This is a genomic window from Nonomuraea sp. WAC 01424 (assembly GCF_003947315.1).
Lineage (GTDB): Bacteria > Actinomycetota > Actinomycetes > Streptosporangiales > Streptosporangiaceae > Nonomuraea > Nonomuraea spiralis.
Window position 1 is genome coordinate 1 of the sequence record NZ_QHHZ01000006.1, and the last position, 57,671, is coordinate 57,671.

The following is a 57,671-nucleotide window of genomic DNA, read 5'->3' on the forward strand; positions in this document are numbered from 1 at the left end:
CAACCCTTCGCGGAAAGCTCGCCGCTCGGCGGTCAGCCCGCCACCCTGCGCGTATCGCATGACGATGGCGTACCTCGGCGATCATCACCCGTCAGCTATCTGCGACACCACACTTTTAAGGTCAGTATGAGGATGATGAGCGTGACGACAAAGGTGAGGGCGATCTGCTGAGCGCTGCTGAACCGATGCCACCATGACGGCGGAGGGTCGTGTGGGGGGTTCATGGCGATCCTTCTTGCTGCCATCTTGAGAGTATTTGCTGAGGTCTGGCTATCGGAGGCTCACAGTGGCTCCCCCGGATAGGAAGGAGTCATGCAGCTCGATCCTGTCGAGCTTGACGCCCTTCGGCACGTCGTAGAGAAGGATGCCCCGGACCTTGTTACCAGGGTTGATCTTCTCCAAAAACGAGTTGGAGTCCTTCAAAGCCAGGGCAGAGGTACTGCCGTCCGTGTCGAATTCCCGCCCCTTGGTGTCGTAGAGCTTTTGCGAGGAGCTGGAGAAGGTCTCACCCTCATTCCCGACGTTCTCCACGGTGACGTAGATCAGGACGTACTCGCCTTGCGCTGTCTTCGCAAACATGCCATTACCCACCGAGGAGCGCCGCTCGACATTCGTAACCATGAACTGGAGTTCGTCGTCCCGGACCTTGTCCCCAATGCCCGGCGCCTTGAGCTTCTTCGGGGCCTCGGCGGGGGCCTCCGTAGTGGCGTGCGCGTCAGGCTCAGGAGAGTCAGCCAGTTTGTCTTCCTCGGTGTCGTGGGAGGAGTAGGTGGACGAGCTGCCGATAGCCTCGCGCTCGCGTCCTCCGCTGGAGGCGATGCCGATGATGACCGCAAGGGTGAAGAACGCGGCCATCACACCTGACGTGATGAGAAAGGCCAGCAGGCAACCGTTCATCTTCGGCTTCGGCGGCGGGGGCTGGAAGTGCGGGGGGTACTGGTTGTGCTGGTACATATATTCGTTGCTTTCTGGTAAGCGGAAGACGGTTGTGGCCTGAGAGTACAACCGTCCAAACCCGACTTCTTTCTACGTTCTCAATCCGCTAGGTCGTTGTCCCGGCAGATCTCGAACACCAGCTCGGCCCACTTGATCCCTGTGCCGCTCGAATATTAAGTTTCGTGGTTTGAGCTGCGGCTACGCGGCGTGGTGGTATTCGTTGATCGTGCCTATGACGACGGGTTTTCGGCGGACGGATTGTAGGTCGGTCAGGTCGCGGGCGGGCTGCATTGAGATGTCCGGGGGGCGTTGATACCGGGACTGGTGCGGCCGGTGCCCGTTGTAGTGGATCAGATGCTCCTAGAGCACGAGAGTCAGATGGCGTTCGTTGAGGATCAGGATGCGGTCCAGGAGTTCGCGGCGCAGGGTGCCGATGACGCGCTCGCAGATGGCGTTCATCCTCGGCGTCTGCGGCAGCGTGGTGATGATTCGCAGCCCTTCACCCTTGAAGACCTCTTGGAAGGCGGAGGTGAAGAGCGGGTCCCGATCGTGGATCGCGAATTTCAGCCCGGCAATGCGGTCACCCAAGTCCATGACCAGGTTGCGAGCCTGCTGCACCGTCCATGCTCCGGTTGGGTGCGCGGTCACTCCGGCCAGGTGCAGCCGCCGGGTACCGTGCTCGATGAAGATCAGCACGTACAGCCGTTTGAGTAGCAGCGTCTCGACTACCAGGAAGTCGCACGCGATGATTGCGTGGGCTTGGGCGGTCAGGAACTGCCGCCAGGTCGGCCCGGCCTGGAAGGGCGCCGGATCGATACCGGCGGCGTGGAAGATCTCCCACACCGTGGAGGCCGCGATTGGGTAACCCAAGCGCGCCAACTCACCCTGTATTCTTCTATGCCCCCATGTCGGGTTCTCCCGCGCCATCCGCACGATCAGCGCCTTGACCGGCCGGCGGGTACAGGGTCGCCCCGGGCGCCGCCTGTCGGTGAAGGTCCACTTGCGCGCGACCAGGTTGCGGTGCCAGCGCAAGATCGTCGCTGGGGTGAGCGGGAAAACTTCCGCCAATCGGCGGCGGGGGACCAATCGTGACAACGCCGCGAGCCAGAGCCGGTCGGTGTGATCCCATCGCGGCCGACTACCGAGTTGACGGCGGAGTACCTGGTTCTCGTGACGGAGCACCAGCAGCTCAGCGTCCTTGGACAGGTCAGAGCGGACCAGCACTGCCAGCAGGCCGAACAGGCACCCTACCAACCGGTAGACAAGCGTTAACAACACCTTGCGATGGTTGCAGCCACGACCCTGGTCGCGAAGCAAAACCCCAGCTCACGCCACGAAACCGTGTTTTCGAGCGGCACAGGCTCCTGCTGCAGGCGCGGCTACCGTCAGGCGCGTGGATACCTCCAAGCCCTCCGCTGGGGCTGACGAGCCCCAAGGCGACCGTGCCGTCGGCGACATGCTCTACCAGTTCGCTTTGCAGGTCATTGGCAGGCTCGACTCTGAGCAGACCACGGCAGCCGACCTGGCTGCGCAGACACGATCTGAGCGGGTTGCCGACGCGCAACTGTTGGTGCTGCAGGCGATCTACCGCGAGCTTCGCCATGGTCACGACCTCGCGGCAGCGCAGACGTCAGCCCTGGCCAAGCACACCGAAGCGCTGACCGACCACGCCGACACCATGGACAGGATGTCCTCGGCGATGTTGGGCCATGCCGACTCGCTCGACCGTCACCGCATGTAGCCCGGGAGGCCGGCCTCGTACATCGCAGATGCATAGGTACATCGCCGCCACGAGCGGGCGCCGGTCTCAGGCGGCGCCGTCGGCCTGTCCCTCCTCCTGATCCTCGTTCTTGTCGGCTCGTGACTGCGCCTCACGGTCCAGGCCGTCACGGGCGCTGGGGCTGTCAGGGTTCTTGGCGGCCACGGACTGCACGCGGGCGGCCGCTACTCCTGGATGTGCACGTTGTCAAAGGTGCCGCCCTTGCAGAAGGGCACCCCCTCGGGGCCAATCGCCACCCACCCGCCACCCTCCAGGCACTGCTGCTCGCTGACCGACTCCGGGCCGACGAGGGCGAGGGCTGGGGCTGCGGTTACCACAGATAGTGCGAAAGCGGTCAGGGCTACGCTGAGAAGACGACGTACCATCTTTCACCTCACGCTGCGTGACGATCTGAACACTTCGAGTTTATCTTCAAGATTACTTAATGGGAATCGAGACCCTCTCTGAGGGACAAGTTCGTCAGGTGTCCTGAGGGCGGAACCCATCGACGTGATAAACCGCGTTCGCCCTGGTCAACGCTGACCGACCCGGCCCGCGAGTGCCTGACCGCCGCGATCGGCAACGTCGACATCCTGCTCGACATGCTCAGCGGCCTGACGTCCCTGCTCGGCGACGACTGGCCTGCCACGGGACCACAGGCGCCCCGTGGTCCCGTGTCGTGGGCGATCCGCCCCGGCGGGCCCGCTTCTCGCGTGCCCGCGCGTAGGGGTGTCGCAAAAGTCACGAAAGTCGGCGACGTCGGCCGGGTGGCCGTCGACCGGCTCAGCGCAGCGCCCTGGAGGGATCGGCCCGCGATCAGGGGCCCCTGATCGCCTATCTTGCTCAGTCGTTGCAGGTCGGCCGCACACAGACCCACGCGAGCAGATGTGTCATGACCAACCTCGCAACCACAAAGAGTAGCGATAGTTACACATCGTTACTTTGCCCCTGGTGACGGCGACCCGGGCGCCGGGCCTCCTTAACGTGACTGGCCGCTTGGTTGCTGCTCAAGCCCCGGTACCCAGTCACATCGTGGGATCCCCGTCCCCGGGCCGGCACATCGGGCACCCGGGCCGCCCCGCGCAGGGGTTCGGGTCGGCGGCGAGGCGAGTGCTCGCCCAGGCGGACATGGCAGCCGGGGTGCATGTGGACGGGTTGCGGAACGCGAGGCTGGGCGGGCCCGTCTTCATGCCTGCGCGCGCCAGGCTCGCATCCTTTGGCAGGGCGCGAGCCTGGCCTTGCTCAAGGCATGGGCCGGGAATCCGGCACGGATCTCAGCCGCCGGCTTGGGGCCAGTAGTCGTTGCCCATGGGGGCGATCCCACCGGTGCTGGGCCAGTAGTCATTGCCCATCGGGGCGATCCCGCCGCTGCTGGGCCAGGGTTCCTCCTTGGCGGCTGCCGGGCCGGCGGCCAGGGCGAGTCCGGCCGCGGTCAGCAGCCCGATCGCGGCCAGTTTGAGCGTCGTCTTGCTCATGCCTTCACCTCTCGTCACTTTGATGGGTGATCTTCGCCCGTGCCCGGGGCGGGCACGGGATTCAGTGCACAACGCTGGGCCGCCACCTGTCCCGCTGTTCCAGCCTGAGCAGGAACAAGCGGCTCACGGTTCTGTACCTGTCGGTGGCCGCCGCTCACCGCGATCTCGCCGGCAGGCCCCCGAAGTCCCAAGGCCCACCGCCTTGTCTGGTGGCCCCTTTTCGATCGGTGGCGCGTCTGTCGGCCCCGCCGCCATCACCCCCGCTGCCCCGCAGGACGACCACAGCCGACGACCTGGCCCAGATGGACGCGGGCCCCCGGCAGTCCGGTTTGGCGGCCCCCGCGGCATCGCCCCGGGCAGTTCAGCCGGATTACCGCCGGATGCGGACTACCCGTCGCACGTGGAGGCGGGGACCCAGTCGATCTTGAGGACCGTTGCGGCCACGCCGCTGTCGGTCAACTCATGTCCAATTGCGAGATTGTTGTCCTCGGCGTAGTGAACGCACATCTTATGGGGCGCGGAGTCCGGCGAGTAGGCGTACGTGACCACGACGTGGTCCTCGCCTCCTTCTCCGGGCTTGCCGTTGTTGAAGAAGGAGTACACGCCCTTGTAGGGGCTCTTGCCCCAGCTGGACAACTTCCCATCCCCCCAGTCTTCGCCCCGTCCGATGCCGACCTTCGTCTCTGTGGAGATGACGTATGTCGAATACACGCAGAAGTCTCCGCTCGCGCAGCCGTAATGACTGGACCAGCCAAGGGTTGCCGCGCTCGCAGGCGACGTGAACGCCAGCCCTGCCAGAGAGATGGCAGCGACGGCGGCCGGGATGAACCTTCTCAGCATGAGATCTCCTCGTTACTTGCCTGGACAAGCCCAGGTTGTGGAAGGCCGGCCCGCCGAGCAGGGAACGGCAGGCAGGGGCCAGTCTTGGCTGCTGGGCGATTGTCTGGAACCCCGATTCGCCCCCTGGACAAAACTTGATCATCTCCACATCGCTGGGTACGTTGTGCTGGTTTGCCCGTATTCGGGGATATGGGGGATCGTGTGGGGCGTCGTGAACGACCGGTCGATCCGGCGGACGGCCCGGTAGCCGCCTTCGCCGTGGAGCTGCGCAAGTTGCGGCAGGAAGCGGGTAGCCCGTCCTACCGGGCGATGGCCGCGCGGGTGCCGTGCTCGGCCGCCACGCTGGCGAAGGCCGCCGCGGGAGACCTGCTGCCGACCCTGCCGGTCACTCTGGCCTACGTGCAGGCGTGCGGCGGGGACATCGAGCATTGGCGGACCCGGTGGGAGGACGCTCTCGCCGCCGTCCGTGAGGCCACCGCCGTGGGCGGGGAGGTGGCTCGGGCGCCGTATCGGGGGCTGGCCAGGTTCGAGACCGCCGATCAGGCGTACTTCTTCGGCAGGACCGCGCTGGTCGAGCGAGTGGCCGAACTGGTGGACGCCCATCGCCTGGTCATCGTGGTGGGCCCGTCGGGCTGCGGCAAGTCCTCGCTGCTGCGTGCGGGGCTGGTGCCGAGGCTGCGGCCGCGCGAGGTGCGGGTGGTGACGCCGGGCGCCCACCCGCGGTCGGAGCTGCCGGAGGCTGCCGCGGGTGAGGTGGTCGTGGTCGACCAGTTCGAGGAGACGTTCACGCTGTGCCAGGACCCGGACGAGCGGCAGGCGTTCATCGGCGCCCTGGTCGACAGGAGCCAGGATGATCAGGGCGGCCGGGTGGTCCTGGCCGTGCGCGCGGACTTCTTCGACCACTGCGCGCGCCACCCCGTCCTGATGGAGGCCGTCCGGGACTCCACGGTCCCGGTCGGCCCGATGAGCCGGCCGGAGCTGCGTGAGGCGATCACCAGACCGGCGGCGGCCGCCGGTCTGATCGTCCAGCGCGAGCTGACCGCCACCGTCATCGAACAGGTGGCGGGCGAGCCCGGCGGGCTGCCGCTGATGTCGCACGCCCTGCTGGAGACCTGGCGCCGCCACCACGGCAAGGCACTCACGCTGGCCGACTACGAGGCCACCGGCGGCATCCACGGCGCCGTCGCCCACACCGCCGAGAACCTCTACGCCGATCTCACCGCTGTCGAGCGGTCGCGGTTACGCGAGCTGCTGCTGCGCCTGGTCACGCGGGCCGAGGCCGGCGCGCAGGACACCCGCCGCCCGGTGCGACGCGCCGAACTGCTCACCGGCGACCCGCACGACCCGGGCCCGGTCCTGCTGGAACGACTGGCCGCCGCCCGTCTGATCACCCTGGACGACGTCACCGCCGACCTGGCCCACGAAGCACTGCTGACCGCCTGGCCCCGCCTGCGGGACTGGGTGGAAGAAGACCGGGAACGATTGCGCGTCCACCGCCGCCTGACCGAAGCGGCCACAGCATGGAACGACCACGCCCGCGACCCCGGCACCCTCTACCGCGGGCTTCAGCTGGCCACCGCCCGTGAACACCTCACCCGGCACCTGGACACGCTCACCCCCGAGGAACGGGCCTTCCTGCAGGCCAGCACGGCCGCCCACCACGGCGCACGCCGTCGCAGCCGGCTGCGTACCTTGCTCCTGTCGGTCGTGGCAACGCTCGCGCTGGTGGCGGCGTCCCTGGCCTGGCAGCAGAACAACGTCAGCAGCAGGCGGCAGCGGGAGGCGTACGCCCGCCAGATGATCGGCACCGCTGAGAGCCTGCGCCAGTCCGACCCGCGCCTGGCGATGCAACTCAGCCTGGCCGCCTGGCGCCTGGCCGACCTCCCGGAGACCCGTGCCGCCCTGCTGGCCGCGAGCCGGCAGGCCCAGCAGGACACCTTCACCGACCCCGACCAGGCGGAGGCGACCAGGCGCTGGCTCAGTGCCGATGGCCGCACGCTGATCAGCGTTGGCGCCTCCCAGATCACTCGCTGGGATCTGGACAGCAACCGGACGATCTCCACGGCTCCCGGCCTGGCTGAACGGTTGCCCGACGCTGTCGTGGTCATGGGCGATGCCCGCTGGTTGCCTTTCCTGGAGCCCCGTGCCACAAACTCGAAGGTAACGCTGTGGGACATGACCACCGGCCGCTACGACCCAGCGCCGTTGGACACCACCAACCTGGGCGTCGAGGTCAGCCGCAGCGGAGAGCACCTCATCGTCTACCAGGCGGACGGCTCCCGCTACCGCATCCGTGTGTGGGACCTCGCCACCCGGCAGAAGATCCTGCAGGTGAGCACCTCTCGAAAGAAGTCCGGGGCGAACCATGGGGGAGAAGTCCGCATGCTGGGCAAGGCACGTATCAGAGGGGGGACCGTCGAAGCCGGCGTTCCTGACGCCACCATCAGCGCGAACGGCAAAGTCATGGCGCTATGTGTGCCCGGCGCGCCGATCCAGCTGTGGAATCTGGACGACGGTCACAGAATCACGGCATCCTGGGCGCCGACGCGGTCTGCGCGTCAGTGCCGGGAAGAACGCCTGTTCCTGGCCCCGGATGGACGACGACTGCTGCTGGTCGAAGACGAGCGGGTCCGGCAGTGGCACCTGCCTGGCGGTAAGGAGGCCGCCGCACTCTTGGCGCCGGGCGTAAATGAGGTCGGATTCAGCCAAGATGGCTCCTTCCTTGCCACGGCCAGCACGGATGAGCTCCTGGTGTGGCGGTTGAGTAAGACCAGCGAGCCGCTATTTCGGCACCCGCTCGGTGGCGAGGGTGCATCAGGCCTCACGATCGACCCAGCTGCCGACCGAATCCGCTACTTTGCCTGGACACTTAGCGGTACGGACTTCTCGACGGTCGCCACCGTCCGGACGCTTCAACTTAACTCCAGCCTCGACAGCCACGGGGGAGACGAAGTCGCCAGCTCCGCGACTTTCAGCCCCGACGGCCGCCGCCTTGCCATCATCTACGACAACCGAGTCGAGGTACGCGATGGCACCAGCGGGCAGCGCCTGCCCAGCCCGCCGCCACTGCGCTGTCCTGCGGTCAACTCAGGAACGGTCGGCTGTCATGCGATTGCCGCCTTTCGGCGCGATGGCCGGGTGCTGGCCTACAGTGACATGCTTCAGACTCCGTTGCGCAGGGCATGGATATGGGATCTTGACGGCCAACGCGTTAGCGTGACCTCGCCTCCCCTGAAGTGGGGAGGAAACAGCCTCGCCTTCGCGGGCAACAGTCTGCTCGTCACCGGAACAACCTTCGGCGACGATGACTCCCGCATCAGGACGATCACCGTCTGGGATACGACCAAGGGCCGCATCTCCGCGACCGTGCCGAACATCAGCGGCCACCTCGCCGTCGACCCTACTGGGCGACTACTGGTCACTTCCCAGGGGCACATCGCCGATCTCACCCCGACGGGAGTGCCGATCCGCCGCGCGGGCGGAATCGGCACGGCCAGCACGTTGGCCTTCAGCCGCGACGGACGCTTCCTTGCCGTCGGCAAGGGGAGCGGGCAGACCGCACTGTGGGACGGTAACGTGCGGCGCTACCTCGGCCCCCTGACGTCCACGACCTCGGTCACGGCCATCAGCGCCCTCGCCTTCTCCCCAGACGCGCGACTGCTCGCCGTCGGAATGACCGACGGCGCGATTCAGCTGTGGGACACCGACACCCGACAGCCCATAGGAGCACCCATCGCCACGACCGGCGGCATGGTCTTGGCCATGACCCTGCGCGACAACGTCCTGTATGTCGCGGCCAGGCAGATCCCCTTCCAGCGATTCGACCTCACTCCAGCGGCTGCGGCCGCCACCATCTGCCACAGGGCAGGCCAAGGCCTCACGCCGGAGAACTGGGCCACCTATTTCCCGGGCTACCCCTTCCAGCCCACCTGCGGCCGTGACGCCCAATGAGGCTTGGCTTCGCATCGATCACGCCCGCATTTCCGCCGTCGTCCAGGACCTTGCGCGTCACTTGGGCGCGTTCAGGGCCGCCGGGTGCCGGCGCGTCTTCGCCGATAAGATGTCCGAGGGCGCGGCGATCACACGGGGCAGTGTCCAAATCACGAGCCCCTCACAGCAGGGTGCTCCAGTAGGACCAGAACCGCGCGCCGATCGCGGTGGTGACGGTCAGGAACCACAGAGTGAGCGGCACCGTGTGGTAGCTGACGACAGCCCGGACGGCGCACCCGGCACGGGCGTCGGGCAGGTGGCGTTGTTGAAGGTTGTGCAGGGTGACGTGCCAGAAGATCGGAATCGTGACCGCCCAAACCACCATGCAGTACGGGCACAGCGCGCCGATGACGTACAGGCTCTGGTAGATCAGCCAATGTACGAACAGCACGCCGAAGGTGACCCCGGTCTGCAGGCCCAGCCAGAACCATCGGGGCAGGGCGGCGCCCGTCAACAGCACGACGCCGATCGCGGTGACGACGGCGAAGCCGGCCACGCCGAGCAGGGGGTTGGGGAAGCCGAACGCCTCGGCCTGCGGCGTGTTCATCACCGACCCGCACGACAGGACGGGGTTGAGGCTACAACTCGGCACGTAGGCAGGGTTCTTCAGCAGGGCGATCTTCTCCACCGAAAGGGTGAACGCGGCCGCGAACCCGGCCAGCCCGCCGAGCATCAGCAGCCAGGGCAGCAGCCGCGGGAACGGCGCCGTCTCCTGCTCGGGCGCGTCGCTCACCGGCGGCGCGGCGACGGGCTCAGCTTGCGAGCGCTGCATCGATGGCCGCCTTGAAGTCGGCTTCGGACTCGGGCTGGAGTCGCCGGCCGTTGAGGAAGAACGTCGGCGTCCCGGTCACACCCAGTGCCTTGCCATCGGCGACGTCCTTGTTGATGCGCTCCAGCGTCTCCGGAGCGTTGTAGGCCTTCTCCCAGGCGGTCATGTCCAGGCCGAGGCTCCTGGGCGAGGCCGCGGAAGGCGTCGTCGGCAGGCACCTGCTTCTCGCCCCACTGGGTCTGGGTTTCGTACATGCGCTGGTACATCGCCTCGAACTTGCCCTGCCGGGCGGAGGCCTCGACGGCGCGGGCGGCGTGCTCGGCGTTGAAGTGGCCGGGTAGCGGGAAGTAGCGTGCGACGAAGGTGATCTTGCCCGCGTACTGCTTGCGCAGGTCCTCCACCGATGGGAAGGCCTTGTACCGCTTCAAAATCATCGCATTGGGCTTGAGGTGGGGGTTCTCCGAGGCGGCTACGCGGCTCGGCTGTACTCGTTGATCAGCCCGCTGAGCACCTTCCGGCGTTCGGTCCGGCCTTCCAGCGGCATCACGGTCCGCTCGTCGTGATCAGGTGGCCGCTGCCGACGGGACTGGTGCGGTCGATGGCCGTTGTAGTGATCGGTGTACTCGGTGAGGACCGACCGCAGGTGCCGTTTGTTGTAGATCAGCATGCGGTCGGTGCACTCGGCCCGTACGGTACGGACCCATCGCTTGGCGTAGCAGTTGGCCCGCGGCGTGCGCGGCGGAATCTTCACCACCGTCACGCCCGTGCCGGCGAAGACCGCGTCGAAGACACCGGTGAACTTGGTATCTCGGTCGCGGATGAGAAAGCGAAACGAGGCGATCCGTGTCCCGAGGTCCATCAACAGGTTGCGGGCCTGCTGGGCCGTCCAGGCGCCGGTCGGGTTGGCGGTCACGCCGAGGATGTGCACACGCCGGGTGGTGACTTCTATGACAAACAGCACGTACAGGCGCTTCAAGGAAATCGTGTCGATATGGAAGAAGTCGACGGCCAGCAGGCCTTGCGCCTGGGCGCGTAGGAAGGTCGTCCACGAGGTGTCGGTGCTTCGTGGAGCCGGGCCGACCCTCCGGCTTCGCAGGATCGGGCGTACGGTCGCCTCACTGACCTGGTAGCCGAGTAGGACCAGTTCACCGTGCACCCGGCGGTATCCCCGGGACGGGTTCTCCTGCGCCAGGCGCACCACCAGCTCCTGGATCTCCTTGCTCATCCGGGGGCGGCCGGACCGGTGCGGATACGTCCATCGGCGCTGGGCCAGGCGACGGTGCCAGGCCAGCAGGGTGCCCGGTGTCACCAGCCGGTGAGCCCGCACTCCAGGTGGTAGGAGCCGGGACAGCGCGGCCAGGATCGCTCGATCGGCCCGGTCCGGCTTCGGCCGCGTGACTTGCCTTCGCAGTACCGCCACCTCATGCCGAAGCGCCATGATCTCGACGTCCTCTACCGCCTCACCTCGGCCCAGCAGCACCAGCCAGCCGAACAACCGAATCATGATCAGATACAGGAGACGGAAAGACACAAGGACCGATCTTGCCCGTATCGGCGTATCAGGCCGACCTGGAGGTCAAGCCCCCTGCGATAACTTTTGAAGCGGTACAGCCTCAACCGGAAGCAGGCGTCGGCGAGCCGGGCCTTCTTCAGGCCGGCCAGCTGCTCACGGAGCTCGGCCGGGGCAGTGACGAGCAGCGCATGCAGTTCGTTGAGGCAGGCGGTGCGAGCCTTCACCGCGCCGGCGCGGACCAGATGCAGCACACGGGTCGACTCGGCCACCCCGTTTCCGCTCTTCGGGACGGCCCGAGCCCTATCGGCCAGGACAGCCTCGGCCGCCGAGTAGGAATCCAGTGGATCAGACTTGCCCTTGGCCCGGCGCTGCTGCCGATCAGGGCGATTGACCTCGACCACCTTGACCTTCGCGCTGCTCAGGTGACGAGCCAGGGCGGCACCATAGGAGCCGGTACCCTCTACCCCCACCGCATGCAGCCGGCCGAAGGAACGCATCCACTCCAGCAGGTCCGCGTATCCCACTCGGGTCGCCGGGAACTCGCGATCGGCGATCCGGCGCCCGTTCATTAACACCACCGCGGCGTGGTGAGTGTCGGCATGGGTGTCGACTCCGCCCACGATCCGTCGCGCCTTGGGCTTTTTGAACTCCGTCATGTGCACCCTCACCGGCTCGGGGGATATCCGAAGGCGGTGCGTGACGGCCGGTCAAGCAGGCAGACCAGTGACGGGACGGGCTATCTCGCCGAGGCTTCTATCAAGCCACACATGGCCAGCCGACACGCACCTTCGGGAGCGCTCCCCAGAAGAGGCGACAGATCGTGCCGATGGCACCAGAAGACCCGGGCCAGATAGAACAAGGGTCAACCTCGTGGGGCAACACTTCCTGCTCCTGCAACCTCAACCGCAGTAGCAGTCGTTCCCGATGGCACCAGTCTCACTGATAGAACAGCATCCAGGGCTCCTGGTGGTGACGGTGATGGTTGTGGTGATCAACCCGTCTACCAGGAGCTCTTCTACGTCATGAGCCGAACACCGGACTTGCGATCATGCTGTGACCAGCAGTCCGCCGTCAGAGGATGAAATAGATTCACTGATCATGGATGTTGCTGGGTATCTCCGAATACTGTCAACAGCCTCGTCGAACCCATTCGGTGACTCGAGAGATCGTTGTCACTTCAAGGGGACCCTGGCGCCAGGACACTCGTCTATCTCAACATGACACAGGTATTGCGCTGGCTCCGGCATGCATGGGATTTTGCCGGGCCGGTCGGACGCCGTGCCCTTCTTTTGTCCTGGCTTGCTTGGATCACCATGATGGCACTCGGAATCTGGGGTGACGTCGAACGTTTTTGGGATGGACGCTCATTTCTCACAAATGTCTACAGCTCAATCACCACTGCTACCTTCGGCGTCCCTGTCGCGCTTCTGATTTTGAACCGGATAATTCGATCAGTCGAGGAGCAACAAGAGGCAGCCAGACCCGTATATACCATTCTTGACAAGATTGATGATGTCATTGACCGCATCGAAGCGGAGGCAAATGTCAGAGAAGCCCTCCTTGCTAATTCGCAAGGCGACCCACTATTCAGTGAAAACATACATCGCTACCTCGTACAGACTCTCCCTCTCTTTGACTTACTTTGCAAGGAAGCCGATGCTCTCGATCATATTCGAGATAAACTCGGCCATCGTATCCGAGCGATCGCGAGCGTTAATGGCTCGCTTCCACTCCCTGAAAATCTGCGGCGCGATATCGCAATACTCCGCGAAGAAGCCCGCCGCATCCGTCGTTCACTTGGCCAACCACCCGAACAAAGATCGGCCCGCCTTTAATACCGAAGGACACCCTGCACTGCCCGTATACCGTCGTCCCACCCACGGGGGTAGCGGGCCAGCCGCGGGGCTGCCCAGCCGCGCGCCTGGTGTCAGGGCCGTTATGGAGCGGAGGCGGCCCCGCGACTGGTCTGCTAGGGATTGCTCTGAGACGGCGGCAGGCGGGCAGGCTTCCACGGCAACCCTGCGCCTGCCGATAATTCCATCCGTGCTGGTCAAGCGGCATGTGAGTACTCGTGGAGGACGAGCCGGTCTCGTCGGCGTATGTTCAGATTGATGATTCGTCCGGGGTCGGTGATCGGGTCCGAGGCGGGACGCAGTGGAGCCGCTTGGTTCAGGGCTTGATGCGATCGGTGCTGGTTGTAGAAGTGTTCGTACTCGCGCAGGGCGTGCCGCAGGTGGCGTTCGTTCCAGATGAGGCAGCGGTCGAGAAGCTCGTGGCGGCAGGACTGCACCCACCGTTCCATGATGGAGTTCATCCGCGGCATCCGGATGCCGGTGAGCACGGTCTTGATGCCGGCCTCGGCGAGTACCTCGTCCATGATGGCCGGGAACTTCCCATCCCGGTCTCGAAGCAGAAAGCGCGCCCGGCAGCCTGCATCATCCAGGTCCATCACCAAATTTTGATCGCCTGGGTGACCCAGTTTGTGCTCGGGTGAGCGGTGGCGCCGAGCACGCGGACGCGTCTGGTGGCGTGCTCGATGGCCGCCAGGACGTACTGGCGTTGTCCGCTGAGAGTGATGGTCTCGATGAAGTCGCAGGTCAGTAGGGCGTCGGCTTGCGAGCGCAGGAAGTCGGCCCACGTGGTGGTTGCCCGTTCGGGTGCCGGGTCGAGGCCTGCCTGTTTGAGGATCTCCCAGACGGTGGACGGCGCGACCTTGATGCCGAGTGTGGTGAGTTCTCCGTGGATCCGCCGATGGCCCTGCTCGGGTTCTCCCGGACCAGGCGCAGAATGAGGGCGCGGATGGAGCGGACCGTGGGTGGGCGCCCGGGGCGCTTGGGCCGGCAGATACGGCCGTGACGACGTCTCATCAGGTCGCGGTGCCAGCGCAGGACGGTGTCCGGCCGGACGAGAAGCCGCAGGCGGTGCAGAACCTCACGCGGCAGTGAGGTCAGGAGAGCGGCGAGAAGGGCCCGGTCCTCGGGTGCGAATCGCACTCTCGTGTCAGCGCCGAGTTGGCGTTCAAGGACGGCGATCTGGTGACGCAGAACGAGAATTTCCATGTCCTTGTCCCGATCACTCATGGGTAGCAGTCGCAGCGCGGCGAAGGCGTTCGTGACGGTCAGGTAGGCCAGGCGAAGCAGCACAGCGGATCATCCTGCCGTACGCGCTTCCATCTTTTGGATGACTGGAGCTCGCGTACGTTGAAGCGAAAGCCCTCGCAGAGCCATGGCCTGGGCGGATGTAGTTATCGGCAGGCGCAAGCTTGATGGCCAGGCACTCGCCGGTGTTGTCGCACCAGGCGGTCAGTGGGAACAACCCGAAACTGCCCTTGAACGTGCCCGCGGCGGCCTCCTTGTCGCTGTGACAGAGCTGGATCGTGGCATCCAGCCGGATCACGATCCATTCACCGAGGTCGCCGTAGCAGGTCCGGGAGGTCGGCACGCCCCCGTGTCGTGCGGCGACCAACGTCCACACCCGCCGTCGCGCCCGCGCCCGCGCAGCGGCGATCTTATCCCGCTGCCGGGCCGTCACCTCCTCCAGCGCTCGCCACGCCGTCGATGCCGAGGCCACCGAACCGAATAACTCGCCCTGGTCCCGCAGGGTGCGGATGTGCCGGGTCGCGGTCCCGCCATCAGCGATCATCACACCGAGGTCGGATAACACCTGGCCCCGATCGTGCCTCACCTGCCGGCCCCGCACCCGCAACGCGGCTGTCAGTTCAATGGTCTGGCCGGACTTGAACGCCAGCATCCGCAGCCCTGCCGTACCGACGTGAGAGACCACGCCGTGACCGCCGACCGTGACCGCCAGCCCTTGCATCCACTTCGGGATAGTCTGCACGCGAAGAGTGCTCCTCGCTCTGGAAGGTTGTTGATCTCGACAATCCGTAATCTTCCAGATCAGGGGCACTCTTGCTGTCTAACCGATCATCCAGCCCGGACTCTCATCAGCCGCCGCGAAACGGCGAGGCTAGAGGCGTTCCGCGACCGCACCGGCTTCAGCGTTCTGTGCAACACCTCGCTGAACAACAACGGACGCGGCTTCATCAACCGCACCAGCGATCTCATCGCGTACGGCGAGAAACACGGTCTCGACGGCCACGTCATCAACGACAGCTTCGTCACTCCCCGCCGGCTCGGGCCGGGAACCTGCCGATGAGAGCCGGGTTCACTGCGCGGGGGTGCCCAGGTAGCCGGGGAATCGCCCCTCCGGATCGCGGACGGCCCTGATGCGCTGCAGCCTGGACCAGGCCGCATCGGACAGGATCCTGTCCGAGCGGACGGTGAAGTCGCTGTCACCGAGGTAGCAGCCGTCAGAGTACGGCGACAACCTGTTCATGGCCGAGAGCAACCAGGAACGGCACTTCTCGTCGTCGGCCGGGCCGCGGCCGGCGACGTACGCGGCGAAATACAGGTCGGGGCGAAGCGAGACAGCCATGTCCGGCAACACGCGTGACAGCTGCGGGCTGAAGTCACTGAGAATCACCGACGATTGGGGCGTGGGCAGGTCGGTGAAGGCCGCCACCAATGCCGGCACCAGGTCCGATGTCTGCCCGGCGAGGTACGCGTTGTCGACGAAGTAACGAAGGCCCGCGGGGCTTCCGGCTGACTGCTCGGCGAACAACGCGCTCAAGGTCGTCGGCTGAGCAGCGGCGGACTTCACCGCTCTGCCGGCCACGGGGCACGTCTCCAGCGGGGCCAACGCGGACGGGCCGCCGTCGAAGGACACCCCATCGATGATCACCACAGGAGAGCCGGAACCGGGCGGAGCGGCTCCGACGGCGAGGAGGCCCACCGACGGGTCCACGTCGCGCCGTACGGAGTGGAACCAGGTCAGCACCTCGGTCGCCACCTCAGCCGGGTAGACGTAAGTGGATCGGATCAGGCTCCGGTGGCGGGGACGGGTGCGCAGCCGGAATTCGGTGACCACACCGAAGAATCCGGGACCCGACCCGCGGGCCGCCCAGAACAGATCCGCGTTCTCCGTCTCGGAGCAGCGGACCAGTTCCCCGGATGCGGTGACCACGTCCATGGATTCGACCGACTCCACGGCCCAGCCCACGCCGCGGCAGCTCAAGCCCATCCCGCCCTGCAGGAGAAAACCGCCCATGCTCACGGTGGGATGGTGTCCGACGGAGAAGAACCGGCCGTGCGCGGCGAGGAACGGGTCCAGGTCCAGTCCGCTGCGTGCCGCCGGGCCGACCGCGGCGATTCCGGTGCCCGCGTCGTAGTGCATCCCGTTGAGCGAGACCAGGTCGATGAGGAGCGCGTCCTCGCGCAGCGACCAGGCGGCCCAGCTGTGCCCGCCTGAGCGGACCGAGACCTTCCACCCCTCCGCGGCCGCCAGTTTCACCCCGGCCGCCACGTCGACGGCATCAGCGGCACGCAGCACCGCTGCCGGGCGTCGCGCGGGCCTGCGACCGTTGAAGATGGTCGCGAGCGCGGCGTCGGAGAATCCGGCGTCGCCGCTGCGCCAGAAGGCGCCGGTGAAGCTCATCAGCGGCCGTCCGAGACCGCGAATCGCGCCGCCACGTCCACGACGGCCTCGACTGCCTCCGTGGTGATCAGGCTTTCGTCGTAGTGAACGACCACGCGCGGGACCGCCTCGTCCAGCCACCACGCGAAGATGAGGGGGTCGACCAGGCCATGACCACCCGGTGCGGGCACCTGGACCGGCTCCGCCCGCGTACCCGCCAGGGGCGAGCCCCGGAAACCTTCTCCTGATTGATCGAGGGTCACGTGCGCCCCGTTTCCACCGATCGAGGAGGTCAGGTCCAGGCCCCAGGACCGTTCGACGATGTCGAGCGGGAGCGCGTAGTCGAAGACGTCGAGGCTCTGCCCGAAGACGTCGCGGACCGTCTCCAGCGGCCCGCCCGGTTCGCCGTCGAGATGCAGGGGGACACGCTGGACGAACTGTCCGAGCGTCTTGGCCGTGTACGGCAGAGCACGCCCGTGGTGAGCGACACTGACCCCCACGCTCGAAGCGCCGGTCGCCTCCTTCATGCCCGCCAGAATGGCGGCGGTCACCACCACGAACGGCGTCGCCCTGGCCTGTCTCGCCAGCTGCCGCACCCTCGAGTGCGCGTCCGCCGGCAGCGCACGACGCACGATCTTCACCGCGGGCTCGCCCTTCGCCGCACCGGCGCTCGGCAAGGGGGGAGACGAGGATCCGAACCTTTCGGTGTACGCACGCCAGAACGCTCTGCGCTCCTCCCCCCATCGGCCGGCGAACTCCTGCCGGAGCAGCGCGGCGAACTCTTGGTAGGAGGCGGCGCCCTCGGTTTCGCAGCCGATCCGTTCACCGGCGGCCGCACGCTCGTAGAGCTCGCCCAGTTCCGCCACGAGAAGGTTCCACGAGGTGAGGTCGGTGATGAGGTGGTCCAGCGCTATCCCGAACAGATGCCGCCGGTCGTCGCGTCGCACGACGACGATGCGCGACAGACCTATGGCGTCGAGGCTGAAAGGAGCCCCGACGAGGGTCCGGCGCATCGTCTCGAGCGCTTCATCGTCCGTATCGGCCGAGTGGAACTCCACCTCGGTCAGCACGTCCTCGTACGTGCACGCCTCGTCCGGTGAGACGTACGCCCTGCGCATGACGTCATGGCGCAGGCACAGGACGCGCCACGCCTCGCGCAGAGCCGCGTGATCCAGCCGTCCGGTCAGCCACGCCGTGGAGTAGACCAGGTTGTGCCAGTGCGTGTAGTTTCCGGCCAGCCGAGCCATCTCGACGAACGATGTCGGACCTGACGTGGCCTTACCCCAGCTCACCGGCATTCCTCTTCCTCCTCAGATCAGGCATGACGTTCGGGCCCGGTGGCGACTTCAGCCGAGCGTGGCGATGGCCCTGCTGAGCTTGTCGACGAGTTCGATCGACTCGTCGGTGGTGATCGTCAAGGGAGGCGCGATGCGCACCACGCCGCGCTCGGCGCGTACGAGAAGGCCGTTGTCCATCGCCCCCGTCGCGATGGCCTCCGCCGACTCCGGCGAGTCGGCCTCAATGGCGATGACGAGGCCCAGCCCGCGGATGTCAGTGATCTTCGGGTGTGCTCGGAAGGCATCGAGGCCTGACCGGATGCCGGCGCCCTGGGCCGCCGCGTTCTCCACGAGCTTCTCTTCGTCCATGACGTCGAGCACGGCCTTCGCGACTGCGGCGGCGACCGCGTGCCCGCCCGTCGTGTGCCCGTAGCGCAGCCCCTGGACGACCGGGGCGTTCCTGAACGTCTCCTTGATCGCCGTCGTGGCCGTCACCGCGGCGAGCGGGACCAGCCCGCTGCTGATCCCCTTGCTCGTGACGACGATGTCGGGAGTGATCCCGTCATGGTCGAAGCCGAACATCCGGCCGGTACGGCCGAAGCCGGTGAAGATCTCGTCCAGGATGAGCAGCGTCCCGTACTCGTCGCACAGCCGCCGGAGCCCGGCGAGGAACCCCTCGGGGAACACCGTGCAGCCGCCCAGCCCCAGCAGCGGCTCGACGATGACCGCCGCGGCCGGCGTCCCGCTCTTGAGCGCCTGGGAGAAGAGGCCGAGCAGTGCTTCGGCGCCTTCCGCCGTGCGTAGCGCACGAGGCTCCATGGGCAGGGCCACGTGGTCCACGGGAAACCGGTTCGGCCAGTCGTTCAGGGTGAACGGCAGCCTCGACAGCTCCTGGCCGAGGGCGGTGGTGCCGTGGTATCCGGCTTCGAGGGAGATGATGCGCTCGCGATTCTCGCCGAGGTGGCGCCAGTACTGCCAGCAGATCTTGAGCGCCGCCTCGATCCCCTCGGAACCGCTGTTGATCAGGAGACTCTCATTGAGATCGCCCGGCATGATCTCGGCGATCCGCCGTGCCAGAGTCTCGGCGGGCTGGTGGGAGGCGGCCATCGGATCGTAATGGACGAGCCGCTGCATCTGGTCGACCGCGGCCTCGATCAGTCGAGGATGCCCGTGGCCGCACGACACGTTCAGCACACCTGAGATGCCGTCCAGGTACCAGGTGCCGTCCGCGCCGCGTACTCGGCATCCGCGCGCCTCGGTGATCTGCAGGTCGGCCTGCTGGGTGACCGGCGTCCAAGGCCGCCAGAGGGAACTCGAAGAAGTCGATCGGCTCATGGCGTTGCCCTCCGTGAGTCTGGTCATCGGGAATTGCTGTGTGAGATGGATTGCGGATGTCGATCCGGTGCTGTGTCGACGTGTGGAGCCCGGTCCGGATCTCCTCAGCAGGGACGCTCGGTGACCACCATGCGCAGTTCCGAGGTGTAGCGTTCGCCGTCTCCATCCGAGAGCCAGCACTCCTGCGGCGCCGGCAACATCTCGGTGAAGGTGATGTCGCCGTCCGAGCCGTCCTTGGCCATCCGCCGGATCGTGCTGGCCAGGCTGTTGACCAGCGGCAGGCTCGTGAAGTCGACGTACGCCGGCTTGGTCTCGATGGCAACGGAGTAGAACGCTCGCCGAGGCAGGTTGTTGCGGGCCACCCACTCCCGCATCTGGAGATAGCGGAGTTGTTCGTTCAGTTCGCCGCGGACCGCCGCATAAGCCCACCCGCACTCGCTCGGCGAATGGCGCCAGGACTCTCGGGCGACGACGAGCCGCCCGATGGACACCCGCGGGCGGTGCGGCCGTTTCGGCAACATCCGGAACGCGTTCACCGAGACCATGGACAGGTAGTCGCCGAGAACCTCGGACAGCGGACAGCGCCGGTCATCGACCTCGCTGCGAACCATGAGCGTTTCGTCGGCCCGTGCCACGGTGAGGGCGCCCAAAGGAATCACGTCGCCTGGCACGTGGGACACATCGTCGGCGCCGCGGCTCCAGTACCGGTAGCGCGGCGACATCAGTGACGCGGGCATGATGGTCCGGGTGAGATCGTCCCAAGCGCGTGGAACGATCAGCGCCATCCGCTCGTCGCCGACAGCGGCATGAGTCATCGCCAGCAGGCGATCGGGGTCGGGATGCTGGTCCGCGAACGTCTGGATCTCGACCGTGTTGTGCGTCATGTGGAGCTCTCCCAACACGAACTGGTACTCACCACGGCCGACCGCGTCGAGGGATTCCGCCCCGAGCAGGACGTCAGGGGAATGCTGCTGCCCGCGCGCCCACGGTGGCGTCGATGCGGCGAACTCGGCCCTGACCCGGTCGGCGATCTCCGCGGGCTCGACCCTGTACCGCCGCACCCCGTCGGGGATCGCCAGGACGTCCGCCCAGCGCCGCTGCAGGTCCTCGATCGCGTTCTGAACGAGGGGCGGAAGGTCTCGATCGAAGTAGAACTCGCGGGTCGCCAACGCCAGCAGCCGCGCCAGCGGAACATCGGCGGTGCCGAGCAGGAGGCAGGCTCGGTCGTACAAGGCGTCGAGCCGGCTGAGGTAGTTGCTCGCGATACGGGCGGCGAGCCAGCGCACGCTGTCCAGGACGAGGGAGAGCGGCTCGCCCAGTTCATCGAGCATGTCCCCGCTCAGCGTGACAGTGACATCGCGGACGGTGTCCTCGTACACCGTTGTCCGCGCACCGTACGTCTTCCCGTGCGCACGGACGGCGCTGTTGCCGGTGAGCTGCTGGAACTCGACGTTCAGCTTTTCCAGCGCACCTCTGAGCCGGGCCGGATCGCCGGCGGAGGCGGCGACGTCGTTCTTCGCCCGGATGAGCCGATCGAGATCGTCAAGAGCCCGCTGTCTGGCCTCCGGCTCCGGCACCCGGGCCAGCCGGGCCCGCAGGCGCTGCTCTGCTCGCGCTTCGACAGGCCCCTCGAAGTCAAGCCGTAACAGGTCCCGGTCGCACAGTTCGTCGAGAAGAACCAGCAGTTCCTCCTCGTCGGCCGCCAGGTCCTCGGCGATCTCCCGCACCGTGCGCACTCCGTCGCATCGCTGCACCACGGCGGCGGCATCCGCGGACAGCGGCACCCGCTCGCCGCTCGCCAGGACGACGTGGTCGTCGTGAAAGCGGTGGGCGGGCACCCGGCGCGGGGGAACACCGTGCCGCAGCTCGGGCCGCTTGGCCAGGGTCGCGCCCACCGCGTCGATGGCCCATACCTCGAAGGAGACGCTGCGCCGGCTCAGCAGGGGCTGCCCCGCGAGCAGCGACGGCCGGCGAGCTGCGGCATCCCACTCGGCCCAGCCCACCGGACCGAAGAACCCTATCGAGTCGTTCTTCGTGGTGTACCGCTGCAGGTAGTTGGCGATCGCCATCTCCCGCCGGCGTACGGGGCTGCCGCGCCGACCAGGCTTGCCTCCCGCCCTGTCCAGGCAGGTGTCGAGGAAGTGAGGGTTCTGCCAGGTGACGGCTTCACGCAGGCGCGGATCGGCGGCGACGGATTCGATGGCGTCAGTGACTCGGGCCAGCGCTGCGGCGAACTCGGCTTCGTATTCGGCCGCATCATCACCGTGGGCCTGGTCGGCCTTCGCCTTGATGCACTGATCTGCGGCCAAGGCGAGTTGCAGATCGCTGATCGTCTCGACTTGGCGGACCGGGAACCCCGCACCTCTGAGGACCATGCCACGCCAAATAGACCATCGTCCGCCCGGCAGGCGGAGAAATTCAGAGGCAGTCACCGGGGCCCCTCCCTCAAGAATACGCCGAAAAGCGTCAAAGAAAACTTCCTTCGCGGGAAAGGTGATTGAAGATCACCTGGTCGACGCCCGATATGCGATCCGGCGCTCGACGAAGAGCACCCGGCCTTTCCACAATGACGGCTGGTGCGAGTATGCAAGCTTGTCGGCAGTGCCTTGTACTAAAACCTGCCAGTATTGCCCGGCAACCAGAGCCCGCCTGACCTATGACAGGACGGATAGCGGCACGGGATCGCCCAGGTAGGTGAAGAACAGCGGGTTCCCTTGATAAGGCCGGCGGCCCTGTGCGGTGAGGATGTTGTCCGCGACGATCAGGTCTCCCGCCTGCCATCGGACGGCTGCGGCCGTTTTGGCATAGGCGTCCTGGATGGCGGACACCTCATCCTCGGTCAGCGGAGAGCCGTCGCCGTAACCGGTCTCCATCGGGAGGTCCGGCCCAAATGCCCGCCGCAGAACCGTCAGATCTCTCGGCTCCAAGCTCGCGGAGTTGAAGAACGCCGCCTGATTGAACCAGCACTCCTCGCCCGTCTTCGGGTGGACCACTGTCGCCCGCCGCCGGCGGACCGTGCGGAGTCCGCCCTTGGACAGCCGGTCGTGATCGATGCCGATCTGCGCGAACAGTTCGAGCAACGCGTCGAAGGAGTCGACGCCGAAAGCCTCACTCCACTTCATGCCGAACTCTTCGCGGAACACTCGCGTCAGCGTCCAGCCCAGCTCCTGGAAGCGGCGCGCCAGTTCGTCCGGCAGGTGGCGCAGCAGCTCGCGCGAGTCGGCTAGGCAGGTCTCCCCGCCCGCTTCGGGCGGGCGCACGCACGCGGTCAGAGCGATGCTGGGGACGACCGCGCTGAACGTCTCCTCCTGGTAAGGGCAGAGTTCGCGGTGAGCCGGCCACTCGATCGGTGAAGCGACCCCGTCACTGTAGACAGTGCGCTGACCGAACAGCTCCGTCGCCCGGTACGGTTCCACACCAAGGATCTTCCTGACGATCGTCAGATCGGCGGGTTCGCGGATGGGCAGGCCGCGAAGCAGGGCCGCGCCCCGCGTCCGGACCGTGCCGCGGATATGGTCGGCCGCGTCCAGCAGCCAGTCGAACGCTGATTCTTCGGGGCTCAGGATGGTCGGGGGCATCATGGTGACTCCTCGGTCGCGAATCGGCATCGAGATCAGCAGGTCGAGAGCCTGATCTTCTAGATCACTTCGGAGGCCGACGACGCTATCAACGCCGGCGGGGGAAGTGCCCTGGTCGATGTCAGCACGACCATGCCTGACCGAACCTGAGAGAGCAGCTTGTGCAGGTGGCGATCTTGCTGGAAGTGATCGTCCCTTCAGCCGCACCGAGCGCCTTCTACCGCGACTCGCTCGTGGGGGCACCGTCGCGCTCGGCGTACGCCACCGCGAGGGCGATGCGTTCCAGCCCGAAGGCGACACAGGCGCTGTGTGCCGGGCTGCCGTCCGGCAGCTCTATCCCGAAGATCTCACCGAAGTGGTCCTTATGGCAGTTGGCCGAGGCCACCGCCTGCCTCAGGCCGTCGGCCACCGGGGCCACCAGTTCGAACTTGAGCGCCTGGGCACGCTGATTGACGGAGAGCAACTTGGCGCCAGGGCCGAAGAACGGGTCGGTGGCCGTCTCCGTGGCGACGTCGAGCCCCAGGGTGGTCAGCCAGTCCGCCACCCGCTGCCGCCAGCGATCGCGGAACTCGACGCAGGCGTCCGCGGTCCCCACGAATACCAGTTCACGCATGCGGAAGGACCGGAACCGTCCTGGTTCGACGGTCGCCTCGTGCCGGTAACAGCAGGCCTCCACGGCGAAACGCGCCGGTGCGGTCAGCGTCGCGCCGGCCAGGAGCGGATAGATGTGATAGCACGCCGCAGGCGTGAGCACCACGTCGGCTATCTCCTGGCGATCGTGCCAGTCGCCGCCCGAGACCGCCTCAGCCCGCCGGGCCAGCCATTCGGTCGCGTCGCCGCCGAAGTTGTGCACAGAACCGAGCAGATGCGGGAACTCGCGCACGTACCCGGACCGCTCGACGATGTCACGGGGGAGCACCGGAGGCGCGGTGAGCACCGTCAGATCCTCGGCCGCGGCCAGGTCGTCGATGTCCGTGCGCAGGCGTGCCAGCACCCGCTCGAACTCTGCCGGAAAGAGCGCCACTCCAGGCGCCGCGGTCTGCAGCGGGAGAGCTTGTCGTGCATCGATCATCATCGGCTTTTCCTTTCGGCTCACAGGGGCGGTTGCGGCATCGTGGACATCGCCGTTCAGCCCTTCGGGTGCGGGTGGGGAGTCGTCCTGCACTTTGTCCGCGAGCCCGGCCGGCGGAGGGAAGCGGATCCGATGCTGATCAGGTGACCGCGCCGGCCGTGTTTCTCGCCGTACGCAGGAAATCGCTCGAACGGTTGCTGAAGCCTCGTTCCTGAACCTCATAGAAGAAAACGCAGCCCGGCTCGCCGTTCCCCGCTGCCCTCGCAAAGGGAGCCAAATGTCGACGTGGCCCCGATCTTCCTAACGGCAAATGCCGACCGTACACCGTTGGATGGGGACTCTAAACCTCCGATGCGGCATGCGCAACAATCCCGACATGCCCACCCTCGTGGATGTTCGCCGCTTCCTTGGCGACGCTCGCCTTCGAGCAATGCCTGGCCCCGCTCGGCCGGGGCGACGCTTGCGAACGACCCGCCGGCCCCTGAGCTCCCTCGATGACCTGGGACTATGCGACGGGTCGACGCGGTCGCCACCTCCCTCCTGCCCTGGGGACCGGCGAAGGGAAACGAGCCGAAGGCCAACATCCCCTGACCGATGTCAGTACTGGTGGCGGATATGGACGGATAATTTGATCCCTGCCTCGCGACTGCACACGCGAAGCCCACCGAACTGGACGGCAGGCTGCCGTCCAGTTCGTTCGCGGCAAACACCGAGTCGACACTTACCGCATCAACAATCGAGCATTTTCGGCGCGACCCACTGGCCATCCCGGCCGTGTTCTTCAGTCACGCAACTGGCTCCGCGGCTCGTCGAGGGCGACCGGACCAGCCAGGCCGACCGTGTTTCCCCCTGTTCGCTGACCGGATTGGATGAACAATGAGCCAGAGTTACCGGAACGGGAGCATGGACGCCGACGCGGTGCTCGATATCGCCGGGGTCGGATTCGGACCCGCCAATCTCGCGCTGGCCATCGCTCTGGACGAGATGGACTCAGCCGGCAGAGCGGTCACAGCGCGGTTCTTCGAGGCCCAGGAGCGCTTCGGCTGGCATCGTGGCATGCTGATCGAGGGCGCGACGATGCAGGTGCCGTTCCTCAAGGATCTGGTCACCATGCGCAATCCGACCAGCCGATTCTCGTTTCTGTCGTTCCTGCACACGCGCGGCAGGATCGTCGACTTCGCCAACACCAAGACGTTCTTCCCCTTGCGGACCGAGTTCCACGAGTACTTGGCATGGGCTGCCGAGCAATTCGAGAACCGTGTCTCCTACCGGTCCGAGGTGATCGGGATCAGGTCGGCCACGGGGCCGGGTGACGTCGAAGCCGTGGACGTCTCGGTGCGGGTGGGCGGCCGCGATGAAGCGCCGCGGACTCACCGGGCCCGTAACGTGGTGATCGCAGCGGGCGGGCGGCCGCGGATGCCGGAGGGTCTACCGGAGTCCGAACGGATCTGGCATTCCTCCAGGCTTCTTGACGGAGTGCAGGCCATCGCCGGATCGAAGCCGTCGTCATTCGTGGTGCTCGGCTCCGGTCAGAGCGCCGCCGAAGCCGTCGACTATCTGCACTGCGAGTTCACCGACGCCCAGGTGCATTCCGTGCACTCCCGATATGGCTACAGCGTCGCGGACGACAGCTCCTTCACGAACTCGATCTTCAACCCCGTGGCCGTGGACCACCATTTCGCGGCTTCCGAGAGTGTGCGGCGGTCATTGCACGCCTACCATGCGAACACCAACTACTCGGTCGTGGACGAAGGTCTCATCCGCCGGCTGTATCAGACCTCCTATCTCGAATCAGTGACCGGGCGTCGTCGCCTTCACGTCCACAAGGTCTCGCGCCTGGTCGAGGTCACCCCCGTCGGGGAACGCCTGCGCATCGTGATCGAGTTCCTGCCCGACGGGAGCACGACCACGGTCGAGGCTGACGCGTTGGTCTGCGCCACCGGTTACCTGCGGGCCGATCCCGCATCTCTGCTGGGCGACCTGCTCCCCCGCTGCCGGCGGGACGGCCAGGGCCGTCTGCTCCTTGACCGCAACCGCAGGGTGGCGACCGACGAGTCCGTGAAATGCGGCATCTACGTCCTCGGCTACGGAGAGCATTCGCACGGCCTGTCCGAAACCCTGCTGTCGCTCACGGCGGTCCGCGCCGGCGAGCTGGCCGAGGTTCTGACCAAGGAGCTGGTGTGACGACGAACCGTGAGCCCGCGGCAGACAAGGTGGAGGTAGGCGGATGCTGATTCCCCCGATATACCGGGTGGACGGGGAGAGCTGGGCGGTCGAGATCGTCGACCGGCATCCGCTCGCCCTTCTCATCAGCAATGGGACGACGGTGCCCGAAGCGACTCAGGTGCCCGTCATCCGGCGGCCGGCATCCAGCGACGACCAGCTCACCGGCACCGGCCTGCTAGGGCACATGAACCGGGCGAACCCGCATTGGGCGACGCTGGCCCACGGAACCGCCGCAAAACTCATCTTCATGGGGCCCGGCGGCTACGTCTCACCTACGCTGTACGACACCGACGTGGCCGCGCCGACCTGGGATTTCGTCACCGTACACCTCTACGGGACGGTGACCCTCGCCGCGAGCCCTGACGAGACTCTGTCCGTGGTGACGACCACGGCACGAACGCTGGAAAGCCGCTTCGGCTCAGGCTTCGATTTCGCAGCCTCGTGTGATTACCACAGCTCGCTCGCACCCGGGGTCGGCGCGTTCTCCTTCCAGGTGGAGAAGGTGGAGGCGATGTTCAAGGTCAGCCAGGAGAAGAGCCCGGAGATCCAGGAGCGCGTCATCGCCTGGTTCGCGGACGGCAACGGCGGTTCCTGCACTGATCTGGCCGGCACGATGCGGAAACTGGGCCTGGGAACAGGCGTCTGCGCATCGGTTCCCACGACCTCCCCGCTTGATTGATCGTTCGACATATCGAGAGAGGCTGCGTAAGTGACTGGCGCCAACGATGGAAGCCCCGCCGCGCAGTGGGATCTGAACGACGGGGATCCCGTTCCTGAGCAATGGAATGCCACAGCGGTTCCCTTCGACGATCTGGCCACTCTGCCCGATCTGATCGAGAGGGCCGTCGAAGCGGACCCCGAGGCCATCGCCATCGAGACCAGCGACGGTGCTCGCACCACCTTCGGGCAGCTGTGGTCGCAAGCTCAGCAGCTCAGCAATGCGCTCACCGCGGAAGGGCTCGGACCCGGTCACTACGTCGGCGTCCTCGTCGAGCATTCGGTCACGGCCATCGTCGGCATCCTGGGCATCACGTGCTCCGGTGCGGCCTATGTGCCTCTCGACCCTCGGTGGCCCGCATCACGCGTGGCGGAACCGATAGCACAACTCCACATCAACTGGATCGTGACCAGCCGGCGGCAGGCGCGCTTGGCGGAGGAGTCGGCATGGATCGCCGGCCAGGACACGCGTCTGATGTGCCTGGACGCCGCCCAGCATCCTGTCGACCACCTGGAAGAGTCGAGCACGCGCCTTCTCTGGGATGAGATCGCCGCGGATGACGACCCGCTGCGCGCAGCCGGATTCAACCAGGGCCGCAGCGAAGAAGGGTTCGAGCGCGAGGACGTCGCCGTCTACCTGCAGCACGTACGCAACCTGGTGGCCGCGGCCGGAAATCCGCGCTCCCTCTTGGAGATCGGCTGCGGATCCGGGCTGCTCGCAGCCGAGCTCGGCGGACTGGTGGCGGAATATGTCGGGGTGGACCCATCGCCGGTCGCGATAGAGCGCTGCCGGACCGCGATGTCCGGCTCGCCGGCCGTCACGCACTTCTCCACGGGGTTCGCGCACAACATCAGGGACGTCGCCGGTGAACGACGGTTCGATGCGGTCCTCATGTCCAGCGTCACCCAGTTCTATCCCGGCCCCGACTACGCCCGGAAAGCCATACTCGACGCGATCGGCCTGGTCGTCGAAGGCGGAGCCGTCATCATCGCCGATGTGATCGACACGGGGAGCGAGACCGGAGCAGGCCACCTGCGACTGCCGCGTTCCTGGTTCCGGAAGCTCGCCTCGGAGACGACGGCTCCGGTCGACGTGGAGATCGTGGCGAGGAGCGGCGACCATTGGCACGGCTCACTCGCCGGACGATACGACGTCGTGATCCGCCGGGTGCCCTCGTCCTCCCCCGCTCCGGCCCATGACCCGAAGCCCAGGGTCCTGACCTGGTCGGCTGTCGAGCGATTCGGTGACGTCCGCGAACCCGGCCGCACGTCTTCGAGCGATCCGGCCTACGTGATCTTCACGTCAGGGTCGACCGGCCGCCCCAAAGGCGTCCAGGTCTGTCACCGGAGCGTCGTGAACCTCATCGAATGGGTCAACAGAACGTACTCGATCTGTCCGGAGGACCGGCTGCTGCTCGTCACGGCCTTCACCTTCGACCTCTCCGTGTACGACATCTTCGGGATTCTCGCCGCAGGCGGCACGATTCGCATCATCAGTCCGGACGAGATGGCGGATCCGGATCGCGTGCTGGACATCCTCGATCGGGAGCCGATCACGTTCTGGGATTCGGCTCCCGCTGCGCTCAGTCAGGTGATGGCCGTCTCCGCGGGCCGTCGGCCACCTCGAAACCCCAGTCTGCGCCTGGTCTTCCTCAGCGGGGACTGGGTGCCGCTCGCTCTCCCTGACGAGATTCGCAGACGGTTCCCCGCTGCCCATGTCGTCGCACTCGGAGGAGCGACCGAGGCGACCGTCTGGTCAAACTATTTCGATGTCGGCGAGGTGCCCGCCGGCTGGCCGAGCATCCCGTACGGGCGGCCCATCCAGAACGCCCGCTACTACATTCTGAACAGCGATCGAACCCCTTGTGTCCTTGGCGAGCCGGGTGACCTGTACATCGCCGGCGTGCCGGTGGTCATGGGGTATGCCGGAGACGACGAGCTGACCGAGGCACGGTTCATGCCCGACCCCTTCGTGTCGGACCCGGCAGCTCGCATGTACTTCACCGGTGATCGCGCACGCTGGACCACCGACGGCACGATGCAGTTCCTCGGACGCCTTGACGACCAGGTCAAGATTCGTGGTTACCGCATCGAGCTGGGCGACGTCCAGGCGGCGCTGAACAGAATAGAAGCGGTGGCGGACTCCGCTGTTCTGACGGTCGAGGGGTCTGACGGCAAGGAGCTCGCCGTCGCCGTGGTGTACGCACCGGGCGAGGCCCTGACGACGGTCGCCCTGCGTAGGGAGATGGCGGCCTCATTGCCTCCCTACATGCTTCCCGATCACATTCTCGCGCTTCCCTCGCTGCCTGTCGGACCCACCGGAAAGGTGGACCGCGACGCTCTGGCCCAGCAGCTCACCGGTGGTCCCGCGCAGCGTCAGCCGAGGACGCCGGCCCGCAACGAGGCTCCCGGTCAAGCTGCCGACGTGGCACGGGCGCGCATTCTCGACATGATCCGCGACGTGGTCGGTGACCAGAGGGTGGACATCGGCGACTCGTTCCTTGACGTCGGTGGCCATTCCCTGGCAGCGGCCCGTCTGAGGAGCAGGATCGAGCTGGAGCTCGGCAGCACCGTCCGGGTCAGCGAGATCCTGGGGTCGGCCGGCATCGGCGAGCTCGTGGACAGGATCGCCGACGGTATGCGGGGGGCCGGCGGGCGGGCGCCCCGCACCGCCTCGGACAGGGAATACTCCGTCTCCCATGCGCAGGCGCGCGCCCTCTACGAGATCGCGTCGGCGCCTTCCGTGCCCGCGTACCAGAACCAGGTCGCCATCCACCTGCCCGGCACGCTCACGGAAGAGAAGATCTCGGCGGCTCTCGCCGCCGTGGTGACGGCTCATCCCATCCTTCGCTCCACGTATCGCCCTGGCGCCGAAGGCTGGCGAGTTGTCATCGGCACCCCATGGGTTCCGGAGCTCGAGGTGGTGGATCTTCGCCACGCCGACCGCACGGCCGGCGGCCGGCCCGCCGAACTCGACAGGTTGCTCCGTGAGCATGGCCGGATCGACTGGGATCTGGAGCAGGGCCGGCTCGTTTCCTGGCGGCTCTTCCGCATATCCGATGACGAGCAGATACTGAGCCAGGTCGAACATCACCTCATCCACGACGGATGGTCTCTGACCCTTCTGTTGCGGGACTTCGTGCACGCCCTGTCCGGGTCCGATGCAAACTCGTCGGCACCCCGGGGCCTTGAGTACGGTGACTACGTCGCAGATGAGGTCACGCGGGTCGAAGCCCTTCCGGGGTCACCGCAACTGGCCACCTATGTCGATCGGCTCGCTGACGCTCCGCATCTGCCGGTGGCTCCACCGTTCGACGTCGAAACCTCTTCCGTGGACCTCGCCCCGGCGCCGGCGGACTCCGTCGACGTCGTCGTAGAAGGTCAGGAGTGGGAAGAGCTGCAGGCGTGGGCCACTCGGCAAGGTGCCACCGGCTTCGAACTCTTGATGGCCGCCTTTCTCTGCACCCTGCACGAGATCTCAGGTGAAGAGGACCTCGTCATCGGGTCGGCGGTCAGCGCCCGTCCGTCGGGTTTCGAATCCACCCTGGGCATGTTCGTCAACACCGTGGCCGTACGCTCCGAGTGGTCCGCCGCTTTCCCGGCCTTCCTTCTCCGGGTGAGAGCCGCGCTGCGCGACGCCCTGGACTACGAGCTGATCCCCTATGACACGATTGTGGAAGCAGTTCGCCAGGCAGAAGGCGGGCGGCGCGCCTCGCTCTACCGGTGCATGTTCAGCGCGCACAACGCACCGCTCCCGGACACCCACATACCGGGTCACGGAACGGCGCTCGTCGAGTACCGGCAGAACGGCACGACCAAGTGTCCTCTGGACGTTCTGGTCCTCCCCAAGCAGGCAGGCGCCGACCCTATGGCGCCTGATGGATCCGTCCGCCTGGTATGGGAGTTCGACACCTCCCTGTACCAGGTCGACACAGTGCGAAGGTTGATGGACATGTTCCGTCACGGCCTGTCTCAGCTGGTCCATGCCATCAGGAACGGTACGGTGGCGCAGGACTGGCGGTGGCCTTCCTCCGATCCTGCCGTCCTCGTTGGCCCGCCCGCCCAGTACCACCCCATGAGGATCGAACCTCGTCGATCTGCGGCCCCCGCCGTCATCGCGATGGAGTCCTCCGCGACGCAGGAGCACTTCGCCCTCCTGCTGAGTGCCGCGACACGCGAGCTGAACGCCGCCGGAGCAGCGGCCGGAGACGTGGTGGCCATCGACATCGGGCGGGATGCCGCCTATTGCAGCCGACTGGCCGCCTGCCTTGAGCAGAATGTGGTCTTCATGCCGGTCGACCCGCTCGCGCCGGCAGCACGCTTGTCGTCGATCCTGGAATCTGCTCATTTCCGCTGGTCATCGGATGGACAACTGACTCGCCTGCGCACCGCGCAGGACCTCGCGCGGCAACCCGGCGAGGCCTACGTGGTGAGCACCAGCGGCACCACGGGCCGGCCGAAGCGGATCTCAGTCGGCCGCCGGGCCCTGTCCGCGTACGTCGGAGCATTCATCAACCGGCTGCAGCTGACGTCAAGCGATGTGGTCGCCGGTTCCAACTCCCTCCTCTTCGACGCATCTCTCGAAGAGACGCTTCCCATCCTCTCGCTCGGCGGGACGCTTCTCCTGCTGGACCTGTCCGACGGCATCCCGGGGATGCTGCGGCAACTCGAATCACATCAGGCCACGGTGCTGGACCTTCCGACGGCGTTGTGGGCCGTTCTGGCCGATCATCTGGAGCAGCGCGACGAGAGGCTGCCCGGCAGCGTGAGGGCCGTCGTGATCGGCGGAGAAGCCTACGACGCGGCTCGGGCCGCCCAGTTCGTCCGCCGGCATCACGGCACCGTCAGCCTGCTGAGTTCTTACGGCCCTGCCGAATGCGCCATCTCAGTCACACACCATGACGTACGGGGACACGAATCCGAGCACGATCTGCCCCAGCTGGGCGCTCCCATCGGAGGCGCTACGCTGTGCGTTCTCGACCACGACGGGGCCCTCGTCCCCTTCGGCCGTCCCGGCGTTCTGGGAATCGCAGGTGTCCCGTGCGGGGACAGGCTTCATGACCTCGTTCGCGTGGACGGGGTGGACTCCCCGGTCTATCCGACCGGCGACCTTGTACGGATCAGGCAGAACGGGCGTATCGACTTTCTCGGGCGGGCCGACAACGAACTCAAGATCCGCGGTTTCCGTGTCTCGCCCGAAGAGGTCGAGCGTGCGGCCGGAGCAGTCCCCGGCGTCAGTGCGGCGGCCGCGGTCGGTGTCCGGAACGCCACCGAAGGCCTGCGTCTGGGTCTGGCGGTGGTGACGAACCAGGAGTGGGCGGAAGAACGTCCGGCGCGGGACGTGATGCGCGAGGCCATGGCGCTTGTTCTTCCCGACTACATGCTGCCCGACGCTGTCATCGTCGTTGAGCGCCTGCCCGTCAACGCTCATGGGAAGGTCGATCACCCGGCCGTTCGCTCGCTGCTCGCCTCCCATCTCTCGGGAGAGAGCCGTACGGGCGAGGACAGGCCCGAGTCCGGCGGGCAGTCCATCGTCATCCCGCAAGGCGCGGCCGCTCTTCCCGCTGAGGAGCAGGGCGTGCTGCCGTCACTGTGGAAACGGGTACTCGGCCCGGAGGCACCTCTGCAGGTCAGTTTCATCAAGGCAGGCGGGGAATCGCTGGCCGCGATGCGGCTCGTGGCCGCGATCGAGGCCGAACTGGGGATTCGGGTGAGAGTCCGGGACGTCCTGCAGGCACCGGACTGCCATGCGCTCGAAAGCAAACTGTCCACGAGCTCCCGCTGACACCGCACCGCGCGCCAAGGGCTTGCACGAGCACGATTAGGGGAGACGATGTCGGCTTCCAAAGCCGTTGTCCGCTGCGACGACGCCCTCAGCTACGCACGGCTGGCCGCGTCATGGCAGCCCGGCTCTGCCTTCCCGGTCATGACCGGGCCCTCACTCACACGGTACGAGAACGTGCTGCGATCGGAGGGTGCGGACGCGTTGCCGGAAGTGATCGGCGCCTCCTGGCCCGGGGTGGTCGTCTCCCTGGGCGACCCGATGGCCCATGCCGCCGCAGGGTTACTGGCGAGCGCGACCTCGCGTCCGCATCACCGCACCGACCCGGCCGGCCTGGACGACGTTCTCGATGATCACGCGGCGGTTCCCGTCGCCCTGGTCGCGACCGCGGCCGACGCCGCGCGGCTCGGCGACTGGCCCGGTAACCGGCATCCTCGCTTCGGCCTCGTGACGAGCCGGACGCAGGAGTCGCTGTCCTGCCTGATCTACCGCACGCTCACACTGAGCAGCAGGGCGGCGGCGGACGACATAGCGCTGATCCATCCCACGGCGGCCGGCGCGGACCAGGCCGATGCCGTGGCACTGGATGAGTTGCGCCCCTTGCTGCAACGTCCTGGCAGGGCCCTTCAGGTGCTCACTCACGGACGTGAGTGCTGCCTGATGCTGGTCGATGGACTCGTCTGCGGCAGGGGAACCGACGCGCCGCCGGTGGGAGCCGACCTCGCAGCGCGCACAAGGATGCCGTCGTGCCTGCGCGGTGAAGGCTGCTGGCGCCAGGAGCTCGGGGATGAGGACCGGATCGCCGCATCGTCCATCGACGTACAGCTCGCGTTCCTGCAGTCCTGCGACTCGATCTCGGTCGGCAACAACGCGCACCCGCTGTCGGTCGGCGTCGCGCTGGGTTTCATGGAGGGCACGACCGTCGCCGTCATCGGCACCGTGGGATTCCACATCGCTCAGCGGCCGCTCTTCGATGACCTGGCGGGCGCGGTCCGTGGCGGAGCACGGTTGGGTGAGGCGGTGGGGGAGCTCAACGCAGCGGGAGAAGCGAACAGGGAATTCACCCGGTTCGGCCTGCTGGGTGATCCGTCGTTGCCGTTCGACCTTTCCGCGTCACGATCGGATCAGCAGCGCCACCCGGCTGTGCCAGAAGCGGAACCCGCCGACGAGGAGCTGAGCAGGCAGCACGTCATCGTGAGCAGACTGCGTTCTCTGCTCTCCCTGCACCTGCCCCTTGACGAAGGCCGGCTCGGCGAGGTGGAGCGGACCATTCGCCGAGGCCTGCTCGCGCGCGGAAGCCGGCAGCTCGGCATGCTGCGCGAGGTACGGCAGACCATTGACGACCTTCAGGCCGCCGCAGTGCACGAGCTCCTGCGGGAGATCCACGGCACCTGGTGGGGGTTCTTCGGCACCAGTGCCCGCGCCTTCCGGCAGGTGTCCAGTACGCCGGTCATCTGCCCCGCGTGCCGTCGCGAGTCCGCGGTCAGAGTCGAACTCGCCCACCGGCTGCCCGTGGATCTGACGATCTTCACCGTCCATTGCCAGCGGTGCGGAGACCTTTCCTCGTCCACGTCGGCATCCCCCGACTACGAGGTGAGCGCCGACCATGTCGTCTACGCACCGAGGCTGCGGGACAGCGAGTTCGCGTGCACGCTGCTCAGTGAGCGGGACAGGCCGATCCACGGACAGGCCGGCTTCGCCTTCGTCGCGGGTGGGCTCGGTGACCTGCCGCAGGGGCGATCACGACCTGTCTCCGTCGGCCCCCGCGGCACCCAGCGAGAGAGGTGGCGCTTCCGTCTCGGCGAGCACGTGCAGGCCGCCGAGCACTACGCGGTCGTGGCCAGCCTCATCCAAGGCGAATACCGATGCGCGAACGTCTTCGTCAACACCCTGCCCCTGGATCGTGAGGATTGATGGATCGGATGGTCACGCCTTCCCCTGTCTTCGCCGCTGATGAGTGGAGCGACCCTCCAGAACCAGTCGCGCAGATGCTGCTCGCCGCTCAGATCGCACCGCCTTCGGGATACATGCTCGAGGTACGGGCCGAGGCCACCGGCATCACCGTCGACCGCGTGCGTGCCGCCGTGGCGGCTCTCACCGGCCGCTACCCCGAGCTCGGAGCGAAGGTGGCCACGCAGGACGGCCGGGTTCGCTGGTGCCGGGATGAGACCGCCGCTCCGGACAGGTTGCTCTCGGTGGTGCGGCTCGACCCCGGCCAGTCCCCGGATCGGATCTTCGACCAGCTGGCCACGGCCGTCGACCAGGCGTCCGGGGATGCGCTCTTCTCCCTCGTACTCAGCCCCGCGCCCGCCGGCATGAGACTGCTCTTCCGCGTCCATCACGCGATCGTCGACGGGTCGGGGCTGGCCGCACTGATCGACGAATTTCTGGAACTCGCGCAGGCGGCGCCCGGAGACACGGTGGCCCAGCGACGCGTCAGCGCGTTCGCCCGGACATCGGTCGCCGAGGCGTCCGAGACGTGCCGCCAGGAGTGGCTCAAGCAGATCGACCTCCTCCCCCCGCCCTGGTCGGCGGCGGACGCACGGCGCTTCGTCTATGACCGCACAGCAGCCATCCTGCAGACCGCTCTCGACCGGCAGAGGTTGGACGAGACTGCGCTGGCGCTCGGGGTCACGCCGATAGCGGTCCTGATGGGCTGCACGCGAGTGGTCGCGGCGCGCCGTTTCCAGTGGTCGCTCGATCGTGTCACGGTTCCGTTGACGGATGACGGCGACGCCCTCCTGGCCATCCGGCCGCTGCCCGTCGTCCATCCCGTGCCGGTCGCGCAAACCGTACAGGCGGAGATCGGCACGTCGTTCGACGTACTGCTCGACTCGCTCGATCGGGGCGCTCCACCCGCCGATCTGGTGGGCCGCCTCACCAGCAGCGCCGTACCAGGCATGCCGGACTGCCTGTTGACCGTGAACGACCAGGTACGCATGTCACCGTCGCACAACGGGCTCGTGCTTCATCCCGGCCCTCATCGCGGTGCTCATGGGCTGCTCGAGGTCGAGCTGACGGGCGACACAGTGAAGCTCTCGGGCCATCCGGCCATCTTCACCCCTGAAGATCTGGCGGGTTTCGCCGACGAGCTGGCCGCGGTGCTCGGGGACCTCGACGGTCCCGCGGTCCCGGCAGGGAGCCGGCTCGGCCCCGTACCCTCCACCACGTCCTCCCCCGTCGTCGCGGTCGAATCGGCGAGCCCGGATGGGGACCACCTCGAACGCTGCCTCAAGGTCTGGCGGGATCTGTTCGGAGCCGATGCAGGGCCGGATGACAATCTCTTCGCGCTGGGCGCCACGTCGTTGATGTGCGCTCGTGCGGCGGCGCGGCTCCGGACCGCTCTGGAGCTGCCGGTGACCATTCGCATTCTCTACCAGCATCCGACGGCACGCGAACTCGCCGGCTGGGCGACCAGGACCGACAACCCGTGAAGAGGCGCCTCCGGCCGATCGGATCAGGCTCCGTAAGGGGTGCTCGGCGGCCGGAGGCGGCGCTTCTCAGTGCGACTTCACGAACGCCGACACCGCTTCAACGGTGTCCGGATGGCGCAGCAGATCTGCTTTGTCGCACGTCACTCGAACCAGCTGAGTTCGAGCCGCACCCTGCCACGGCCCGCAGTACGCATGGTCCTGGGAAGCGATGTGCAGAACGCTTCCTCCCCATGCGGGCCTCGTGGAATGGTGCGCGGATATGAGATAGATGAGATAGTCGAGCATCGATCGCATGATCTGTTCGTGGCAGAAGATGAGTTCCTCTTCGCTGAGGTCATCCGCGGCGAGGCTCTTGAGCACCCGATCCGACAGGTCCTTCTCCAGGACGGAGAGCAGCGCGCGCGGATCGTGCAGAAGGCCCGACAGCACGGACGCACTCAACGGTGCGGTGGACGCTTGCCCGTCCGCTTCGGTGACACACGCCGCGTATCCCTGCCACAGTGCGTCCGCTTCGCAGGGGTCGGCATCGAAAAGCACCAGCGGCACCGGGCCGGCGCCCCTCTCCACCAGCACCTGCGCCATCTCCTGAGCGATCGGCGCAGCCGCGCAATAGGCGAGTACGGCGTGCACACCGTCGCTCGCGAGCGGGGATGCGGAAAGCAGGTCCATGGCGTAGTCCCGGGCAGTGAAACGCACCGGAAGCGAGTCCCCCATCAGCGGTGTCAGCTCGATGCCGAGGGGTGACAGCTCCAGGTCGGCCATTCTCGCTTCATCCCGTCGTCCCGGGTAGTCCAAGCCGAGCAGTCGCGTCGTCATACGGTCTCCGCCTTGCGCGACAGGATCTCACTGAGACCCGAGATCGTCGGATCGCTGGAGAACGTCCGCGCAGAGATCTCCACGCCGAACGTCGATTTCACGCGATGCAGCATCTTCAGGGCTTTGAGCGAATTTCCACCGACCGTGTAGAAAGAATCCTCGCAGCCGACCCACTCCAAACCCAGCACGCTTTTCCAGAGCTCGGCGAGTGCAATCTCCGTGGGAGTGCTCGGGGTCGTCCCTCCGGCTCTCGCCGCTCGATCGGCGGGTGTCGGATCAGGCAGACGACGCCGGTCGAGCTTGCCTGAAGGACCGAGCGGGAAGGCATCCATCCGGACGTAGGCCGACGGCAGCATGTACTCAGGGAGATACTGGCCGGCGTGTGCGGTCAGGACGTTCACCGAAGTCTCATCACCCACGAAGTAGGCGATCAGTTCGTCTTCAGCCGCGCTGTTCCTGTGGGCCGTCACAGCACAGCTGTGAACGCCTGGATGACGTTCGAGAACCGCTTCCACCTCTCCCACTTCGACTCGGGCTCCACGAATCTTGATCTGGGTGTCGGACCGGCCGAGGAACGAGATGATGCCGTCCTCGTCGGCCATCGCGAGGTCGCCGGTGAGATAGATCAGCTCATCCGGGACGAGCGGGTAAGGATGGGGGACGAAGCGCTCGGCGGTGAGCTCCGGATTCTTCTGGTAGCCCGTGGACAACCCTCCGACCCCGGCGACTCCCAGCTGCCCGATGACTCCAGGTGGCACCAATCTCAGCGCCTCGTCGAGAACGAACAGCCGGTACACCCCCATCTGCCTACCGATCGGGACGCCGTGCACGGAGTCGTGCTTCGTACCCGTCCAGGCAGCGACCTCCGACGTCTCCGTCTGCCCGTACAGGTTGTGGAACTCGGCGCTGAAGTGCTGAGTGAAGCGATCCAGAAGCGAGCTGGAGACGGCCTCTCCTGAGACCCACACCCACCGAAGGTCGGGATACGACTGTGGTCGCGCATAGTCGAGGAACGCGCTCAACATGGAAGGTACGAAATGGGCCGCGACGAGGCCACGCGTGCTCAGCAGTCCGGCGAGATGGTCGGCATCGGCCTCACCGCGAGGCAACGCCATGCGAATGGTCGCACCCACGCTGAGCGGCGCGAAGATCTCCCAGATCGCCACATCGAAGATCAATGGCGTCTTCAGGAGAATCGACTCACCCTCCTTGAGAGGGAACCGCTGTATCAGGGACTCGACGCGTCCGGCGGCACAGCGATGGTCGATGACGACGCCCTTGGGCTCGCCGGTCGATCCGGAGGTGAAGTAGATGTAGGCGGTGTCGTCCAGCGTGACCTCGACCGACGGCGGACGAGCGTCCGAGCCGGTGTCAGCAGCGATGACATCAGCATGGACAAGGGTGACCCCGGTGCCCTGCAGCAGCGAGTCGAACTGCTCGTCGGTGACGATCGCCGCCAGCTCGCCGCCTGCGATGATCGCCCGGATACGGCCGGCCGGCAGCCTCGGGTCGAGCGGGACGAACGCGGCGCCCGCCTTCAGCGTTGCGAGCACGGCAACGATGAGTTCCGGCGAACGTTCCATGCAGATCCCGACGGCGTGCCCGCGACCGATTCCCGCGTCGGCCAGCGACTGCGCCATCCGGTCAGCCCTGCGATCAAGCTCGCCGTAAGTGACGGCCACGTCCCCGAAGTGGATCGCCACCCGGTCAGGATGAGCGCGCGCGGCTGATTCGAAGGGCTGGTGGATCGGCTTCAGGTGGGGATACACGTCGAATGTCGCGTTGATGGCGGCTGCGCACTCCCCCTCCTCATCGCCGGAGAGCATGCGCAACTCATCGACGCGCGCGTGCGGCCGTCTTACGGCATCCTCGAGCAACGCGTGGAACGATCGCCACCACCGATGAGGGCTGATACCGGGAAGTGAGTGCCGGTCGCAGTCCAGTTCGAGCAGGATCGCCACTCCCCCTGACCGCACTGCACAGGTGGCGCCTGACAGTTCCGCCGCGCCAGAGTCGTGCAGTGGTGCAGCGGACAGGCGGTCGAGGTCGGTGACAGCGAACCTGAGGGGGACGTGATGGAGCCACCCGTCATCCGCATCGGCAGGCGCCTGCTGATGCTCGATCACTTCATCGAACGACACCGCCGTCTCGGCGAGCAGGTCCTCGAAGGTGACACCTGAAGAGAAAGCCATGCGGAGCGGAACGGTCGCGGTGTGGCAGCCGATGACCGAACCACTGTGCAGCCGGCCTTCGTCGAGCACAAGACCGATGGTGACCGGGTCCTGGCGACTGTGCCGATACTGTGTCGCCGCGAAGGCCGAGAGCAGAACAGCGGAGTCCGACGTCCCGTGACGCTCGGCCAGGAGGCGCAACGCATCGGCGGTCGCAGGATCGAGTTCACGGCTCTCCACTGCATATCGCGCATTCATATTCGTCCTCGATTCCTCCTCGCACCGGCAATGAGATGCCGTGTCACGACACCGGGCCGGCCAGGGGCCCCTCAAGGGGCTTCAGAGGCGAGAAGTCCCGGCCTACCAGCCATTCAGGGCGGGGGCTGGGAGCGGGGAGGGCGTTACTGACGGCGTTGTAGCTCAGGAGCAGGAGGGATCGATTGATCGGAGACATGTTCTGTGCCGATCCATGGGGGATGCTGCAGTGGAACCAGAGCAAGGAACCCTGCGGTCCCTTGGGTGCGACAAGACCGTGCTGGTCGACCAGCGTTTGCATACGCTCTGAACTCTCGAGCGAATACTTCAGGTTGTTCGTCAGCGTCGACTCCCAACCGTCGTTCTTGGCGGCGGTGGCGATGAGCCCATCCGAATGGCCGCCGGGAACCACGATCAGCGGGCCGTTGAACTCCGTCACCTCGTCGAGGAAGACGGCGACGGTGAGCGCGCGCGGTTCCGGCATCTGATCCTCGTTGTGCCAGAACATGAAGTCCTGATGCCATCGCCAGATCTCACCCTGGAAGGCGCGCTTCTTGTTGATCTTGAACTGATGGACGTACACGTCGTCGTCCAGCAGCTGCCGAGCGATGCCGAGCACTTGGGGATGGCGGACGAACCGAGCGAACAGCTCATTGTGCATATGGGAGCCGTGGACACGATAAGGGAGCCCAGTGTCGGCCTCGACCGTGCGCCTCGGCGTATCCTGCGCAAGCTCTTTTTCGGCTTCGCTTCTCAACAGCTCGACGTCGCTCGCTTCGAGCACGCCGGGCTGAAAGATGAATCCTGCTCGACGATAGTCTTCGATCTGCTGGGACGTGAGCAGGTTGTCATTCTGCACTTTTGCCTCCATCGAGAGTTGGCTGAGGCTTCACGAACGGTTTTCCGTGTACTTCGACCAGGCCAGGCGCAGCACCTGAACCGAGTGGAACAGATCGTCCTTGCTCGCCGCCTCGTCCAGGATGAACGTCGAGGCGCCGAGTTTCATGTATTGCAGCAGCAGGTCCGCCGTCTCCGCATAGTCGCCGACTATGTACGGGCAGAACGTCTTGTACGCCCGGAACGGGTACATCCAGTAGCCGCCTATCGGGGCGCTCACCTTCATGGCATCCTCCGAGAGCCGGCGATGCCAGTGGGATTCGACCGATTCATAGGCGAGATCGTGAAACTCCTCGCCGAGCCGGTCGACGGGAAAACGCTCGTAGGCGAGCCGCCACGCGGTGCTCGAGTCCTCTCGAGCGATGATGCCCAGCCGGAAGCCGCTGTCCGCGGGCAAGGACTCCTCGGCGTACTCCCGCGGCTCCCGTGGATAGCTCAGCCGGGTCGCACCGAGCTCCTTCTGCACGCGGATGCAGTCGTCCGAGGTTCCTGACACGAAGATGCGCGGCTCCATGCCGGCCACCGGCGGAGGGGCCGGTCGGAGCCCGTTCAGCTGGTAATACTCGCCGGCGTACGTCAGCGGCCGTGCCGCTGACGTCAGCTCGGCGATGATGGCGCCGAACTCCGCCAGCCGGTCATATCGCTGCCGGTGGTCCAGGGTGCAGCCCATCTCTCTCAGATGCCGGGAGAAGCCACCGGCCACCAGGTTCAGGCCGACGCGCCGGCCGCTGCCGACGGCTATCGAGTTGATGCTCTTCGCGACCGACATCGGGTGCTGGTACACGGGGTTCACGGCGATCAGCGGGATCAGGTCGCGCGACTTCTCCAGGACCCTGCCGGCGACGACCCATGGATCGAACGACGCGTTGTCGGAGAAGATCAGCATCCCGGCACAGTTCAGCTCCTCGGTCCATACGGTGATGTCGTCGAGATGTCGGAATGGCTCTTCGCGAGCTTCACCCGTCAACCATGGGGCCGAGGTGTAGATCGTCAGCATGAGTTCGCTCTCGGTATGCGATGTCGATGCCCGGCGCTTGGTCTGCCAGGCGGCTGACCAGCGACCAGAGCGCCTCAGGCGTGTTGAAGCTTTCGAACGTCAGCAGCTCCTCAGGAATCGAGATCCCGTACGCTGCTTCGATGTTCAACAGGAGATTGACGGCCGCGAGTGAGGTCAGACCGGCGGCCCTGGTGTCCAGATCCGCGGTCAGTGGCCGGTCGTCCGGCAGATCACGCAGCGCTGCGCGCAGCAGCGACTCGAAGCGCTGATCCCAGGTCTGCATGCCCGGCTCACCTGCGTGACTTGAGCTGGGAGGCGCCGAGGAACACAGAAAGGCTTTTCGGCGTCGTGTGCTCGAAGATCTGGCGCAGGCGGACGTCCACGTCCATGACCTCGGAGACCCGGCCGACGATCTCAAGGACCTGCATCGACGTTCCGCCGGCCTCGAAGAGATCCGAGTTCTCGTCAAGGTCCTGCGGGCTGAGCACCTCGCGCCATATTTCGACAAGGGCCGCCGTGCGGTCCGCTTCTTTCTCGTATTCGGCCTTCATCTTTGGAAGCTCCTCAGAAGGGCAGCGCTGGGCGACCACCGACTGCAGCCGGAAGATCTGAATCCGGAAATGCTGACATCGAATGTGCCTGACGGGCGGCGACAATGCATCGAATAATAAGTCATGCAGCTCCGCCCCGATCCTCATGGATGACAGGAAACCCGACCGGGGATGTCGCTCGGTGCCGGCGACCATGTGCCGGGCTCAGCGGAGTGACAAATTCCCGGAACACCGCGGTGACCGGTCACGAGGCGCGGCGGGAGGCGGAGCTGGGGGGAAGCAAGAGGAGATCCTCTTCGCTCACCAGGTCGAACCGGAGGGCGAAGGCGACCAGCGCCTCACGCTTGGAATGCTTGGGACCGTCGTCCTCGCACTTTGACCACTGGCTGACGGGAAGCTTTCGAACCGCCAGGTAGTCGATGTGGTAGTTGACACTGCTACGATTGGCGTCCTTGAATTGATCGACTCCTCGTAACCTCTCGACGACCTCTCGAAGTGAAGGCACGGCCGCCATAGAGGATCCGCGCAAACGCGGTTCGCACAGCGCGACGAGAACAATGAAATACTTGCTCGTCTTGTCCAGATGAATCGACGAGACCATCGCCCTCGTGGCCAGGTCCATCTGGAGCAAACGCGGCGGAGGGGCGTAGACGGTGAGTTCGGTGACGCCCGCGCTGGTCGGGATCAAAATGCGTGACATCTCAAAGGGAATCACCAGGTCCAGCTGCCGAGGGCGCACCTTGACCAACTCGGCGCCACCTTCCAGATTCTCGACGGCATAGGTGGTGCTCGTGGTGAGATTGGACACAGTGGCTTGCTCGGCGGAAACCTTGAGCGCCCCGAGGCTGGGTTCGGCGTTCGGCTGAATGTTCCCCGAGCGTTTGGAAATCCCGAACTTGAGTTCTTCGCCCGTCTTCAGGTTGATCCGCCCGCCGCTGCCGCATCCCTGCAGATGACCGGAGTCGTTCTGCCAGGTCACGATCACTTCAACGCCTGCCCCGGTTGACTGCCCACTTACCATGGCACTCCCATCTTGCCCCGTTTGTGCCGTAATGCACGTATCGGCTCGTACGTTATCATGCAGTGATTCGGAAAGCACGTGCCAAAGTACGTGGACTTCGGAGCCGTACGAATCCCCAAAGGAATGGCGACACAGCACGTTGACCTAGGCATTTACAAGATTGACTCAGGAACCCTACAATGGTCGCTACAATTTGCGATCGCGAAGTCACGATAGGCTCGTTGCCACGTCGGATCCATAAAGGCGCGGGCGGACCATGCGGGGACAGGCCGAACTCCTGCGGGCGCAAACGTCCGGTCGGTTCGGAGCGCCGCGTTCGGCGACCGAACGGCAGCGTGCATGCGGAGCGTCTCCGTGGTCTCACCGCCGCGCTTGCGCGGTGGCCACTGCCGCCGGAGCGCCACCCGTCGCCCGAGCCGCGACAAGGACGCTCTCCCTGCTGACGACGTCCCCCGGGAGACGCTCGACCTTTAACGGCGTCAACAGGCCACTCCCTGCACGGTTCCGGACAAGGCCGCGGCGACGCGCTCGCCGATCATGATGCAGGTCAGGTTGGTGTTGGCCCGCACCGAGGACGGAATGACCGAGGCATCCGCGACGCGGAGCCCGTCCGTGCCGAAGACCTGACATTCGTTGTCGACGACGCCCGTGGCGGCACTCGACGCCATGGCGGCGGTGCCGCTCGGATGGTGCGCCGTCTGCAGGTGCGCCGCAAGGTAGCGATCCGTGCTCGCGTCGTCGTCGACGGACCAGCCGTCGACGTCCACGAGTCTTTGGATGAACTTACTGACTGCCGGATCGTCCGCCATGTGCCGCGCCAGCCGTAGCCCTTCGCGGAGACGGGCCCGATCGGATGCCGCGGCGAGGTGGTCGAGGTGCACCACAGGGCCCTGACGGGGATCACGAGAGGCCAGCCGCACAGTGCCCCGCGACTCCGGCCCCATCAGATTCGCCGTGATAACGAAGGCGTGGCTGCCTTCCACGAAGGCGGCCAGGCCGGGCGCGTACTTGCTCATCTCGACATGGTTGAGCAGGCACAGTTGCATGTCATTGGGCATGCTCGAGCCCTGAGCGCGGTACCGCAGGACGACCTCGGCGCAGGGCGCGGAGGGGTCCGCCGCGCCCTGCGCGGGTGCGCAGACGATCGGCACCTGCGAGTGATCCGCGAGGTTCCGGCCAACGGCAGGGAGGTCGGCGACGACGTCGATCCCGAGTGCGCTGAGTTCCTCGGCCTTGCCGATGCCGGAACGGAGCAGGATCGCCGGGCTACCGATCGCGCCGGCGGCGATCGTCACCTCGTCCGCGCCGATGTCGCGCGCCTGCCCATCGGCGACGACCCGCACTCCCGTCGCGCGCGATCCGGTGAACAGCACCGTATCCACCAAGGTGTTCGGCATGACGGTGAGATTGGCCCGCTGCCGCGCCGGCTCCAGGAAGGCTTTCGCCGTCGAGATCCGGCCCAGCGAACCGTCGACGTTCAGCGGAAGGGCGCCCACGCCGGTGCTGCAGGGCTCGTTGTGATCGGCGGTACTGTCGAATCCGGCCCTCCGGCACGCCTCGGCGAATGCCTGGGACAGCGGAGTCATCCGCTCACTCGGCGTCCGGGCGATCCGTAGGGGGCCACGGCTGCCGTGGTGAGCGCCGGCCCGATCGACATCGGTCTCTATGGCGACGAACCCATCCAGCACCACTTCCCACGACCAGCTCACGCGGCCCGACGGCCAGTCGTCGAAGTCGCCGGGCTCCGGCCGGAGCGCGATGCACGTGTTCACACTCGAGCAGCCGCCGACGACCTTGCCGCGGGGGAGCCAATACTCGTTGCCGCCGGCACCGCGGGCGGTGTACCCCCAGTCGTGAGAGCTCAACGATGGTGTCCGCCCGTCCTGGAGCTCCGGTGGAAGGGCTGAGCCGTGATAGTCCGGTCCGGCCTCGATCAGCAGGACGCGGCGGTCGGTGCGCTCGGCGAGCCGAGCAGCGAGTACTGCACCCGTCGACCCGGCGCCGACGACTATGTGGTCAAAGAACATTGACGAGCGCATGCCCTACCCTTCGGCCGCTCATGGATTGCACGACTACGAACGAGGCGTACTTCGCCCCGGCACCTGACGACAGCGAGAAGGCCCGCCGGGCACCTGTAACGGAATGCACGGGACCGCTCTGCCGAGCAGACGGTCCTGGCAGGCGCTCAGGTCCTCGGCGTTGAAGCTGGTGACCTCCTCGTCCACGAGCCTCGATCTGAACTGCTTGCCGCACGACCGCAGTGGCCGGGAACGGCGCCACCGACCGGCTGCGTCGGCCAGGAGCCCGAGATCGGGCCGATGACACCGGGCTCGATGGTGAAGGAGTGAACATCCATGAGGTACGGCCGGTTCCGCCAGCGGTCCAAGACGGTTCAGGCGAGGTAATAGGGCCGGCTGTGTGCGGCGACCGGGGCCGACTGGTAGGTCCACATGCCCGCCGGGGCGGCGTTGGTCAGCAGCGCCGTGAGGTCCTGGCCCACGAGCGAGGTCGGCTCCGCCACATGAAGCGAGACCTGCGCGGCCGTTTCCGAGTCCAGCAGGTAGTACTGATAAGGGTGGTAAACGCTCTGCCGGCTGGTCAGCAGGCGGCCCTCCGCATCGGTTCCGTAGCCCGTGACGGGAGTGTTGTTCACCGGCACGCCCACCAGGCCGCCGAGGTGTGCGTCGATACTGAACAGCAGTCGGCCGCCGGGCGTGACACTCCCGTCTTCGGCGAAGTCGGCGTCCAGGACACGGACGTGCCAGTCGGACGTCTCCGGGCCGTTGAGCGACGGCATGGTCGCCGTGAAGCGGGCCGGCAGCTTCGGCTCGGCGAATATCTTCGATCCGGCCTCGATGGCCATCGCATTGTCGCAGAGCACGTGGATTCTGCCGATGCCGAGCAACTTGGTCTGGTCGATTCCGGTGGCGTACTCCGCGTACGACACGGGGAACATCCGGTGCTCCTCGCCCTGCGGATAGGCGATGATGTTGAGCTCCACCTCCTCCGTGATGCTCGAGCCGTCTCCGTACTGCGCGAAGTAAAGCTGGTAGTTGAGCGAGAAGCAGGCGCGGCCGTCGAAGTCGGCCGGGGCGAGCCGCGGGTGGGTTCGGCCGAGGATCTTCGCAGCGGTCTCGAAATCCACCAGGTAATCGATGCCGATGTTGTGCCACGCCCCGCAATAGAAGGGCAGCCGAAACGGCTCGGGAATCGGCGGCAGAGGGAGGTGCGTGTCGCGTCGGGGGGAGGCCGGGTCGATAGCAGTCATCATGGTTGCTTTCTCGTGACGTGTACCGGCGGCTGCACTCGGGTTCGTGCTGCCTGAACAGCGATAGGCAGGTGGGAGATGCGTTGGGACGAACGTGTGCGGGTGCTCGCCGGCCAGGCTGAACACGCCGGCCGAGGTCTGCACCAACACGTACCGAAAGAGGGAGCAGGCGCCGCAGCGGATCCAGGGGAGTCCTCGCACAGATCTCATCGGGCCGACCGTTGATCTGCTCCATTCGCTCGCCTCAGCAGGCCGGTGCGAAAAAGAGGACGCTCAGGCTTTGATCACAGCAGACGAGCCACCCCCGCGGAGTCGGGTGGCGGCCGTTTTCTCGTTTCGATCACGAGATATGGCAGGACCCTGGCTCGCAGCCCCCTGCTCGGCCGCTGCGACACCAGAGACAGCGGATACATTTTCACCCCTTGAGACAATGCTCAAAAGGCCAGGATGGATGTAGTGATGAGCGCTCGCTCATACTGGCAGGCCCTCTCATCGTGCGACTCCTGATCTCAAGGTGACACAACTCTAGACGTGAGCGGGCCTGCTCCATTCCTGACAGGCGCTAGGTTTGTCAATGTTGTCAGCGGTTAAGGGACTCTCCCACCGAGTCAGGGCCGTGGCGTTCTCGACTGGTGAGACTGCTCTACCCCTGAGCCAGGTGGGCGGGTAAGGCACCCCGGCGCGGAGATGACGAACGCGACCCCTCGTGATCGTCGGTGTCTAGCCAGTCGATCAAGAACAGGGGCCGCGTTCGCGTGCCATCATCCACGATCGACGTGCTCTCCCGCCACGTGGAGCACGTCACCATCGACGATCCCGCCTCCGACCTGCCCACCCTGGCCGGGGTGCTGGATGCCGCACCCGACCCACGCCACCGCCGAGGACGTCGCTACCGACTCGGCCCGCTGCTCGCGTTATCCCTGCTCGCCGTCCTCAGCGGAGCGACATCCCTGTCAAAGATCACCCGGTTCATCGCCGGATATGACCCCGGCCTGCGCACCCGGCTCGAGCTCCCGGCCACCACCCGACTGGCCGCCAGCACTCTCGGGCGGCTGCTGGCCCGCCTGGACGGCGATGCCTTCGACGCCGCGACCTGCGCCTACCTCTCCGCGCTGACCACCGGCCACCCGCCAGAAACGGCCGCCCCGACGACCGTCCAGGCGTCCGCGACCGCCAAAACACCCCTGCTCGGCCTGGCCGTGGACGGCAAGACCCTGCGCGGCAGCCGCACCAGCGACGGCGTCACTCACCTGCTGGCCGCCATCCGGCATGACACCCAGACCGTGCTCGCCCAGCGGCAGGTCGAGGCCAAGAGCAACGAGATCCCCGCCTTCGCACCCCTGCTGTCCGGCCTGGACCTGTCCGCGATGGTCATCACCGCCGACGCCCTGCACACCCAAGCCGAGCACACCCGCCAGATCGTCGCCGCCGGCGGCCACTTCCTGTTCATCGTCAAGGCCAACCAGCCCACGCTCCACCGCAGGCTCAAAGCGCTGCCCTGGCGCGAAGCGATCCTCAACGACCGCACCGACGAGCGCGGCCACGGCCGCCGCGAGATCCGCCGCATGAAGATCTGCACCACCCGCCCCGGCCTGCCCTTTCCCCACGCCGCCCAGGCCATCCAGGTCAAACGCCGCCGCACCGACCTCAAAACCGGCAAGACCACCATCGTCACGATCTACGCCATCACCAGCCTGCCGCCGGGCCGCATCCCCCATGCCCAGCTCGCCACGCTGATCCGCGGCCACTGGAGCGTCGAGACCCTGCACCACATCCGCGACGACACCTACCGCGAAGACGCCTGCAAGGTCCGCAGCGGCAACGCGCCCCGGATCCTGGCCAGCCTCCGCAACCTGGCCGTCGGCCTGACCCGCCTCATCGGCTGGACCAACATCGCCGCTGCCACCGACCACTACCGCAGCCACCCAGCCGACGGCCTTCAGCTCCTCGGTCTCACCACATGAGAACGCTTCAGCCCTGGCTGCGCGAACTCCAGCAGCTCGACGGCCGGCCCGCGCCTGCGCCCGTGACAGTCCGAAATAGCGGGCATACGTCGTCAGGTTCTCGGTCACCGTCAGATCCAGATCCAGATTCTCCAGCTGCGGGCATACCCCCAGCCGCGCCCGGATCGCCGAACTCTCCCGCACCGGATCCCGTCCGAGAATCCGCAGCGACCCCGCCGACGGCATCGACACACAGCTAACCTCGCCGTTTCGCGGCGGCTGATGAGAGTCCGGGCTGGATGATCGGTTAGACAGCAAAGAGTGCCCCTGATCTGGAAGATTACGGATTGTCGAGATCAACAACCTTCCAGAGCGAGGAGCACTCTTCGCGTGCAGACTATCCCGAAGTGGATGCAAGGGCTGGCGGTCACGGTCGGCGGTCACGGCGTGGTCTCTCACGTCGGTACGGCAGGGCTGCGGATGCTGGCGTTCAAGTCCGGCCAGACCATTGAACTGACAGCCGCGTTGCGGGTGCGGGGCCGGCAGGTGAGGCACGATCGGGGCCAGGTGTTATCCGACCTCGGTGTGATGATCGCTGATGGCGGGACCGCGACCCGGCACATCCGCACCCTGCGGGACCAGGGCGAGTTATTCGGTTCGGTGGCCTCGGCATCGACGGCGTGGCGAGCGCTGGAGGAGGTGACGGCCCGGCAGCGGGATAAGATCGCCGCTGCGCGGGCGCGGGCGCGACGGCGGGTGTGGACGTTGGTCGCCGCACGACACGGGGGCGTGCCGACCTCCCGGACCTGCTACGGCGACCTCGGTGAATGGATCGTGATCCGGCTGGATGCCACGATCCAGCTCTGTCACAGCGACAAGGAGGCCGCCGCGGGCACGTTCAACGGCAGTTTCGGGTTGTTCCCACTGACCGCCTGGTGCGACAACACCGGCGAGTGCCTGGCCATCAAGCTGCGTCCGGGCAACGCGGGCGCCAACACCATCGCCGATCACCTTGAGGTGCTGGCCGCCGCGATCGCGCAGATCCCGCGGAAGCACCGCAGACGGATCCTCATCACCTGCGACGGGGCCGGCGCCACGATCGAACTTCTGCAGTTCATCACCACCCTCAACACGCGCAGCCGCCGGGCCCACTACTCGGTCGGCTTCGACCTCGACGCGCGTGCCCACACCGCGATCGCCGCGCTGCCCGCCGATGCGTGGTCGTGCGTCCTGGATGAGACAGGTCAGGCCCGTGATCTGGAGGAGGCGGGCACCGCGGAGCTCACCGGCCTGCTGCGGCACTCGGCCGGGGGCGACAAGCTGGCCACCTGGCCGGGGGGCATGCGCATCCTGGTCCGCCGGGAGAAGCCCACCTCCGGCGCCAAACTGACCGATTTCGAGAAGGCGCGTGGCTGGCGCTACCAGCTGATCGCGACCAACACGCCGGCCGCCGCCTTGCCGCTGCAACAGGGCGAAGCGCGTCACCGCGTCCATGCCCGGGTGGAGGACTTCATCCGGTGCGGCAAGAACACCGGACTGGCCAGCCTGCCCTCCTGGTCGCTGGCCATCAACCAGGCCTGGTGCATCGCCGCCGCGATCGGCTGTGACCTACTGTCCTGGTTCCGTCTGCTGTGCTGCGAGGCCGAACTGACGATCGCTGAACCGTCCACCCTGCGCTACACGCTGCTGCACACCAGCGCCCGCCTGGTCCGCGGCCAGCGACGACGCACCATCAAGATCCCTCGTACCTGGCCCTGGGCCCACCACCTGCAACGCGCCCTCGCATCCGTCCTGGCGCTGCCCGCTCCCACCTGAGCACGAGCTTTGCCCCTGCCCACCCGACCAGCAAGACCCCGACCGGCCCGTGGAATCCGGCACCACCGGCGTGACCGCCGGCCAAGCGCCCTGCCCACAAACCAAATCCAAGATCCACTAATCATGCAGCCGTCACGCCGGGCGAAGCCACCCGAACCCGTGAATCATCGAGGCTAGTAGGTCCACGATGCCTGGATTGCGGTCTCGTGTCACGGTCTGAGTGGGCGCGGTGCCGTCGACATGGGTGATCGCTTTGAGGTCGTCGGAGGTCACGTGGTTGAAGTAGAGCATGTACGGGTCGACAACCGACCCGGTGAACCACTTGGGTGCGTCGGACTCCAACGTGATAGGCGCGATCGGGCGGTAACCCTCGCGGCGCTTAATTCTGTTCAAGCGGACAGTGGTCTCCTCGGTAAACGGTGCCGCCAGGATGGAGCGGTTGCCCAGGGCGCGGGGTCCCAACTCGTAGCGTCCGCGTGCCCAGCCGATGATGTCGCCGCGCTCGATGCACTCGGCGACTTCGCCGACGATCAGCGGGCGCACGAGGTAGGTGGCCGGGTCTGGTTGGACGTCTTCCGCGAATTCCTCACCCGCGTACACCGACCATTCGATGCTGGCCTGGCCGGTGTAGTACCACTGGGCGTCGATTGCCGTGCCGAGCGCGGAACGCTGTCATTCGGGCACGGGGGAACGAACACCGACTCGAACAGGCCGCTCTCACGCCACATCCTGTTCCAGTCACAGTTGAGGCCGCACCCGCCCGAGATCAGCAGCGGCAGACCCTCGGTGAGATTTTTCTCGGCGTAGTCGTGGAAAGCCTGGAAAATAGCGTCGGACAGTCGCTTGGCGGTCTTCTTGTATTCCTGCGACTCGACGCCTTTGTTGTACACGTGCGACGACGACATATCCGCCTTGGACAGTGACGAGAAAACCCGCTCCTGCTTCAGGATGTGCTCGATGGTCTTTCGCTCCTGGCGAGTGATCGGAGCGTCATCGGCGAAACCGGTCAGCGCCATTTGCTTGCCTGCGTCGTTGAAGCGGAACACGGCACCGCCGGGGTGCGTCGGGTCGGCCAGCGCGAACAGGTACGCGTATTTGCTCCCGGGGTCGCTCATCACCTGTTCGAGGTGCGTGGCTTCGCCTTTGGCGTTGACGCGGTAGAACGATCCGATATGACCTTCCCAGACGAGCGCGTAGTATTCCTGGCCGGGAATCGGCGACGCCATGCCGAGCGAGGAATAGATGTGCGAGCGTTCGTGGGTGGAGGAGAAGTATCTGACTTTCCTGCCGAAGAGCCTGCCTTCTTCGTCCGAAGCAGAGCCCTCACCGACTCCGAAATATCCTGTGCGCGAGGGCGGGCTCGCACCGGGCTCGCACCGGGCTCGCAAGGGAGAACCCTTTCATCCAGCCTCCCAGCGCCACGACGTCCGGTTGGCGGTCAAGCAGGCCGAGGCCCCTGGTGATGACCTCGGCGGTCAACCTGTCATAGCGCGGAAAGTTGTTCTTTTCCGCCTCAAGCGCGAACAGCAGCTTGCCGTCCTCGATGGCGACGAGGCCTCCGTCATGGCCTTCCTTCATAGCTAAAATCAGCATACCGATTCCTCTGATAGCGATGGGTGGTGACGAATGACGGTGAAACTGATTTATGCTTGTTCTCGGTCGCTTCGATGCGCTTGCCCGCACGGATGACTTGACGAGGAGTTCGGGGGCCTGTAAGAGGAGTCGGCCAAGGAGGCCTGTGGCGCGGGGGGTCAGGTTATCGACCGGGCGCGCCGGCCCGATACTGACATCGGTCAGGAGTATGTCGGGACTCCGAGATCATGTTTGTGTGTAGGATCTGCTCCGTGTCCATGCAATCGCTTATTCAGGCTCGGGGCCTGGTCAAACGGTTCGGGGAGTTCACCGCGGTGGCGGGGATCGACCTGGAAGTGGCGCCGGGGGAGGCGTTCGGGTTCCTGGGGCCCAATGGAGCGGGGAAGTCGTCGACGATGCGGATGATTAGCTGTGTGTCGATGCCGTCGGCGGGGTCGCTGCGGATTCTCGGACGGGATCCGGTGCGGGAGAGTTCGGCGATCCGGGCGCGGCTGGGGGTATGCCCGCAGCTGGAGAATCTGGATCTGGATCTGACGGTGACCGAGAACCTGACGACGTATGCCCGTTATTTCGGACTGTCACGGGCGCAGGCGCGGGCCAAGGCCGTCGAGCTGCTGGAGTTCGCCCAGCTGACGGAGAAGGCGTCGTCCAAGGTGGCGCCCTTGTCGGGCGGGATGAGGCGGCGGCTGACGATCGCGCGGGCGCTGGTGAACGATCCGGAGCTGGTGCTGCTCGATGAGCCGACGACGGGGCTGGACCCGCAGGCGCGGCATCTGTTGTGGGAGCGGTTGTTCCGGCTCAAGCAGCAGGGCACGACGTTGGTGCTGACAACGCACTACATGGACGAGGCCGAGCAATTGTGTGATCGGCTGGTGGTGATGGACGCAGGACGGATCGTCGCGGAGGGGTCGCCGCGGCAGCTGATCGAGACGTATGCCTCCCCCGAAGTGGTGGAGCTGCGGTTCGGGACGGATGAGCTGGCGACATACGTGGAAAAGCTGGACGGGATCGGGGATCGGATCGACCTGTTGCCGGACCGGATCCTGCTCTATGCGAAGAACGGAGACGGGGCGGTGAACGAGGTGCATCGGCGCGCGTTGACGCCCTCCAGCGTGCTGATTCGGCGTTCGTCGCTGGAGGATGTGTTCCTGCACCTGACCGGCCGGACTCTGGTCGACTGATGGCGCATCCGACGATAGCCGTGTTCGAGCGGTACATGGTGGTGTACAAGCGTTTGTGGCGGACGTCGGTGTTCGCGTCGTTCGCGTTGCCGTTGCTGTTCCTGGTCAGTATCGGGCTGGGGGTAGGGCGGTATGTGGGCGACCTGCAGAACGTCTCCTACGTTGAGTGGATCGTGCCCGGGGTGCTGGCGTCGACGGCGTTCCAGATGATGATCAGCGAGTCGACGTACTCGGTGATGGCGGCGTTCAAGGACTATCGCTCGGCGCACGCCGCGTTCGCGACGCGGGTGTCGATCGCGGACCTGTTGCGAGGCTGGTTCCTCTACCTCGTGGTTCGGGTGGAGATCGCGGTCCTGGTGTTCCTGGTGGTCGCCGCGGTCGGGGTGGGGTTGTCCTCGCCGTGGGTGGCGATAACGCCGGTGCTGGCGGCCTTGCTGGCGCTGGCGACGGCGGCTCCGGTGACGGCATTCGCCGCCAAGGTCGACCACGACAGCTATTTCGAGTTGCTGTTCCGGTTCGTGATGATCCCCGCGACGCTGTTCTCCGGGGTGTTCTTTCCGGTGGAGCAGCTGGGCTGGCTGCGCGTGGCGGCGTACGTGTCACCGCTGTGGCATGCGGTGGAGCTGTGCCGGGCGGCGATGCTCGGTCTGCCGACGTCATGGCCGTGGTTCGTGCACGTAGGGGTGCTGGTGGCCTATGGGGCCGCCGGGTGGTGGTGGGCTTCGCTCACCTTCCGTCGACGGCTTCAGGATTAGGTGGGCGTCATGGTGACGTTGCTGGTGGCGCGACAGGTGTCGCCGAGCCGGGTGGGTGCGGTGATGAACCGTAACCTGGGGGCTTTGCGGAGCGGCGCGTCGTATTGGCTGGTGTTGCTGGCGGGGTTCTTCGAGCCGTTGCTGTATCTCCTGTCGATCGGTGTCGGCGTGGGTGCGCTGGTGAAGAACATCCAGATGGACGACGGCGCGCTGGTGCCGTACGCGGTGTTCGTGGCTCCGGCGATGCTGGCGGCGTCCGCGATGAACGGGGCGCTGGCTGAGACGGCGTTCAACTTCTTCTACAAGATGAAGTACTCCAAGACGTTCGACGCGATCCTGGCTACGCCGGTGCAGCCGATCGAGGTGGCGTTCGGTGAGCTGGCATGGGCCATGGTGCGCAGCGCCCTCTACACGGCGATCTTCCTGGTGATCATGGTGATGTTCGGGCTGTCGGAGCCTTGGTGGGCGCTGGCGGCGTTCCCGGCGACATTGCTGGTGGGGATGGCGTTCGGCGCGGTGGGAATGGTCATTTCGACGCTGATGCGCGGCTGGCAGGATCTCGACCTGATCACCGTGGGGCAGTTCTCGTTGTTCCTGTTCTCCGGCACCTTCGCGCCCGTAGGCGGGTATCCGGCGGCGGTGGAGGCGCTGGTGGCCGCTCTTCCGCTGTACCACGCCGTGGAGCTGGTGCGAGGTCTGGCGTTGGGGCTGGTGTCGTGGGGGTTGCTGGGGCATGCGCTGTATCTGCTGGTGATGATGGTCGCGGGCCTGTGGATCACCTCGCGCCGGATCCAGCGGCTGTTGTGCTCGTAAGGGATGACGTCCCAGCCGCTCCTGTCAGCTCCCCACTTCGACCGCCCGCACGCTGACGGAGTCGATCGCGCACCCGGCGCCGTCCGCCCGCGGCGGCGCCGGCGGAACCATCCGCTGGAACAACATCACCATTCCACGAACTGAGGGGCCACGCTGATTCCGGCCAGCCGTCTTATGGGCGTAGCCTATGCGGCCGTTTCGGCTGAGAGGGACTCGTTGAGGACCTCCAGGGGCGGCCGGTAGCCGAGCGCTGAGTGAAGGCGCCGGTGGTTGTAGAACCCTTCGATGTAGCGGATGACCTGCCGTTTTGCCTTGGCTCGGGTGGTGAAGATGAAGCGGTGCAGCCATTCGTTCTTGAGCGCGGAGAAGAACGACTCGGCCATCGCATTGTCGTAGCAGACCCCGGTGCGGCCGACCGATCGGCGGTTGCCCAGGCCGGTCAGGAAGCGGCCGAACTCCTCATTGGTGTAGTTCGAGCCGCGGTCGGTGTGGAACACCGCATTGGGCTGGAGCAGGCTGGTGCCGGCGGCCATCCGGATCGCGTCCTTGATCAGCTCGGTGCGGTAGTGGTCGGCCATCGCCCAGCCCAGCACCGCCTTGCTGTGACAGTCGATCACCGTGGCCAGATACAGGAAGCCCTCCCAGGTCCGGACGGTGATGTCGCCGACCAGCTTGACGCCCGGCCGCTCAGCGGTGAAGTCACGGCCGACCAGGTCGGGGATGCCACGGAAGTCGCCCTGCACCGCGGTGGCCGGCCGGAATACCCTCACCTGGGCCGGGACGAGGCCCTGTTCGCGCATCAGAGCCCGGACCAGCTCGGCCGAGCAGTGCTCGCCGCGGCGGGCCAGGGCGGCGTGCACGCGCCGGTAGCCGTAGGTCTCGTGCGAGCCGGCGAAGATCTCGGCGAGCAGCGCGGCCAGCAGGGTCCGGCGTTGCGCGGTGGCCGAGGCCGGCCGCTCGCGCCACTCGTAGTAGCCCGAGCGGGACACGCCCAGCCAGGCGCACATCTTCACGATGGAGTGACGGGCCTTCTCCGCGTCGATGAGCTCGTACTTGGCGAGCGTCATCGAGTCTCGGACGCGAAGAAGGCGGCCGCTTTTTTCAAGAAGACCAGCTTCTCGCGCAGCTCGGCGTTCTCCCGCTCCAGCTCCCGGATCCGGGCCCGGTCCGGCCCGGAGACCGGCCGCGGCTGCTCCTCCTGCGCGCTCACGACCCGCTGCCGGTTCACCCAGCTGCCCAGGGTGCTGGCGTTGATATCGAACTCCCGCGCCACCGACGCGACCGTCCGATCGCCCTCCAGCACCATGCCGACGGCTTCTTCCTTGAACTCCGGCGAGAACTGCCTGCGACGCCTCGTCATGTACCTACCTCTTCCAGACTGCTGTCAGCTTATGTAGCTGGCTGTCCGGAATCTTCTAGGCACCTCAAACCATTCAACGACCAATCTTCGAATGATTGACGTCCAGCACTCAGCAGGAAGCAGCGCTCTGGCTAATCGACCTGGGCGTCATGCCAACGCTGGACAGTCGCTCCATGCCGCATCAGAACGTGGGAACGGCGCGTATGGTCAGCCGAGTCTGACGCGACCCTGGCGGCTGTCAGGAGCCAAATTGTGTTGGACCTCGAATAGAGTTGCCTTAATCCACCCGCGGTCGAGGGAGAGAGGCATGCGGGCGGCCACAGACCCGTCAACATTCTTTGAGCCCATAATCGCTGGTGCTCATCGCGCTTCCGCTGGATCGCTTTCCAGAATCACACAGAGAGAGGTTCGATGAACCGATTCGAGGTAAAGCATGTTCCAGAAGACTTCCTGGTTCGCGAGTGCGTTGCGGTCCGGCTCGTCCAGCAAGAAGTTGCGACACACCAGTTCTGGTTGCTCCGCAAGTGTGGTTACACAACGATGGAGGCGGTACGCGGGATCGCTGACGAACTCGGCGTCCCCGAGGGTTCGGTGGGCTATTGCGGTCTCAAGGATGAAGACGGGGTCACAGAGCAACTGATTTCGATTCCGATCACGATCCCGGTTGACGCCGTCAAGCGTTTGGAGGTCCGCGAAGGCAGCCGCTGGTATTACGTACAGCCCTACGGGTTCGGCGACGCGGCCCTGCGGGTCGGCCAGATGGAGGGAAACAGCTTCAAGATCATACTGCGCAACCTGGAAGGCCGCCACCTCGACGGCTTCTTTGCGCGCAAGAAGATCAACTTCATGTTCCTGAACTATTTCGACACCCAGCGTTTCGGCGTGCCGGGTGGCCCGCATCATTCACACCTCGTTGGCGCCGCCATGACGAACGGCGACTGGGACGACGCGAGGCAGAAGTTGATCGAGCTGAACTCGCCGGAGAGTCGACTTGCAGCCAATTGGTCTGGCGCCAGTCGAGACTTCTTCTTCCAGCTGGACGGCCGAGTGAGATCGTTCTTTCCGGCTGCCTATGCCTCATTCATGTGGAACAACGAGCTGGCCGGGCTGGTCGATGCGACTGCGATGGAGGGAATCCACCGGATGACCGTCGACGGAATTGACTTCACTTATCTGGACGACACCAGCGCGACTGCGGGCGTACTTTCGGCGAGATATGAGTTGCCGATCAAGCGATACTCGTTCGAAGACCATGCCGTGGCTCGTTCCGCGTCCGTGCGTGCGACCGTGGCACAGACGGTTATCGAAGTGGCCGGCCGCGCGGACGACGAGTACTTTCAGGGGCGGAAAAGGGTCGAGCTCAGCTTCTTTCTGCCATCCGGCTCGTACGCGACCGCCGCTGTGCGACAACTCGCCCTACAGATCGCATGAAGGATCTGATCAACGGCGCTTCGGCGTTCATGTTCGACCTTGAAGGCGTCGTCCTGGACACCGAGACCATCTGGGACGAAGCACAGAGAATACTGCTTTCGCGCCGGGGCCACGACTACAACCGTGCCGCACTCAAGCACCAGCTCACGGGGCTCGGTGCACAGCAGGCCATTGCCGCGCTGATTGCTCATTACCGGCTGCCTGATGACCCGTCGTCTCTCATGCTTGAGCGCTGGGAGATCATGGCCGAGCTTCTGGGTCAAGGAGTGAAATACGTTCCGGGGGCCCTGGATTTCGTCCGCCAAGCTGCCGTCGTGGTCGACATATGCGCAGCGACATCCATGGACCCCGGCCTGCTCGATATAGCACTGTCCGCAACAGACCTGCGGGCGGGTTTCCCCGGCCCGATATTCACATCGGCAGATGTGAACGGTGTCACCAAACCCGCGCCGGACATTTTCTTGTACGCGGCGGCCAAGCTGGGATTTGAGCCGGCTACTTGTCTCGTCATCGAAGACGCGCCGCATGGCATTGCGGCTGCGCGGGCAGCAGGAATTCCCTGTATCGCATTGTGTACCACGCATGAGCGATATCGCCTGAATGGCGCTGACATGATATTCTCCAAT

47 protein-coding genes and 1 pseudogene (1 of these 48 running past the window's edge) are annotated in these 57,671 nt (G+C 66.1%); 16 read left to right on the plus strand and 32 right to left on the minus strand.

What is annotated here, in order from left to right; translation table 11 throughout:
- Positions 1-270 precede the first annotated feature (270 nt).
- Both DMB42_RS17530 and DMB42_RS17535 read right to left on the minus strand, forming a co-directional pair.
- Entirely contained in the window at positions 271-954 is a 684-nt protein-coding gene (locus tag DMB42_RS17530; protein WP_125635890.1) for a DUF4352 domain-containing protein, read from the minus strand.
- A gap of 342 nt (positions 955-1,296) precedes the next feature.
- A complete protein-coding gene (locus DMB42_RS17535) occupies positions 1,297-2,253 on the minus strand; it encodes a helix-turn-helix domain-containing protein (RefSeq protein WP_221762201.1) in 957 nt (318 codons plus the stop codon).
- 76 nt (positions 2,254-2,329) lie between these two features.
- Here DMB42_RS17535 and DMB42_RS17540 point away from each other — a divergent pair, with 76 nt between their 5' ends.
- Complete coding sequence (locus tag DMB42_RS17540; protein WP_125635892.1) at positions 2,330-2,677, plus strand: hypothetical protein; 348 nt, start codon at positions 2,330-2,332, stop codon at positions 2,675-2,677.
- Positions 2,678-2,743: 66 nt separating this feature from the next.
- On the opposite strand, the gene DMB42_RS55005 is transcribed toward DMB42_RS17540, so the two are convergent.
- The 4 genes from DMB42_RS55005 to DMB42_RS17550 form a co-directional block, all read right to left on the minus strand.
- Positions 2,744-2,869: a hypothetical protein gene (locus tag DMB42_RS55005; RefSeq protein WP_260477757.1), complete on the minus strand. Its 126-nt coding sequence runs from the start codon at positions 2,867-2,869 to the stop codon at positions 2,744-2,746.
- A gap of 11 nt (positions 2,870-2,880) precedes the next feature.
- The gene (locus DMB42_RS53230; protein WP_185844709.1) at positions 2,881-3,033 is read right to left on the minus strand and encodes a hypothetical protein; all 153 of its coding nucleotides are present in this window, start codon (positions 3,031-3,033) and stop codon (positions 2,881-2,883) included.
- Between the two features lie 936 nt (positions 3,034-3,969).
- Positions 3,970-4,170: a hypothetical protein gene (locus DMB42_RS17545; RefSeq protein ID WP_125635894.1), complete on the minus strand. Its 201-nt coding sequence runs from the start codon at positions 4,168-4,170 to the stop codon at positions 3,970-3,972.
- Positions 4,171-4,557: 387 nt separating this feature from the next.
- A complete protein-coding gene (locus tag DMB42_RS17550) occupies positions 4,558-5,010 on the minus strand; it encodes a hypothetical protein (protein ID WP_125635896.1) in 453 nt (150 codons plus the stop codon).
- A gap of 201 nt (positions 5,011-5,211) precedes the next feature.
- Between DMB42_RS17550 and DMB42_RS17555 the strand changes: the two genes are divergently transcribed.
- Entirely contained in the window at positions 5,212-8,961 is a 3,750-nt protein-coding gene (locus DMB42_RS17555) for an AAA family ATPase (RefSeq protein ID WP_125635898.1), read from the plus strand.
- A 160-nt stretch (positions 8,962-9,121) separates the two neighbouring features.
- Here DMB42_RS17555 and DMB42_RS17560 read toward each other — a convergent pair whose 3' ends face one another.
- The 5 genes and pseudogenes from DMB42_RS17560 to DMB42_RS17575 form a co-directional block, all read right to left on the minus strand.
- On the minus strand, positions 9,122-9,772 hold the full coding sequence (locus DMB42_RS17560) for a vitamin K epoxide reductase family protein (RefSeq protein WP_125635900.1): 651 nt from the start codon (positions 9,770-9,772) through the stop codon (positions 9,122-9,124).
- Complete coding sequence (locus tag DMB42_RS54235; RefSeq protein ID WP_221762202.1) at positions 9,753-9,935, minus strand: thioredoxin domain-containing protein; 183 nt, start codon at positions 9,933-9,935, stop codon at positions 9,753-9,755. The genes DMB42_RS17560 and DMB42_RS54235 overlap by 20 nt, the downstream gene beginning before the upstream one ends.
- A gap of 64 nt (positions 9,936-9,999) precedes the next feature.
- A pseudogene (locus DMB42_RS56360) lies at positions 10,000-10,203 on the minus strand (DsbA family protein); the annotation flags it as partial.
- 35 nt (positions 10,204-10,238) lie between these two features.
- Entirely contained in the window at positions 10,239-11,264 is a 1,026-nt protein-coding gene (locus tag DMB42_RS17570; RefSeq protein ID WP_221762203.1) for an integrase core domain-containing protein, read from the minus strand.
- Between the two features lie 11 nt (positions 11,265-11,275).
- Complete coding sequence (locus tag DMB42_RS17575; protein ID WP_125635904.1) at positions 11,276-11,938, minus strand: transposase; 663 nt, start codon at positions 11,936-11,938, stop codon at positions 11,276-11,278.
- Positions 11,939-12,499: 561 nt separating this feature from the next.
- Between DMB42_RS17575 and DMB42_RS17580 the strand changes: the two genes are divergently transcribed.
- A complete protein-coding gene (locus DMB42_RS17580; RefSeq protein WP_125635906.1) occupies positions 12,500-13,117 on the plus strand; it encodes a hypothetical protein in 618 nt (205 codons plus the stop codon).
- A 215-nt stretch (positions 13,118-13,332) separates the two neighbouring features.
- Here the strand turns inward: DMB42_RS17580 and DMB42_RS54245 are convergent, their stop codons facing one another.
- On the minus strand, positions 13,333-13,731 hold the full coding sequence (locus DMB42_RS54245) for an integrase core domain-containing protein (RefSeq protein ID WP_221762204.1): 399 nt from the start codon (positions 13,729-13,731) through the stop codon (positions 13,333-13,335).
- 623 nt (positions 13,732-14,354) lie between these two features.
- A complete protein-coding gene (locus DMB42_RS17590) occupies positions 14,355-15,122 on the minus strand; it encodes a transposase (RefSeq protein WP_125635908.1) in 768 nt (255 codons plus the stop codon).
- Positions 15,123-15,152: 30 nt separating this feature from the next.
- Here DMB42_RS17590 and DMB42_RS54250 point away from each other — a divergent pair, with 30 nt between their 5' ends.
- Positions 15,153-15,440 carry a carbamoyltransferase C-terminal domain-containing protein gene (locus DMB42_RS54250; protein ID WP_396982598.1) on the plus strand — a complete coding sequence of 96 codons (288 nt, stop codon included), beginning with the start codon at positions 15,153-15,155 and terminating at the stop codon, positions 15,438-15,440.
- Between the two features lie 9 nt (positions 15,441-15,449).
- On the opposite strand, the gene DMB42_RS17600 is transcribed toward DMB42_RS54250, so the two are convergent.
- The 6 genes from DMB42_RS17600 to DMB42_RS17625 form a co-directional block, all read right to left on the minus strand.
- The gene (locus DMB42_RS17600) at positions 15,450-16,778 is read right to left on the minus strand and encodes an FAD-binding oxidoreductase (RefSeq protein WP_125635910.1); all 1,329 of its coding nucleotides are present in this window, start codon (positions 16,776-16,778) and stop codon (positions 15,450-15,452) included.
- Complete coding sequence (locus DMB42_RS17605; RefSeq protein ID WP_221762206.1) at positions 16,778-18,049, minus strand: condensation domain-containing protein; 1,272 nt, start codon at positions 18,047-18,049, stop codon at positions 16,778-16,780. The genes DMB42_RS17600 and DMB42_RS17605 overlap by 1 nt, the downstream gene beginning before the upstream one ends.
- A gap of 54 nt (positions 18,050-18,103) precedes the next feature.
- A complete protein-coding gene (locus DMB42_RS17610) occupies positions 18,104-19,396 on the minus strand; it encodes an aspartate aminotransferase family protein (protein ID WP_221762207.1) in 1,293 nt (430 codons plus the stop codon).
- 77 nt (positions 19,397-19,473) lie between these two features.
- Complete coding sequence (locus DMB42_RS17615) at positions 19,474-21,744, minus strand: lantibiotic dehydratase (RefSeq protein ID WP_125635912.1); 2,271 nt, start codon at positions 21,742-21,744, stop codon at positions 19,474-19,476.
- Between the two features lie 279 nt (positions 21,745-22,023).
- On the minus strand, positions 22,024-22,950 hold the full coding sequence (locus DMB42_RS17620; RefSeq protein ID WP_185844710.1) for a TauD/TfdA family dioxygenase: 927 nt from the start codon (positions 22,948-22,950) through the stop codon (positions 22,024-22,026).
- Between the two features lie 214 nt (positions 22,951-23,164).
- Positions 23,165-24,112 (minus strand): hypothetical protein, encoded by a 948-nt coding sequence (locus DMB42_RS17625; protein WP_221762208.1) that lies wholly within the window; start codon positions 24,110-24,112, stop codon positions 23,165-23,167.
- Positions 24,113-24,922: 810 nt separating this feature from the next.
- Here DMB42_RS17625 and DMB42_RS17630 point away from each other — a divergent pair.
- The 5 genes from DMB42_RS17630 to DMB42_RS17650 are packed head-to-tail and all read left to right on the plus strand — an operon-like array spanning position 24,923 to position 36,178.
- Positions 24,923-26,203, plus strand: coding sequence for a lysine N(6)-hydroxylase/L-ornithine N(5)-oxygenase family protein (locus DMB42_RS17630; protein WP_125635916.1), 1,281 nt, complete (start codon positions 24,923-24,925; stop codon positions 26,201-26,203).
- Between the two features lie 43 nt (positions 26,204-26,246).
- Positions 26,247-26,924, plus strand: coding sequence for an FMN-binding negative transcriptional regulator (locus DMB42_RS17635; protein ID WP_125635918.1), 678 nt, complete (start codon positions 26,247-26,249; stop codon positions 26,922-26,924).
- 30 nt (positions 26,925-26,954) lie between these two features.
- Entirely contained in the window at positions 26,955-32,747 is a 5,793-nt protein-coding gene (locus tag DMB42_RS17640; RefSeq protein ID WP_125635920.1) for an AMP-binding protein, read from the plus strand.
- 48 nt (positions 32,748-32,795) lie between these two features.
- Positions 32,796-34,658 (plus strand): hypothetical protein, encoded by a 1,863-nt coding sequence (locus DMB42_RS17645; protein ID WP_125635922.1) that lies wholly within the window; start codon positions 32,796-32,798, stop codon positions 34,656-34,658.
- The gene (locus DMB42_RS17650) at positions 34,658-36,178 is read left to right on the plus strand and encodes a phosphopantetheine-binding protein (protein ID WP_125635924.1); all 1,521 of its coding nucleotides are present in this window, start codon (positions 34,658-34,660) and stop codon (positions 36,176-36,178) included. Before DMB42_RS17645 ends, DMB42_RS17650 begins: the two co-directional genes overlap by 1 nt.
- Before the next feature lie 66 nt (positions 36,179-36,244).
- Here DMB42_RS17650 and DMB42_RS17655 read toward each other — a convergent pair whose 3' ends face one another.
- The 9 genes from DMB42_RS17655 to DMB42_RS17695 all read right to left on the minus strand — a co-directional run bounded on the left by DMB42_RS17655 (position 36,245) and on the right by DMB42_RS17695 (position 46,304).
- Complete coding sequence (locus DMB42_RS17655) at positions 36,245-36,940, minus strand: hypothetical protein (protein ID WP_125635926.1); 696 nt, start codon at positions 36,938-36,940, stop codon at positions 36,245-36,247.
- A 50-nt stretch (positions 36,941-36,990) separates the two neighbouring features.
- Positions 36,991-39,423: an amino acid adenylation domain-containing protein gene (locus DMB42_RS17660; protein ID WP_125635928.1), complete on the minus strand. Its 2,433-nt coding sequence runs from the start codon at positions 39,421-39,423 to the stop codon at positions 36,991-36,993.
- Positions 39,424-39,466: 43 nt separating this feature from the next.
- Positions 39,467-40,279, minus strand: a complete 813-nt coding sequence (locus DMB42_RS17665) for a phytanoyl-CoA dioxygenase family protein (protein ID WP_185844711.1) — start codon at positions 40,277-40,279, stop codon at positions 39,467-39,469.
- A gap of 30 nt (positions 40,280-40,309) precedes the next feature.
- Positions 40,310-41,314 carry an LLM class flavin-dependent oxidoreductase gene (locus DMB42_RS17670; RefSeq protein ID WP_125635932.1) on the minus strand — a complete coding sequence of 335 codons (1,005 nt, stop codon included), beginning with the start codon at positions 41,312-41,314 and terminating at the stop codon, positions 40,310-40,312.
- Positions 41,274-41,597 (minus strand): phosphopantetheine-binding protein, encoded by a 324-nt coding sequence (locus tag DMB42_RS17675; RefSeq protein WP_125635934.1) that lies wholly within the window; start codon positions 41,595-41,597, stop codon positions 41,274-41,276. The genes DMB42_RS17670 and DMB42_RS17675 overlap by 41 nt, the downstream gene beginning before the upstream one ends.
- Before the next feature lie 7 nt (positions 41,598-41,604).
- Positions 41,605-42,012, minus strand: a complete 408-nt coding sequence (locus tag DMB42_RS54255) for an acyl carrier protein (RefSeq protein WP_221762209.1) — start codon at positions 42,010-42,012, stop codon at positions 41,605-41,607.
- Between the two features lie 97 nt (positions 42,013-42,109).
- Positions 42,110-42,844 carry a hypothetical protein gene (locus DMB42_RS17685; RefSeq protein WP_221762210.1) on the minus strand — a complete coding sequence of 245 codons (735 nt, stop codon included), beginning with the start codon at positions 42,842-42,844 and terminating at the stop codon, positions 42,110-42,112.
- A 521-nt stretch (positions 42,845-43,365) separates the two neighbouring features.
- Complete coding sequence (locus tag DMB42_RS17690; protein WP_125635938.1) at positions 43,366-44,925, minus strand: GMC family oxidoreductase; 1,560 nt, start codon at positions 44,923-44,925, stop codon at positions 43,366-43,368.
- 353 nt (positions 44,926-45,278) lie between these two features.
- Entirely contained in the window at positions 45,279-46,304 is a 1,026-nt protein-coding gene (locus tag DMB42_RS17695) for a hypothetical protein (protein ID WP_221762211.1), read from the minus strand.
- Positions 46,305-46,909: 605 nt separating this feature from the next.
- Here DMB42_RS17695 and DMB42_RS17700 point away from each other — a divergent pair.
- Positions 46,910-48,118, plus strand: coding sequence for an ISAs1 family transposase (locus DMB42_RS17700; protein WP_185844712.1), 1,209 nt, complete (start codon positions 46,910-46,912; stop codon positions 48,116-48,118).
- A 369-nt stretch (positions 48,119-48,487) separates the two neighbouring features.
- The gene (locus tag DMB42_RS17710) at positions 48,488-49,912 is read left to right on the plus strand and encodes an IS1380 family transposase (RefSeq protein ID WP_221762212.1); all 1,425 of its coding nucleotides are present in this window, start codon (positions 48,488-48,490) and stop codon (positions 49,910-49,912) included.
- A gap of 132 nt (positions 49,913-50,044) precedes the next feature.
- On the opposite strand, the gene DMB42_RS54260 is transcribed toward DMB42_RS17710, so the two are convergent.
- Genes DMB42_RS54260 through DMB42_RS54270 form a run of 3 tightly spaced genes read right to left on the minus strand, consistent with a single transcriptional unit; the run spans position 50,045 to position 51,505 of the window.
- Positions 50,045-50,455: a carbamoyltransferase C-terminal domain-containing protein gene (locus tag DMB42_RS54260; RefSeq protein ID WP_221762213.1), complete on the minus strand. Its 411-nt coding sequence runs from the start codon at positions 50,453-50,455 to the stop codon at positions 50,045-50,047.
- Positions 50,443-51,300 (minus strand): carbamoyltransferase N-terminal domain-containing protein, encoded by an 858-nt coding sequence (locus DMB42_RS54265; RefSeq protein ID WP_221762214.1) that lies wholly within the window; start codon positions 51,298-51,300, stop codon positions 50,443-50,445. Before DMB42_RS54265 ends, DMB42_RS54260 begins: the two co-directional genes overlap by 13 nt.
- On the minus strand, positions 51,236-51,505 hold the full coding sequence (locus DMB42_RS54270) for a hypothetical protein (RefSeq protein ID WP_221762215.1): 270 nt from the start codon (positions 51,503-51,505) through the stop codon (positions 51,236-51,238). The genes DMB42_RS54265 and DMB42_RS54270 overlap by 65 nt, the downstream gene beginning before the upstream one ends.
- Positions 51,506-51,762: 257 nt before the next feature.
- Between DMB42_RS54270 and DMB42_RS17720 the strand changes: the two genes are divergently transcribed.
- The 3 genes from DMB42_RS17720 to DMB42_RS17730 are packed head-to-tail and all read left to right on the plus strand — an operon-like array spanning position 51,763 to position 54,254.
- Positions 51,763-52,686 (plus strand): ABC transporter ATP-binding protein, encoded by a 924-nt coding sequence (locus DMB42_RS17720; protein ID WP_125636446.1) that lies wholly within the window; start codon positions 51,763-51,765, stop codon positions 52,684-52,686.
- Entirely contained in the window at positions 52,686-53,441 is a 756-nt protein-coding gene (locus tag DMB42_RS17725) for an ABC transporter permease (protein ID WP_125635942.1), read from the plus strand. Before DMB42_RS17720 ends, DMB42_RS17725 begins: the two co-directional genes overlap by 1 nt.
- A 9-nt stretch (positions 53,442-53,450) precedes the next feature.
- Positions 53,451-54,254 carry an ABC transporter permease gene (locus tag DMB42_RS17730; RefSeq protein WP_125635944.1) on the plus strand — a complete coding sequence of 268 codons (804 nt, stop codon included), beginning with the start codon at positions 53,451-53,453 and terminating at the stop codon, positions 54,252-54,254.
- A 185-nt stretch (positions 54,255-54,439) separates the two neighbouring features.
- Here DMB42_RS17730 and DMB42_RS17735 read toward each other — a convergent pair.
- Positions 54,440-55,614 (minus strand): IS3 family transposase gene (locus DMB42_RS17735; RefSeq protein WP_125635946.1). Its coding sequence is split into 2 segments (ribosomal slippage): positions 54,440-55,374 and positions 55,374-55,614, totalling 1,176 coding nucleotides; the frame shifts between segments, so codons are not numbered across the junction.
- Positions 55,615-56,025: 411 nt separating this feature from the next.
- Between DMB42_RS17735 and truD the strand changes: the two genes are divergently transcribed.
- Both truD and DMB42_RS17745 read left to right on the plus strand, forming a co-directional pair.
- Positions 56,026-57,045 (plus strand): tRNA pseudouridine(13) synthase TruD, encoded by a 1,020-nt coding sequence (gene truD, locus DMB42_RS17740; protein ID WP_125635948.1) that lies wholly within the window; start codon positions 56,026-56,028, stop codon positions 57,043-57,045.
- Positions 57,042-57,671, plus strand: the 5' portion of a protein-coding gene (locus DMB42_RS17745) for an HAD family phosphatase (protein ID WP_125635950.1). 63 nt of this gene lie beyond the right edge of the window; 630 of the gene's 693 nt are visible here — the first part of the coding sequence; its start codon is at positions 57,042-57,044; the stop codon falls past the right edge of the window. Before truD ends, DMB42_RS17745 begins: the two co-directional genes overlap by 4 nt.

What these genes read in the sequence shown, in the direction of transcription:
- DMB42_RS17530 (WP_125635890.1), bottom strand. Translation starts at nt 954, where the DNA reads ATGTACCAGCACAACCAGTACCCCCCGCACTTCCAGCCCCCGCCGCCG.
- DMB42_RS17545 (WP_125635894.1), bottom strand. Translation starts at nt 4,170, where the DNA reads ATGAGCAAGACGACGCTCAAACTGGCCGCGATCGGGCTGCTGACCGCG.
- DMB42_RS17550 (WP_125635896.1), bottom strand. Translation starts at nt 5,010, where the DNA reads ATGCTGAGAAGGTTCATCCCGGCCGCCGTCGCTGCCATCTCTCTGGCA.
- DMB42_RS17560 (WP_125635900.1), bottom strand. Translation starts at nt 9,772, where the DNA reads ATGCAGCGCTCGCAAGCTGAGCCCGTCGCCGCGCCGCCGGTGAGCGAC.
- DMB42_RS54235 (WP_221762202.1), bottom strand. Translation starts at nt 9,935, where the DNA reads ATGACCGCCTGGGAGAAGGCCTACAACGCTCCGGAGACGCTGGAGCGC.
- DMB42_RS17575 (WP_125635904.1), bottom strand. Translation starts at nt 11,938, where the DNA reads ATGACGGAGTTCAAAAAGCCCAAGGCGCGACGGATCGTGGGCGGAGTC.
- DMB42_RS17580 (WP_125635906.1), top strand. Translation starts at nt 12,500, where the DNA reads ATGACACAGGTATTGCGCTGGCTCCGGCATGCATGGGATTTTGCCGGG.
- DMB42_RS54245 (WP_221762204.1), bottom strand. Translation starts at nt 13,731, where the DNA reads ATGGACCTGGATGATGCAGGCTGCCGGGCGCGCTTTCTGCTTCGAGAC.
- DMB42_RS17600 (WP_125635910.1), bottom strand. Translation starts at nt 16,778, where the DNA reads ATGAGCTTCACCGGCGCCTTCTGGCGCAGCGGCGACGCCGGATTCTCC.
- DMB42_RS17610 (WP_221762207.1), bottom strand. Translation starts at nt 19,396, where the DNA reads ATGACCAGACTCACGGAGGGCAACGCCATGAGCCGATCGACTTCTTCG.
- DMB42_RS17615 (WP_125635912.1), bottom strand. Translation starts at nt 21,744, where the DNA reads ATGGTCCTCAGAGGTGCGGGGTTCCCGGTCCGCCAAGTCGAGACGATC.
- DMB42_RS17620 (WP_185844710.1), bottom strand. Translation starts at nt 22,950, where the DNA reads ATGATGCCCCCGACCATCCTGAGCCCCGAAGAATCAGCGTTCGACTGG.
- DMB42_RS17630 (WP_125635916.1), top strand. Translation starts at nt 24,923, where the DNA reads ATGGACGCCGACGCGGTGCTCGATATCGCCGGGGTCGGATTCGGACCC.
- DMB42_RS17635 (WP_125635918.1), top strand. Translation starts at nt 26,247, where the DNA reads ATGCTGATTCCCCCGATATACCGGGTGGACGGGGAGAGCTGGGCGGTC.
- DMB42_RS17645 (WP_125635922.1), top strand. Translation starts at nt 32,796, where the DNA reads ATGTCGGCTTCCAAAGCCGTTGTCCGCTGCGACGACGCCCTCAGCTAC.
- DMB42_RS17650 (WP_125635924.1), top strand. Translation starts at nt 34,658, where the DNA reads ATGGATCGGATGGTCACGCCTTCCCCTGTCTTCGCCGCTGATGAGTGG.
- DMB42_RS17655 (WP_125635926.1), bottom strand. Translation starts at nt 36,940, where the DNA reads ATGGCCGACCTGGAGCTGTCACCCCTCGGCATCGAGCTGACACCGCTG.
- DMB42_RS17660 (WP_125635928.1), bottom strand. Translation starts at nt 39,423, where the DNA reads ATGAATGCGCGATATGCAGTGGAGAGCCGTGAACTCGATCCTGCGACC.
- DMB42_RS17670 (WP_125635932.1), bottom strand. Translation starts at nt 41,314, where the DNA reads ATGCTGACGATCTACACCTCGGCCCCATGGTTGACGGGTGAAGCTCGC.
- DMB42_RS17675 (WP_125635934.1), bottom strand. Translation starts at nt 41,597, where the DNA reads ATGCAGACCTGGGATCAGCGCTTCGAGTCGCTGCTGCGCGCAGCGCTG.
- DMB42_RS54255 (WP_221762209.1), bottom strand. Translation starts at nt 42,012, where the DNA reads ATGAGGATCGGGGCGGAGCTGCATGACTTATTATTCGATGCATTGTCG.
- DMB42_RS17690 (WP_125635938.1), bottom strand. Translation starts at nt 44,925, where the DNA reads ATGCGCTCGTCAATGTTCTTTGACCACATAGTCGTCGGCGCCGGGTCG.
- DMB42_RS54270 (WP_221762215.1), bottom strand. Translation starts at nt 51,505, where the DNA reads ATGCTGATTTTAGCTATGAAGGAAGGCCATGACGGAGGCCTCGTCGCC.
- DMB42_RS17720 (WP_125636446.1), top strand. Translation starts at nt 51,763, where the DNA reads ATGCAATCGCTTATTCAGGCTCGGGGCCTGGTCAAACGGTTCGGGGAG.
- DMB42_RS17725 (WP_125635942.1), top strand. Translation starts at nt 52,686, where the DNA reads ATGGCGCATCCGACGATAGCCGTGTTCGAGCGGTACATGGTGGTGTAC.
- DMB42_RS17730 (WP_125635944.1), top strand. Translation starts at nt 53,451, where the DNA reads ATGGTGACGTTGCTGGTGGCGCGACAGGTGTCGCCGAGCCGGGTGGGT.
- truD (WP_125635948.1), top strand. Translation starts at nt 56,026, where the DNA reads ATGAACCGATTCGAGGTAAAGCATGTTCCAGAAGACTTCCTGGTTCGC.